The sequence below is a fragment of the Azospirillum sp. HJ39 genome (assembly GCF_041507355.1).
Lineage (GTDB): Bacteria > Pseudomonadota > Alphaproteobacteria > Azospirillales > Azospirillaceae > Azospirillum > Azospirillum thiophilum.
Map to the genome: position 1 here is coordinate 1,309,949 of NZ_CP167911.1, position 57,276 is coordinate 1,367,224.

A 57,276-nucleotide genomic window follows, 5' to 3' on the forward strand; every position below is an offset into this window, starting at 1 on the left:
TGCCGGCGCCGTGTATTTCGAACTCGAGCGCGGTAGCCCGATTTGGAAACAGCTTGCAACTTCGGGCGGAATCGCTGTTCATCTGGCAGGTGATTTCCCTCAGGTGGCGATGGAGCTTTGGGCGATCCGTGGCTGATTCAGCACCATATCCAGACCTGACGGCAGACCTGACTGCAGACATGGCGGGGACGCGATGAAGCTCGGCGGGGTGCTGGCGCTTCGCACGGGGGCCGTCATCGCGGCGACGGTGGCGACCGCCGTCCTGTTGTCGGTCGCGCTGGCCGGACTGAAGTTCGAGCAGAAGCTGCGCGAGGTCACCGGCTCCCGGCTGACCGTGGTGGCGGACGAGATGCGGCGCCGGGTCGAATACGGCCTGACGCTGGGGCTCGACCTGTCCGAACTGGTCGATCTCCAGGCCCAGGCCGAGCGGGCCGGTTCCGGCGAGGAAATCCTCGGGGTCGAGGTGGTCGACGACCGCGGCATCGTGCTGTTCGCCGCCGACCGCGCCGCCGTCGGCCAGCCCTCGCCGGTGCGCTGGAACGTGGAGTCCGCCACCGGGGCGACGCTGCGCCAGCAGATTTCCGGCGATGCCCTGATCATCGGCAGCAGCGTGCGCAACAGCTTCGGCCAGACGGTGGGCGAGGTGATCCTGCGCTCGTCGCTGGCCGGGCTGCGGGCGCGCGTGGCCGCCGTCCAGGCGGAGTTGCGGGCCGGCACGCTGGTCCTGGTCGGGATCGCCGGGCTGGCGACCTTGGCCGCCGTCTTCATGGTGGTGCGCCAGGGCGGCGGGCGCCGCGGCCTCGCCGCCGGTGCCGCCCCGCTGGGCGCGGTGCGCGACCGCCTGAACCATGGCATCGCCGACGCCGACCGCGCCATGGAGGAGCTGGAACGCGAACTCGACGCCATGGTGCCGCAGGGAATGCCGCAGGGCGTTGGCAGGAGTTCCGGCACCGCCAGCTTCGGAGCCGCCACATGAGCGACGCCACCCGCAACGCCGCTTCCTCCACTCCCGGTTCCGCTACCCCGGCAGCCAAGCCGAAGGGCGGCCGCGACCCGATCAGCGCCCTGGTGCTGCGGCTGACCATCGTGACCGTGGCGGTGCTGCTGGTGGCGGCCGGGGCCGCGTCCTGGCTGTCGCTGCGCAGCTTCGACCCGCTGTTCCAGCCGGAATTGGCGCGCAAGGCGCAGACGGTCGGCGGGCTGATGGCGGCGCAGGTCGACCGCGGCCTTGGCGTGCGCATCCCGCTGAACCGGATGACCGGCCTCGACGCCCTGCTGGCGGAGGAGGTATCGCGTCACGACGACATCGCCTACATCGCCGTGACCGACCCGGCCGGCCGCATCGTCGCTTCGGCGGGCGCGCCGCTGGCCGGCATGACCGCGCTGGCGGCCGACCGTCTGGCCGGCCCCGCCGACGGACGGCTGGCGAGCGGCTTCATCGACATCGACCGTCCGCTCGGCGAGGCCGCCAATCCGGCCGGCGCGCTGCATGTCGGCGTCGACAGCGCCTTCCTGGCCAAGGCCTCGACCGACCTGGCGCTCGACGTGCTGTCGGTGGTCATCGTCTCGATCCTGCTGATCTTCGAGGTGCTGCAGCTGGTGGTGAACCTCGCCATGCGGCGGGTGCTGACGCTGCGGCTGCTGGCCGACCGGGCGGAGGAGGGCGATTTCCGCGCCACCCTGCCGGAGATCGCCGCTCCCGCAGGGTCCGCCTCCGGTCCTGCGTCCGAGGACCGGGCGCTGGAAGGCGGGGTGCGCGCCGCGCTCGACACGGTCAACGCCCGCTATGCCGGCCTTGCCGCGCGGGTGGCGGAGCTGCGCGGCCGGCTGGGCTCCGACGACCCGCGGGTCGGGCGGGCGGAGTCCGGGCTTGCCGCCCTGTCCGGCCGCTTCCGCTTCCGCGATCCGGAGTCCACCGCCGCCGCGCCGACACCGCTGAACCTCGTCTTCCTGCGCCTGCCGGTCTTCCTGTTCTGCCTGTCGGAGGAGCTGTCGCGCCCCTTCCTGCCGGCCTATGCCAAATCCTTCGCCGGCGAGGTGCCGTGGCTGACGCCCGACATGGTGGTCAGCCTGCCGATCACCATGTTCATGCTGATCTGGGCGCTGTCGCAGCCGGGCGGCGCCCGCTTCTCGGAACGCTGGGGCCGGGCGCGCTCCTTCACCATCGGCGCGGTGCTGGGATCCGTCAGCCTCGCGCTGACCGCCTATGCCGGTTCGCTGTACGAGCTGATGCTGTGGCGCTGCCTGACCGCGCTCGGCTACGGGCTGGTGCTGATCACCGCGCAGGGGATCGTCATCGACCACAGTACGCCGCGCAACCGTGCCGCCGGCATGGCGATGTTCATCGGCGCGCTGCTGGCCGCCGGCGTCTGCGGCCCGGTCGGCGGCGGTATCATCGCCGATCAGGTCGGGTTCCGCGCCACCTTCCTGCTGGGCGCCGCGCTGGCGCTGGGCTCCGGCCTGTCGGTCAGCCTGCTGCTGCTGCGCGGCCGGAGCACCGCCCGTCCCGCCGGGGCCGCCGCCCGGCCGGCGATGGGCAGCGCGCTGCCGCTGTTCCGCGACCTCCGCTTCTCCGCCCTGATGCTGCTCAGCGCCATCCCGACCAAGATCGCGTCGACCGCCTTCCTGTTCTGCCTGGTGCCGCTGCTGCTGACCGCCGACGGCGCCACCAAGTCCGAGGTCGGGCGGGTGCAGATGATGTATTTCGTCGCCTTCATCCTGGTGTCGCCGCTGGCGGCCAGCCTGTCCGACCGCTGGCAGGCGCGGCGCGGCTTCATCGCGCTTGGCGGCATCGGCACGCTGGCCAGCTGCCTGCCCATCGTCGCCACCCATGCGCTGTGGGGGCCGCCGCTGGCCATCGCCCTGTTCGGCCTGTCGCAGGCCCTGGTCGGCGCCCCGCAGCTGACGCTGGTCTCGCAGATCGCCCGCGAGGGCGGCCTGCCGGAGACCGCGGCCATCGGCTGGTACAGGCTGATCGAGCGGCTCGGCGGCGCGCTCGGGCCCGTCGCCGCGATGGCGGTCGCCGTCGCCACCTCCTACCGCGAGGCGATGGTGGGCATCGGCCTGCTGTGCGGGGTGAGCGCGATATTGTTCTGGATCCTGTTCCGCACCGGCCGGCCGGCCACCCCCGCCGCCCGGCCGCAGGAGGCTTGACCGAGATGAGTTTCGATCCCCGCGACCTTCAGATCCGGCGCCGGGCGCTGCTGCGCCTCGCCGCCGCCGGCGGCCTCGCCCTGCCGGGGGCCTCGCTCGCCGGATCGGCGCTGGCCGCCGCCGTCCCCGACAAGACCTTCCGCATCACCATGGTGCTGGGCCGCGGCGAGAGCGACAACGAGTTCGGCTTCAAGGACTATCTCGCCCGCCGTGGGCTGAAGGCGGAATTCACCATCCGCAACACCGGCGGCGACACGGCCAGGCTGCCGGGCATCATCGAGGAGATCAAGGACACCCGGCCCGACCTGGTCTACAGCTGGGGCACGCCGCAGACCCGGGCGCTGGTCGGTCCCTTCGACGATGCCAATCCGCGCAAATACATCACCGACATCCCGGTGGTCTTCACCTTCGTCGCCGCCCCGGTCGATGCGAAGATCGTTCCCGACCTCACCCGTTCCGGGCGCAACGTCACCGGCACCATCCACATCGCGCCGATCGCGGTGCAGCTCAACACCATCCAGGCCTACCGGCCGGTCAAGCGGCTGGGCGTGGTCTACAATCCGCAGGAACGCAACTCCGTCCTCACCATCGAGGGGCTGCGGGCGGAGGCTGCGCTGCGCGGGCTGGAGCTGATCGAGGAGCCGGTTCCGCTCAACGACCGCGGCGAGCCGATCTCGGCCGCGGTGCCCGACGCGCTGGCCCGGGTGGCGAAGCGCGGGGCTGAGGTGCTCTATATCGGCCCCGACACCTTCATCGCCTTCCACAACCGCTCCGTCGTCGCGTCGGAGGCGTTGCGCCTGCAACTGCCGACTTTCTCGGTGACGGAGCTGATCGTGCGGACCGACAAGGCGATGCTGGCACTGGCCAGCAGCGCCTACGGCATCGGCCGCTTCACCGCCTTCAAGGCCGCCCAGATCCTGGCCGACGGGGTCAGTCCGGGCGAAATCCCGGTGGAAACGCTGAAGCGCTTTTCCGTCATCATCAACATGGCCACCGTGCGGGCGCTGGAATACTACCCGCCCATCGGCCTGCTGAACTTCGCGGAGATCATCGAATCGTGAGTGGCGACCCAACCCGGCATCTCACGGGCGGCGCGGCATGAGCGCGACCGCCCCTGCCACCCTGTCGCGCCCCGCGGGACCGCTGTGCGGGGATGCAACGTCGCCGCTGTGCGGCGATGCCGCCCGCGCGGTGGCCGGCTCCCGCCTGTCGGCGCTGGCCGCCGGCCTACCGGACGGGCTGTCCGTCCGCATGATGGATTTGGGCGATTCCCGCCTGCTTGCCGATTTCCGCGTCCGCGTGGTGGCGACGCTGGAGGATCCCGACCATTACCGGATGGCCGGGGAGGTCGGGAACTTCGTCGCCGACCATCTGGGCGACCGCGGGCTGACCGCCGGAATCTTCCGCGTCGACGGTGCCGGCGAGGGGCGGCTGGTCGCCTACGGCGCGCTCGGCCTGCCGGGCGCCGGCGATGCCAACCGCGGCCGCGACCTCGACCTGCCGGAGGCGGAGCTGCCCTGGGTCGCGCACATGTCGTCGGCCATGGTCGATCCGTCGGAACGCGGGCGCGGCCTGCATCACCGGCTGATCGACTGGCGGATCGGGGTGGCGGAGGCGCTGGGCCGCCGGCACCTGATCACCACGGTCAGCACCCGGAATCACCGCAGCTGGGGCCATCTGGCCGGGCATGGCATCTATCCGCGGCGGATGATCCGCGTCGGCAGCGATCTGGTGCGGCTGCTGGTCCACCGGGACTTCGGCGTCGATCCGGTCTTCGACACCGCCAGCGCCGAGCTGGTGGCGGTGGAGGATCTGGCCGGCCGCTGGGATGTGTTCGAGCGCGGCCATGTCTGGGGGCGCGTCGCGGCCGGCGAAGGGGCTGCGGCGCGCTGGTATGCGCTGTGCGGGCGTGAACGGGCCGGGCGGGCGCGCTGAGCGCGGACGGCTGGCCGGAGGGGATGGGCGGGATGGGATCGGGGAGTTTCGGAGCGCGGCTGGCGGCGTTCGTGGCGGTGGCGGTGTTCGTCGCCGTGCTGTCCGCCGTCGTGCTGTGGACGCGAGAGCAGACGCGCCGCCTGGATGAGGCCGTGGCCTCCCAGGTCGGATTCGTGCTGAGCGAGGCCAAGGCGTCGCTCGAGACCCAGCTCAACCTCGGGCTGGCGCTGGGCGACCTGCCGCAGGTCGACGCGCTGCTGGCCCGTGCCCGCCTCGCCCTTCCGGGCATCCAGTCGGTCACCGTGCTGGACGAGGGCGGCACCGTCCTCTTCTCCACCAACGCGGTGGAGGTGGGGGAGGCGCTGCCGGTCCGCCAGCCGGCCGGGCCTGACGGCAGCGCGGGCAGCCCGCCGGGCGGCGATGTCAGCGGTTTCTGGTCCGAGGAGCGCGGGGCCGAGCGGATCTACGGCGTCGGCCTCGCCACCAGCTTCGACACGGTGGCGGGTGCCGTGCTGGTGCGCATGCCGGCCGGCGCGATGGCGGAGCCGGTGCGCCATTACGCCCTGATGCTCGCCATCGGCGGGGTGTTGATCGCGCTGCCGGCGGCGTTGCTGGGCTGGCTGGCCGGGCTGTGGCTGGCCGGTGCGCCGCGCCGCTCGCTGGCCGACCTCGCCGCGACGCTGGAAGGGCTGGGCGAGGGCGCGGCATCCCGTGGCACGGCCCTGCCTCCCCCAGCTGCCGCCGATGCCTTGGCCGGTCCCGCCGGAGCGCTGGGCCTTCCCGCCGACGCCTTCACCAAGGCTGTGCGCCGGCGCCTGACCATTCTCGACGAGGCGGAGCGCGAAGTCGCCCGCCTGGACGAACTCGCATGACGCAGCGCACCCTTCCGCACTCTTCAACCCGGCCGCTGGCGGCCCGGCTGTTCATGCTCGGCGTTCCGGCGGTCATCCTGCTGGCCGCGCTGCTGGCGATGGCCGGCGTCGGGCTGCTCGGCACCTGGCTGGCGCAGGACCAGCTCGGCGAGGCACGGGCGGCCAAGGCCGCCGCGGTGGCGGAGGCTGTCCAGCACGACCTGGAACGCGCCATCGCCTACGGCATCCCGCTGCAACGCATCGAGGGCGTCGACTCCTATCTCCAGGGCATCGCCGGCCGCAACCCGGATCTGGGATTCCTGGCGCTGACCGGTGGCGACGGCGCGCTGCTCCAGGGGACGGCGACCGCCGCCACCGCTGCGGCCGGTGCCGGCCACCTCGACGCCCGGGGGCTGGAGGCTCTGGCCGCAACGCTGCGCGGCCTGCCGACGCCCGAAACCCGGGCCGCGTCGCTCGAGCCGATCGAACGCGACGGCCTGCTGATCCTGCGCCTGCCCGTGCGCGTCGGGCGACTGTCGGCGGAAGGCGGCGGCGGCGCGGCCAGCCCGCCGGCCGGCCATGTGCTGGTCGGCGTGCAGCCCGGGCAGGTGCGCGGCCAGATCGCCGGGGAGCTGGTGACGGTGGCGCTGGGCGGGCTGGCGGTTCTGCTGCTGCTGGCCGAACTGGCCGGCATTCTGGCCCGCGCCAGCTTCCGCGCGCCGCTGCGCCACCTGTCCCGCGCCATGCAGGAGGCGGCCGACGGCCGTTTCGCGACGCTGCTGGGCCGCCGGCCGCGCGATCAGGTCGGCCGGCTGCTCTTCGCCTTCAACGCCGTGGTCTTCGGGCTGCACGACCGCCGCCAGCGCTTTGCCGCCCATGCCGACGAGGTACGGGCCGCCGTCTTCGACCCGGAGGTCGCCGCGGCGGTGGAGCGCACCCGCCAGTCGGCGCTCGACGCCCTCGGCCCCGGCCTGGAGGCGGCGCCGCGCCGCGAGGTCGATGTCCGCGCCGACGATGTCCATGGCTTCGCGGTGCTGGCCGCCGCGGCGTCGGCGATGCTGGTGCTTGGCGGTGGAACCTCTTCCGCAACCGGCCTGCTGCCGGCCGCCGCCGCGGCGCTGGCCGGTGCCGCCGCCGGGTATGCCGTCCCGGCGCGATGGCGCCGTCTTGCCGCGCTGCTGGTCGTGCTGGCGGTTGCGGCGGCTGCGCTGCTGGCCGCCGGGCTGTCGGCCGGAGCGGCAACGGACGGCTGGACGCTGCCGGGCATCCTGTGCGGCGGTCTTACCGCCGGTCTGGCCGCCGGACTGGCACTGTCCTATGTCCGCCGCCAGACGGTCGATGGCGGCTCGGGCGCCGGCTCGGGCGCCGGTATGGGCGCCGGCACGCTCCCGGTCGTCCGCGCGCTCGTCTCCGGCATCCTCGCCGCGCTGCTGTGGGCGGTCGCCATCGGTTGGGACGGCGGGACGCTCGCCGCCTCGTCGCTGCTGCTTGCCGGGCTGGCGCTGCCGATGGCCCGCCCCATCGTCGTTCCGCGGAGCTGACACCCCATGCTGCTTCAGACCCGCATCATCCTGTTCGTGCTCGCCACCGTCACCGTGGTCGCGGGCCTCCTGCTCGGTTTCGCCGCCCTTCGCGAGGATGCCGCCGCCCAGCGCGCCCGCGAGCTTGAGCTGGCGCGGCTGGAAACCTCCTGGCAGCTCGCGGTGTCGGGCGCCGCCGGCCGGATCGACCAGGGGCTGGGACGGCTGGCCGGCGATTCCGAGATCGCCCGCGCGGTCGAGGCAGAGGACCGCGGCGCGCTCGACCGCCGCGCCGCCGCGCTCGGCATCGTCGCCGCCCCGTCGGCCGGCGGCATCACCGACATCAACCTGCTGTCGAAGTCGGGCGACCTGCTCTACAGCACCGACCCGTCGCTCGACCCGGCGCCGCTGCTGAACCGCGGCGCGCTCGACGCCATCCTGTCCGGGCAGAAGCTGGCCCGCGGCGTCCGTCTGGTCGATGGAGAGCGTCTCATCGTCGTGGCCGGCGCGCCGATCTATGCCGGAACCGGGGCCGGCGGCGGCGCCGGCAGCGGTGCCGGCGTTACCGGGGCCGCGGTCGCCGGGCTCGATTTCGCCGCTGCGCTCGACGTGCTGCGCCGGACCACCGGCGGGCGCGTCTTCGCCGTCACCCGCAACGGCGCTGTGCTGGACGGCGTGTCCGACCCGCTGTGGCCGGCGGTCAAGCCGCTGGTCCGCCCGGCCGAACGCAGCATCTCCACGCTGGCCAGCGGCGGGCGGCGCTACGCGCTGGCCAGCCTGCCGGTCGCCGATCTGGCCGGCGGCCGGGTCGCCACCGTGCTGATCGCCAGCGACGTCACCCAGGCGGTGGAGGAGCAGACACTGTGGTCGGTCGCCTATGTCGCGGCGGTCGGCCTCGTGCTGCTCGGTGCGCTGGGGCTGCTCTACGGCTTCCTCCGGCGCAACTTCTCGACGCTCGACGGGGCGGTGAAGGCGTTGCAGGATCTCTCACGCGGCCGGTCGATGGGCTATGTCGAGCTGCCGGCCGGCAACGACGAGATCGGCCGCATCGCCGGGGCGGTCGAGGTCTTCCGCGGCGTGATGCGCGAGATCGAGCGCAGCGCCGGCCAGCGCGAGCGCCGCCTGCGCCGCCAGCAGCGCTTCATCCGCCGTCAGATGGAGGCGCTTGCCGTCACGCTGGAGGAGGATGCCCGGCTGAACCTGCTGGAGGAGCTGCGCCAGATCGAGGCGGAAACCCACGACGCCCAGTCGGCCCAGTCCAAGGGCGTCGGCGACGAATTGGGTCTGCTGGCCCTGGGCTTCTCCCGCCTCGCGACCCGCGTCAGCACCCAGCAGGTCCAGCTGACCCAGATGGTGCGCGACCTGCGCGAGGCGCTGGCCGACAAGCGCCGGCTGATCAGCCTCCAGCAGGAGCTGGAGATCGCCCGCACCATGCAGCTGACCATCCTGCCGCAGGTCTTCCCCGACCTGGCCGAGCTGGACATCGCCGCGCGGATGATCCCGGCCAAGGAGGTCGGCGGCGATTTCTACGATTTCTTCCCGATTTCCGAGCACAAGGTGGCTGTGGTCATCGCCGACGTGTCGGGCAAGGGCATCCCGGCCGCCTTTTTCATGCTGATCACCCGGACGATGCTGCGCGCCATCGCCGAGTCCGGCGTCGGTCCGGCCGAGACCATGCGCCGGGTCAACAACCTGCTGGCGGCGGAGAACGAGCAGATGATGTTCGTCACCGCCTTCTACGGCGAGCTGGACCTGCGCACCGGCGTGCTGGCCTTCTCCAACGGCGGCCACAACCCGCCGCTGCGCATGACCGCGGCCGGCACGGTGAAGGAGCTGGCGCGCACCCCCGGCATCGCGCTGGCGGCCATGCCCGACATGCCCTTCGGCGAGAAGAGCGTGACGCTCGACACCGGCGACATGGTGGTGCTGTTCACCGACGGCGTGACCGAGGCCTTCAACGGCGAGGACGTGATGTATGGCGACCCGCGGCTGGTCGATGCCGTCGGGCGGCAGGCCAGCGCCACGGCGCGCGACGGGCTGGACGGGGTGCTGGCCGACGTCGCCCGCTTCACCGCCGGGGCGCCGCAGTCCGACGACATCACCTGTCTCGTCCTGCGCTGGCGCGGCGCGGTGGATGCTCCGGCCGGAACCATGGCGCAGGTCCCGGATGCGGTCGCCTGATCTGGGTCACACGGTCCGGTTCGCGGAAACCGGCTTGTGCAAGGGGCGCGCGTAAGGCGTCGTGCTGCGGGCCGTGGCGTGATATAAGCACGAACCAAGCGAGACGAGGTAGGCAGGGTATGAATATCACCGAAGAATCGGTCAACGGCGTCACCGTTCTGCGCGCCGTCGGCCGCATCGACAGCGGCAATGCCGGCGAATTCGAAGCGGTGCTGGTCGCCGCGATGTCGGCGGAGGGCACGCGCCTCGTTGTCGACATGGCGCAGCTTTCCTATATCAGCTCCGCCGGCTTGCGTTGCCTGCTGGTCGCCGCGAAGGCGGCACGCACCAAGCGCGGGGCCATCGCCCTGTCGGCGATGGCGGCGCATATCCGCGAGGTCTTCGACGTCAGCGGCTTCTCGTCGCTGTTCGAGATCCATCCCGATGCGGCGTCCGCCGTCACGGCGCTCGGCGGGTGAGGACAGGGACCGATTTCCGCCGGCTGCGGCCGGCCTTTCGATAAGGCGGTTTCCGAAAGGGGGCCGGGCAGGGAATGGCAAGCGGCGATCGGCCAAAAATCCTGGTGGTTGAAGATTCTCCGGCCGTGCGGCTGTCGGTCGCCGGCTATCTCGAAGGCCGCGGCTGCAAGGTGACCGAGGCGGAGAACGGGCGCGTGGGCATCCGCGCGCTCGACCGCTGCAACTTCGACCTGATCGTCACCGACGTCCTGATGCCGGAGGTCGATGGGATCGAGCTGATCAAGGCCGCCCGCACCGCCCAGCCCGAGGTGAAGATCCTGGCGATGTCCGGCGGCGCTCCCAACATGCCCGCCGGCTATCTGCTGAAGATGACGCGCATGTTCAATGCGGATGAGATCATCTACAAACCCTTCCTCAACGAAGAGTTGGGGGCTGCGGTCGACCGCCTGCTCGACCGGCCGCTCTGAATTTGAGCAGTTTGAAGTCCCTGCCCGAATAAGGGGCAGAATAAGCGGCAAAAAAAACGGCTTCGGGGCACGAAGCGCCGAAGCCGCAAGTCTTGCGTGGAACCAACCGAGTATCGCCACGCAAGGCTTGTGCCAGAAAATCCCCGTCAGAAATTCCCAGCCGGAAATTCCCAGCCGGAAATCCCTGCCGGCTTTCCCGGAGCGCCGACCTCCCCCGTCACACCCTCCCTGCCCGGAAAAATCCTGGAACGCCGCTTGTCCGCTCCTGTTGTCCGGGGCATGTGGGCGCATCGGGGCCGGTCATCGGACGGCCATCGCTGGATCGCGGCCCGCAAGACCAAGAATCCTGCAAGAGGGAGCCGACCAGGATGGCACAATATGAGAATCGGTGGCGTGGCGAAGGCCGGGACTGGAGCGAGGACGACCGTGACCGGGAAGGCCGCTGGCGCCGCGAGGGCCAGCGCTACGGCGTCTACGATCCCGGCGACGGCCAGCCCTTCGCCGACCGCGACAGCATGTATCGCGGGCAGGCCCACCGCCATCAGGACGAGCAGGGGCGCAGCTACCGCGACGCCGGCTATGGCGGGCGCGTCGGCAACGAATCGGGCGACTATGGCCGCGAGCCCCGTTACGAAGGCCGGCGCGACATGGAGCGCGTCTACGACCGCAGCTTCGGTGCCGGCCGCGATGTGAACCGCGGCGGCTATGCCGGGGCCGGCAATGCCGGGACGGAAGGCAACTATACCAGCCGCGATATCGGGAGCGGCGACTACCGCAGCCGCGATTACGGTGCAGGCTCCCATGGCGAGCGCGATTACGGTGCCCAGGGCCGGGGCTATGGCCGCGAGCCCGAGCGTGAGCGCGGCGGCTGGTATCGCGGCGATGCCGGCCCCGGCTACGGCCCCGGTTATGGCCGCGACGATGCCCGGTTCCGGGGCGAGGACCGCAATGCGCCGTTCCGCGACCGGGGGTACGGCGGTTATGGCGGCGAGCGGAACGATCGCGGGACCGCGTCGCGCGACCGCGGCTTCTGGGAGCAGGCCGGCGACGAGGTCGCCTCCTGGTTCGGCGACGACGATGCCGAGCGCCGCCGTCACGAGGACGAGCGCCGCGCCGCCCAGAACCGGGGCCGCGGCCCGCGCGGCTACAGCCGGTCCGACGAGCGGATGCGCGAGGACATCAACGACCGGCTGACCGACGACGCCTATATCGACGCCTCCGACATCGAGGTTGCGGTCAGCGGCGGCGAAGCGACGCTGACCGGCATGGTCCCCGACCGCCAGACCAGGCGCCGGGCCGAAGACGTCGCCGAATCCGTCTCCGGCATCAGCCATGTGCAGAACAACCTGCGCGTCCGCAGCCGCACGGATATGCAGGGCGGCTCTGACCGGGGCAATTCCTGGGGCAGCTCGACCGGTGCCGGCGCTTCGGCCATGGCCGGTGCGGGCAGCGGGACCGCCACCGGCGCCGTGTCCTCCCCGTCTGGCTCCCCGGCTGGAGCGGCTGCCGGGCTCCAAGGCTCCGGGATGGGTGCCGGGATGGGTGCCGGAACCAGCGGCGGTCCGGCCGGCGCTTCGGCCGGCACCGGTTCGAATGCCGGCACGAGCGCCAGTACCGCCGGCACGGCCGAAGCCAGCCGCTCCTCCTCCAGCCGCAGTTGAGCCGCTGCCGGCCACCGCTGCCGGATCCCAGGAGGGTTTCCGACCGAACCCGTCCGGCCCCAGGGCCGGGCGGGTTTTTCTGCATGACGGCGAATTCATTTTCCCTGGAAACAGGTTTCTTGACACTCTAATCAACTCGACTATCGTCTTTTTTTGAAACCCGTGAGTTCCATTCATGCCTCTCGATGCGGAAGAGATACCTGACTGGCGCGCTCGGCGGCGCGAGGTCATCCTCACCGCCGCGGCCGAGCTGTTCGCCGGCCGCGACTATGCCTCCGTCCAGGTCGAGGAGGTGGCGAAACGGGCCGGCGTCGGCAAGGCGACCCTGTACCGCTACTTCCCCTCCAAGGAGGAGCTGTATCTGGAATCGCTGGAGCGCGCCCTTGGCGGGCTCGAGCAGAAGCTGAATGCGGAGCTGGCGCCGCGGCATCAGCCGGCGACCGTCCGCCTGTCCTCGATGGTTTCCGCCCTGGTCGATACGCTGAGCGAACAGCTGCAGACGCTGAAGCTGCTGGGCGGCGACCAGTCGGATCTGGCCGACCGCACCCGGCGCATCCTGCGCCGCCGCAGCCAGCGCACCGCGACCGCCCTGCAGCAGGTGCTGGCCGACGGCATGGCGTCGGGCGAATTCCGCAAGGTCGATCTGGAGATCGTCCCGCTGCTGATCATCGGCATGGTGCGCGGCGGGATCATGCAGTTGGGCGACCGCCCGCGCGACGCGCTGGAACGCTCCGTCATCGACCTGCTGATGTCAGGCATCACAACGCTGCCCCCCTTCATATAAGCGAAACGCCGCGGTCCGGCGTCTGGAGTCCCAACGGATGAGACGGCTTTTCCTGGTTCTGCTGGTCGCCGTTCCGGTCGGCGGCGGCGGCTATTATTGGTATGCAAAGCATTCTGCCGGGGGAACGGCCCAGACGACCAAGGCGGCCGAACCGGCCGCTGCGCGGGCGGTGCCGGTGGTGACGCAGATCGTGACGGCCCAGGCGCTGCCCGAACAGATCGTCACCATCGGCAGCGTCCAGCCGGTCGCCGCCATCGCGATCAAGGCGCGCATCGACAGCGTGGTCGAGAGCGTCGCCTTCACCGAGGGGCAGGAGGTCAGGACCGGCGACACGCTGTTCACCCTCGACGCCCGGGCGCTCGAAGCCCAGCTCCGCCAGGCCCAGGCCAACCTGGAGCGCGACCGCGCCAATCTGGAAAAGGCCAAGGGCGACGTGAAGCGCTATTCCGAGCTGGTGCGCACAAGCGCCATCTCGCGCACCCAGTACGATGCGGCGGTCGCCACCGCCGACGCGCTGGAGGGAACGGTGAAGGCCGATCTGGCGGCGATCGAGGCGGCCAGGGTGTCGCTCAGCTTCACCCGCATCGCCGCGCCGATGGATGGACGCACCGGCACCGTCGCCGCCAAGGTCGGCACCATGGTCCGCGCCGCCGACGCCAACCCGCTGGTGACGCTGACCCAGCTGCGCCCGATCAATGTCAGCTTCAACGTCCCGGAAAAGCACCTGCCGACGATCCGCGCCGCGATGGCCCGCGGATCGCTGCCGGTGACCGCCAGCATCGCCGGCAGCCGCGGCGAGACGGCGGAGGGCAAACTGTCCTTCGTCGACAGCCAGGTCGACCAGCAGACCGGCACCATCCTGGTGAAGGGCGAGTTTCCCAATGCCGACACCCGGCTGTGGCCCGGCCAGTTCGTCGACACGGTGCTGACCCTGCGGGTCGAGCCCGACGCCCTGACCGTCGCCGACCCGGCGGTGCAGACCGGCCAGAAGGGCCGCTTCGTGTATGTCGTGAAGGCTGACGAGACGGTGGAGATGCGCCCGGTCACGGTGGAGCGCACCCATGGCGGCCAGAGCGTCATCGCCACCGGCCTCAAGGCCGGCGAGCGGGTGGTGGTCGACGGCCAGTCGCGGCTGTTCCCCGGTGCCAAGGTGTCGGAACGGGGCGGCGGCAAGCCGGCGGCCCCGCCCGGCGGGGAGAGCGCGGCGAGCGTCCGGCAGCAGGGCTCGGCGGCCCATGAATCGGCTCAGGCCCAGACCGGCGGGGGCGCGACGTGAACCTCTCCGAACTCTGCATCCGCCGTCCGGTGATGACCATCCTGCTGACGGCGGCGATGGTCCTCGGCGGTCTGGCGGCCTACCGCCAGCTGCCCACCGCGGCGCTGCCGCGGGTGGATTTCCCGGTGGTCAGCGTCACCGCGACCCTGCCCGGCGCCTCGCCGGAAACCATGGCGGCCTCGGTCGCCAGCCCGCTGGAGCGCGAATTCTCCACCATCGCCGGCATCGACACGCTGACCTCGAACAGCACGCTCGGCAACACCAGCATCACCATCCAGTTCGTGCTGGAGCGCGACATCGACGCGGCGGCGGCCGACGTGCAGGCGGCCATCGCCCGCACCCAGCGCCGGCTGCCGGCGGAGATGACGACCCCGCCCAGCTACCGCAAGGTCAATCCGGCCGACCAGCCGATCCTGTTCGTGTCGCTCAACTCGCCGACGCTGCCGCTGTCCAAGCTGAACGACATCGCCGAGACGCTGATCCAGCCCAAGGTCGCGACCCTGCCCGGCGTCGCCCAGGTCCAGATCTACGGCTCGCAGAAATACGCGGTCCGGGTCCAGGTCAATCCCAACGCGCTGGCGCTGCGCGGCATCGGCATCGACGAGCTGCAGAAGTCGCTGGCCGCGGCCAACGCCAACACGCCGGTCGGCACCCTGACCGGCCAGCAGCAGCAGTTGGTGATCGCCGCCAACCCGCAGCTTCCCGACGCCGCCGCCTTCCGCGAGCTGATCGTCGCCTACCGCAACAGCGCCCCCGTCCGGCTGGGCGACGTGGCGCTGGTGCAGGACAGCGTCGAGAACGACCGCACCGCCAGCTGGCTGAACGGCACCCGCAGCATCATGCTGGCGGTCCAGCGCCAGCCGGACGCCAACACGGTGGAGGTGGTGGACCGCGTGCGTGCCCTGCTGCCGTCCTTCAAGGCGCAGCTTCCGGCATCCGCCGCCATCGACATCGTCAACGACCGCTCCGAATCGATCCGGCAGGCGGTGGAGGACGTGCAGTTCACCCTGGCGCTGACCATCGTGCTGGTGGTGCTGGTGATCTTCCTGTTCCTGCGCCGGCTGTCGGCGACGCTGATTCCGGCGCTGGCGGTGCCGATCTCGCTGATCGCGACGGCGGGCGGCATGCATCTGCTGGGATTTTCCGTCGACAACATCTCGTTGATGGCGCTGACGCTGGCGGTTGGCCTCGTGGTCGACGACGCCATCGTGATGATGGAGAACATCGTCCGCTACGTCGAGGAGGGGATGAAGCCGTTCGAGGCCGCGATCAAGGGCTCGCGCGAGATCGGCTTCACCATCCTGTCCATCACCCTGTCGCTGGTCGCGGTCTTCATCCCGATCCTGCTGATGGGCGGCGTCGTCGGCCGGCTGTTCCACGAGTTCGCCCTGGTCGTCACCATGGCGATCGCCGCGTCGGCCTTCGTGTCGCTGACGCTGACGCCGATGATGTGCTCGCGCTTCCTCACCCACCACGCCCCCGGCGAAGAGAAGGAGGGCTGGTTCGGCCGGATGCTGGAGGGCGGCTTCTCGGCTGTATTGAACGGCTATGCGCGGACCCTGCGCTGGACCCTGCGCCATCGGCCGCTGATGGGGCTGGTGATGATCGCCACCGTGGCCGGCACCGCCCTGATGTACCAGGCGATCCCCAAGGGCTTCTTCCCGACCGAGGACATCGGCCAGATCCAGGTGACGACCGAGGCGCGGCCCGACATCGCCTTCACCTCGATGGCCGAGCGCCAGCAGCAGGTCGCGGCGATCATGAAGGCCCACCCGGCGGTGGTGGACGTCATCTCCTCCGTCGGCGTCGGCGGCAGCACCGGCAACCAGGGCCGCATGTTCGTCACGCTGAAGCCGCGCGACGAGCGCCCGTCGGCGACCGAGGTGATCCAGCAGCTGCGCCGGCAGGTCAACGGCATCCCCGGCATGGCGGTCTACATGCAGCCGGTGCAGAACCTGCGCATCGGCGGCCGCTCGTCCAAGAGCCTCTACCAATACACCATCCAGGGCCTCGACCTCGACGAGCTGTACCAGTGGTCGGCCCGGCTGGAACAGACGCTGCACGGCATCCCCGTCCTCCAGGACGTCACCAGCGACCTTCAGCTCAACAACCCGCAGGCCTATGTGCACATCGACCGCGAGAAGGCGGCGACGCTGGGGATCGGCGTCGATCAGGTGCGCTCGACCCTCTACAGCGCCTTCGGCCAGCGGCAGGTTTCGACCATCTACACCCCCAGCAACGATTACCAGGTGCTGATCGAGCTGGAGCCGAAATACCAGAGCGACGACAGCTCGCTGTCGCGCATCTATGTCCGCTCGGCCACGACGGCCAAGCTGGTGCCGCTCGACGCCTTCGCGCGGGTGGAGCGCACCGCCGGCCCGCTGGCGGTGGCGCACCAGGGGCAGCTGCCGGCGGTCACCCTGTCCTTCAACGTCGCGCCCGGCGCCTCGCTGGGGCAGGCGGTCGACCTGATCCGTGCGGCGGAGCGCGAGATCGACCTGCCGCCCACCATCACCACCGGCTTCGCCGGCACCGCCCAGGTGTTCCAGGATGCCCAGGCCGGGCAGGCGCTGTTGCTGTCGGCCGCGGTTCTGGTGATCTACATCGTGCTCGGCGTGCTGTACGAGAGCTTCGTCCATCCGCTGACCATCCTGTCCGGCCTGCCGTCGGCGGTGATCGGCGCGCTCGGCACGCTGATGCTGTTCGACACCGAACTCAGCATGATCGCGATCATCGGCATCCTGATGCTGATCGGCATCGTGAAGAAGAACGCGATCATGATGATCGATTTCGCGGTGGAGGCGCGGCGCAACGGCATGTCGGCGCACGATGCCATCGAGCAGGCCTGCCTGCTGCGCTTCCGCCCGATCATGATGACGACGATGGCGGCGATCATGGGCACCCTGCCCATCGCCATCGCCCATGGCGCGGCGGCCGAACTGCGCCAGCCGCTGGGCCTCGCCGTGGTCGGCGGCCTGTGCGTGTCGCAGGTGCTGACGCTCTACATCACGCCGTCGCTCTATCTCTACATGGAGGATTTCGGCCGCTTCGTCGGCGGCCTGTTCCACCGCGGCGAAAAGGGCGGCCGCAAGGCCGACCTGCCGCACGGCCCGATGCCGGCCGGCGGAGACGACTGAGCCGCTGCTGCAGGGATCGGGCGCAGCGACCGGAAATTCCGGAGTCGCCTGCGCACGGATCGGATCGCGTTTCAAATCCTGCCTGATTTGACGCGATCCGATCCGATTTCATGGAATTGCCATAGCCCCGGTGCTTGTGCGGCTGTCCATTCCGCATCCGCACCGGTCGAGCCATGACCTTCCGAAGCCCGCCGCTCCCGCCGCTCGAAGGTGGGCAGATGGCCGGAGATGCCGGGCTTTATGCCCGATGGTATGGGAAGAGCGGCTGGCCGACCGGAGACGGCTGTCTTCGCCGGCTCGTTCACCGCCAGTTCGCCAGTTTCCGAATTCCTCGATCTGGATTCGTTCCGCCGGCAACGCTCGCCAGTCTCATGAACGAGGCCGGGTGAACGAGGCCGGGTGAACGAGGCCGGGGTAACGAGTCTGGGCCGGGTGCCGGGTTTGGCGATCTTCGAGTCATTCCACAGCCGATACGATTCTTATATCTCACTGTATATCCATTAAGGCGTATTACCGTCCTTGACTCAATCTTTGAAAGAAAATATTTTTAAAACAATCTGAATTGGACAGATTGGGGGATCTGATGACACATATTCGGATGCTTGGCGCTATACAATCATTGATTGTAAAATCCCTGTCCGTTGCAATGCCCATGGCTGTCCTTGCCGGTGGATCGCCGTCGGAAGCAAAGGATTTGTTTCGGCTTGATGCGTATCTGTATCTGCAATCCAACTCTGGAGTGCAAACCGGAGGTGGCCCTAGAAATACACCAGGAGTTGGAACAAGTACGGGTACAGTAGTAAACACGCCGATGTTGCTTGCAAATAGAATAGTCAATCAGATATCTGGAAACACTCAATACGCAAGCGTATCGTTTGGGAAGATATCGGATCTTGTCGATAGTCTTTCTAGCGAAAACCTGAGAACATATATTAATTTATATACGGATACCTCTGCTGTTGCCACCACGCTCTATATCAGAGGCCTTTCGACAACCGCATCCTATGGCGCCAATTCGACTGCATTGCGTTTTAACGTTCCGTCCATTGGCATCGATCTGACCTTCAACGGTGCGACACGCGACGACAGCCAGGCGCAGTTCAAGGATTTCCTGCTGAAGAATGGCGGGGACATCCTGTCCCGGCTGCTGCGCGAGCTTGTGGCGACGTCGCCGATCGACCCGGTGGCCGGCAATCCGAACAGCCTTCAGGCGCAGATGAATGCCACCTCATTCAGCACCGCCACCGGTTTCGGCACCCTCGGCGATCTCCCGCCACCGCGTCCCTCCGAGTCCTCTTCGGGGCGCCCGACCAGTCCGAACCTCTTTTCGGCAGGCGGCGACGTCGGCGCCTCCAGGTCCGGAGGATATGCGAGCACCGCAGTCCATTTGCCGTTGAAATACACGATTCCGTTTGCGGATCCCGGCTATGCGCTGACCTTCGACCTGCCATTGACCTATGTCCGCACGGAAGGAGCCCAATCGGCGCTCGGCTCCTTCGGTGCCTCCATGCGGGTTCCGCTGCTGGCGGACCATTGGTATCTTTCGCCCTCCATTCGCGCCGGCGCCGCGGGGTCGATCGATCTCGGCGCAGCCGCTTTGATGTATTCGGTCGACCTGACGAGCTTCTACACCTTCCATGCCACGCCGGACCTCAAGATCGGCATCGGCAACGGCATCGGTTTCTACAAATCCGGTGGCTTCTCCGTCAGCGGCTATTCCTACGACTACAAGCTGCGCAACACGATCACGAAGAACGGGATCAGCGTCGAGGGTTCGCTGGATGGCGCCTGGTTCGAACGGCCGATCAGTTGGCAGGCCTACGCGACCGACACCTATGCCATGGGAGATCGGCTTTACGTGCCGCATTACAACGAGTTCGGACTGGTCGTCGGCACGCGCCACACCGATGGCGACCAAATATGGGACTCGTTCCGGCTCGGGCTGACCTACACGGTCGGGCGGAGCTACAACGCAGTGAAGCTGAATGCCGGCTACCGTTTCTGAACCTCCTTCGCCCATCACCCATGGAGTTTCCCGGATGCGGAAGACGGCTTTGCGCGCGATGGCCGGATCGTTGCTGATCGTGCTGACCGGATGCGGCCCGGCCCTCTTTCTTCCGGACTACAAGCTGGCCAGGACCGGAACGGAGCGCGAGGGGATAACTTCCGAGGATTTCGATGACATCGCGGCGGGACGCCTGGGCACCTTGCGGCAGCGCCTTCGGGGCATCCCGATCGAACGGCATAGCGTGCTGAGCATCGGCCTGCTGTGCGAACTGGAGTTGAGGGCGGATGCGCTGGGCGCTGCGGATGCCTGCAACAGGGAGTATCTGAAGAAGGGTGGGGCGGACCCGGCGGTGCAGGCGGCCGCCAGACGCCGCGAGGCGCTGCTGTACATGGCGCGTGGGGAGTATGAGGACGCCTGGAACATGGTCGATTCGGACGAGAGCGACAACGGAGTGTTCCTGAGCCGTCTTTTGCGCGCACGATCCCGCCCGGAAAGCTCGGGGGACGCCCTGCCCCCGCAGATCGAGATGATGGCCCGCCGCAAACAGCCCCTGCCATCGTTCTTCGCGGCGACAGTGTTCGCGGAAACCGGACGATGCGACCGGACGATCGCTTTGCTCGAAGACCCGGACCGCAGACTGCTGGCGGATTACGGACTGGGTGCGCAACCGTCCTCGCCGGATGCCGTCCGCCCCACATTCCGGCTTGACTTGGTGAAGGCGTTCGATGGCGGCATCCTCGGCAATCATTCGATCGCGCCGGCCGGGAACGTCTATATCGAATTCCTGGCGGCGAAATGCCTGTTCACGCTCAATCGTCCGACCGATGCCCGCCGCTATCTCGACAGGGTGCTGTCCTATCCCGGCATCGACTCCTATGGAAGCGTGCATTGGCAGTCCCTGCATCTGATGGGGCGTTTGGAGCGCCAAGGCAATCCCGACAGCGCGGTCGACCGGTTCAAGCGGGCCATCGATCTTGTCGAAGCAAGCCGCGCATCCATTGCCTCGGATATCGGGCGCCTTGCTTTTTCCGCCAGCACTTACGCGGTCTACCAGGATCTGATCGCGTTGCTTCTCGAACGGGGAGCCCTGAGCGACGCGCTGGAATACATGGAACGGGCACGATGCCGGCTTCTGGTGGAGCGGTTGATCGGACTTCCCGGGATGAGAACCCACGATTCGAGCGGGCCGAGGGTGGCGGCCAATCAGGTGAAGCTGCGTCAATCCGACGAGTTCCTGCATCTGCAATCCTCGGGCCCCGAAGCCGCGACCGCCATTCAGGCCGTTCGGGAAGCGTCCGAAGCCATCGCGCGCGACGCGCCGGCCCTGGCCCTGGCAAGCGGCGTCAAACCTCCGGGCCTCCGGGAGTTCCTGCCGAGAACCGGCGGCGATGAGGCGGCGATCGTCTTTTTCCCGACAGCCGTCGGCACCGATGCACCGCAATGGCATGCCCTGTTGATCGAAGACGGCAGAATCAGCAGCTATCACAAACTCGGCGCTTCACCCATATCCCTTGAAGGCTTCGTCGGAACGCTGAAGAACCCGGAGGACGGAAGCTATAAAAATTCAGCCAGGATATTGTACAGGCACTTTCTTCAGCCTGTCCTGTCCTCGACGCAGGCAAGCAATCTGCTTATCGTGCCGCATGGCGAATTGTTCGCCGTTCCATTCGGCGTATTGGATGACGGGACGGGGCCGGTTCTGCAATCGAAGCGGATTCGCATCGTTCCCAGCTTGACCGCCCTTGCCGCCCTGCGGCCGGACGACCGGCCGCTACCGGCCAATGGCTTGGCCCTTGGCAATCCGACATTGAGGAATATGACCCGCGAGCAATCGCTGCGCCATGCCGAAGCGGAAGTCGACATGCTGGAACGGCTATTTCCCAAGATGTCGGGCTACAGGATATCCGTATACAAGAACTCGAACGCCACCATCGAGAAAGTCCTTACGGAAGGCCCGAACACCCGCATCCTTCACATCGCGGCTCACGGCAAGTTCGACAGCTTCGCTCCATTGAATTCCCGGTTGCTGCTGTCGGATCTGGCGGGTGACGGCGACCTGACCGTCGCAAAGCTGCACACCGCACAAATTCCGACCAAGCTTGCGGTGCTGAGCGCTTGTGTCTCCGCGATCCGTGGCGACAGGACGGATCAGGACCTCACCAGCATCGCCGATGGCTTCCTGGCCGCTGGCGCCCAGTCGGTGGTGGGCACCCTGTGGCAAGTGAACGACTCCGCCACCTCGGTTCTCCTGGAAGCCTTCTATCTGGCATTGCGGCAGGGGAATACGGCGGCGGCGGCGCTGGGCATTGCCCAGAAGGCCATGAGTCAAAGGACAGGATACAGCCATCCCTATTATTGGGCGGGATTCACGGTGATCGGTGCCGATGTTCGCTTGTAGCTGATGATCGATGAAATGAAGTAAACCTATCGTTCTCCGTTAACGAAACAAGTTAATCACGAAAACTTTTATCGAGAAACAGATACAATACAGAATGAGAGGCAATAAATGTGGGAATCTAATCGTATTACAGCATCTGATTGGATTTCAAAATATTTTCCAGAGAGTCGATCTGCGAAAATAAAAAGATACCTAAAAAATATAGGATGGGTTTTAGCTCTTACATTTCTTGGGGTTTCTACTGCTATCCTGCTCGATATGGGCAAGAATACGACGATAAAACGACAGATTGATGATTATACTTTTGGGGTGTTCAGCATATTTTGGCGAAATGTGCTGCCGGTTGATCCCGTTGTTACCTTCACCCTGTTTGGAATCGACCGCGACACAATCGAAGGATGGGAACAGAACTCCCGCCACATTCCACGTGAACGGTTGAGAGACCTCGTCAGGATCGCCGTCGAGGGCGGCGCGAGGGCGGTTGTCCTCGACGTCGCGCTCGATGGCGATGACCGTGGAAACGGGCAGCTGTACGATTATCTGAAGAGCCTCCAGGATCCGGCCGGGACACCGGTGTTCCTCATTCATAATCCTTATTTAGACGAACCCGTGCAGAAGGGAAGCGCCGGTGGTTGTCGCATGGTTCGGAATACCATGTTCGGGAATCTCGATGCCGAAAGCCCGCAAATCCATTGGGCAACCACCAACGTCAGCGGCAATTCGCGTTTCCTGACCGCAAGATACCTGACCCAATACGAGCGAATCTGCACCGCCATGGAACCCCGCATCACGCCGTCGCTCTTTCTGGCGATGAATGCGCTGATCGGTCCGGACGGAAAACCTCCCGAACCCTCGCCGGCCGCCGCATTGGCCGAACTGAACAGCAAACTGGCCGAAGCGGTCGGACGGAACCCTCCCGCCGATTCCTACTGCTCCGACGACCCGTCGAAGACGATCACGCTCGGCAACGGGCGGCAGATCGTTCTGGACCAGAGTCCGTGCCGGACCGAAAACTGGATCCGCTTCACATTGCCTTGGATACTGGAGCCGGGCGAACAGGCGGCGTCGTACCGTTCGGGGAACGCCCCGGTGATAGATCGCCAGATTGTTCACGGCGGGATGCTGCGCGCGAAGCCGCTCCCGAAGCTCTACCAGAACCGCATCGTGGTGATCGGGGCGGTCCATCAGGATTCCGGAGATGTCAGGATAACGCCTTTCGGCTGGATGCCGGGGACGATGATCATCATCAATGCCATACACTCACAAATAAACCTTCCGGACTTGAAACCGATTGGCAAGACGGGTGTCTTTATAATCGAGCTGGGCATCAGCTTGATGGCATCGATCGGCGCCGTGTTTCTGCACAGTCTCCAAAGAAGAGCCGGGATCATCGATGTCACGATCATAATGATCTGTTGCGTACTTGTTCCCGGGGTGGCCGTTTACATCTGGGGTGCCGGACTTTGGATCGATGTTTCGGCTCCTGCGATCGCTGCATTCCTCCACCACAAGCTCCTCCATGCCGTTCTGCATCGCTTCCGGGGCCACGGTGGGGGCGATGGGGGGGGCCATATCAAGGATCCGCCCCCTCCGGACATGGAACCGATCGCGGTTCCGCGTCCGGACAAGGCGAAAATTTCCACGACGCAATCGTGAGGGACAAACGACATGTTGGAAAAGACCGGAACCAGTCTGTCGTCACGGGGACCGCTTGCGGCGATTCTCGGCGGCCTGATGATCGGATGGGCGGCGGTGGCGATGGCGACCACCGTCGAAGACGGATTCGTGGCGACCTCCAGCGACCAGCAGGTCAAGGTGCAACGCGTAAGCGGCGGTACCGTGGAGGAAATCCCGGCCAACAGCATGTTCCGCGTCCGCCAGGGCGACATCATCCGGGCCTCCACCAGAACGACCGTCAGAATCGCTGTCTTGAGCGACAGGGAGGACGATGTGACGATTGAGCCGCATCGGCCTTTTCCCGTTCAGGGGAAGGGCGTTCCCTCGACGGTGCCCGACAACATGCTCCGTTTTGTGGTCGACTGGTTCAGAACGGCATCGATGCCGCAACCGGCACCGACCGTCACCCGATTCTCGGCCGACGACATAGTGGCGCCGGTGAAATGGAGAGCCAGCAACCATCTGGCCGCCGGCGGTACGGCACTTGCCTTCGCCTGGGCCAATCTCGCCGAGCCGGTCGACCTGATCCTGCTGTCGGACCAGAACCGGACGCTTGCAAAGTCGATCGGCGTGACAGGAGGAAAGGCCGAGCTCAGGAACGGCGAGGGCGCTTTCGAAGCGGGCAGGCTCTACCGCCTGAAGCTCAAATGGAAGGGTGGCGAGCGGAACATCGAAATCAAGGCCGTTTCTCCGGGCGCCGTGCCGGTCCACAACAAGGAGGCACCGGTCAACCCAATCGATAAAACCCTGCGTGGGATCGTCGATGCCGTGCAGCTGGCCGCCGTCGATAACGGCGTCTGGACTCTCGAGGCATACCAACGCCTGTCCGCTCTGAACTCGCCGACCGCAAGCATGGCGGCGAAGCTGCTCGTCGAGGGGAAGGCGCCGCCGGCCAGTCCGCAGCAATGACAGCATGGAGCGGCGGCGACACCGTCTGCAATGCCGCTCCTACACCGCGATCTGGGTCAGCAGCGGCGTGTTCGCCCCGGCATCGGCGCGGCGGTAGGCGTCGATTGCCTCGGACCACGGCTCGATGGTCAGGCCGCTGCCCATGGCTTCCTGGTGGATGCTCTGGGCGACGTAGCCGGCGTTGGGCAATGCCGTCAGCGGGACGGTTCCGCCGCTGACCGGGCCTGACCCGTCCGCGGCCCCGCCGATGGCGAACCCGCCGGCCGATCCGCCGGCTGTGCGGCTGCGCGCCGCCGTCTGCTCGCCGTCGGCCCGGCCGCTTCCCTTCAGCGCGTCGCCGGTCTCGCCGGTCTGGTCCTTGCCGCGCTTGCGCTCGTCCTCGCCGGGGATGCGGCGGATCGGCTGGACCGCCGCGGCGTCGCTCGCCAGCATCTGACGCAGCTTCGCCAGCCCTGCGGGGGGCTGCGTGCCGGTCGGTGCGGGGAGGGCGGCCAGTCCGGACAAGGGGCGGTTACCTCAAGCTGGCGGGAAGGGCGGTCGTGCAACCCTGTCGATCATGCACAAACGCCGCGCGATTCGAAACAGGGTATTACGGCAAAGGTTCCGTAAAGCTTAAAATGTCCGTTAAATGTCGCGGGATTGTGACGCCTCGGCACAGACGAAGGCTCGGCAGGACCGCTGCCGGCTGGTACAGTGCCCCGTTCGATTGTGGAACCGCGTAATGACGGATGGCTCGCCGACCTTGCCAGCCCAGAACCCCGACCTCCCGACGAACCCGCCGGATCGGCCAACCCAATCCGATGGCGGCCAATCCGACGGCGGCCAATCCGACGGCGCCCATTCCGATGGCGCCCATTCCGATGGCGGCCTTGCGGCGCTCGCGCTGGAGCAGATCGACCAGGGCGTGATCCTGGTCGACGCCGACCTGACGGTGCGGATCGTCAGCGGCCGGCTGTTCGAGTTGCTCGACCGGCCGCGCGGCTTCATGCCGGGCGCGACCTACCCGCAGCTGGTGCGCCATCTCGCCTGGGCCGGCGAATACGGCCCCGGCAACCCGGAGGAACTCGCCGACCGGCAGATCGCAAGCGCCCGCCGTGCCGAGCCGCCGCTGTACGAGCACCGCCGCCCCGACGGCCGCGTGCTGGAGGTGCGGACCCGGCTCCTCCCCGACGGCGGCTTCGTCCGTACCTACACCGACGTCACCGAGCGCAAGCGGGCGGAGGAGGGGCTTGCCGCCCAGCGCCACCTGCTGCGGCTGACGCTGGAGAATGCCGGGCAGGGGATCGTCCTGCTCGACCGTGACCTGCGCTACATCGCCTGGAATGCCGGTGCGCTGGACATCCTCGGCCTGTCGGAGGAGGCGATGCGCGCCGGCCCGACCCTGCCGGAGGTGGTGCGGCACCAGCTGTCCAGCGGGCTGGTGGCGATGCCGGCCGGCGCCCCCGATTTCGGCGACGACCTCGACGCCAAGACCGCCTACCTGATGGGCCGGCTCGGCCGGCCGGCGGGCGAGTTCGTCTATGCCCGTCCCCAGGGCGACGGCCGTTTCATCGAGGTGCGGGTGGTGCCGCTGCCGGACGGCGGGCAGGTCCGCAGCTTCACCGACATCACCGACCGCGTCGTCGCCGACGAGGCGGTGCGCCAGAGCCGCGAGATCCTGACCGGCGTCATCGACGCCATTCCGGCGCTGATCGACGTGAAGGACCGCGACGGCTCCGTCCGGCTGACCAACCGCTATTACCGCGAGACCTACGGCCCGGCCGGCCCGCCCGCCGGCCCGGCGGCCCAGCGCGCCTCGGCGTTCGACCGGCTGGTGGCCGACTGCGGCCAGGGCCTGCCCTTCCACGAGGACCGGGCGCCGGACGGCACCGGCACCCTGCGCGACTGGCTGACCACCAAGATGCCGCTGACCGACGATGACGGCGAGGTCACCCACATCGTCACCGTGTCGCTGGACATCACCGCGCGCAAGCGGGCGGAAGCGGAGCTGCGCGACGCCCAGGCCAGCCTGATCCAGGCGGAGAAGCTGTCGTCGCTGGCCCAGCTGGTGGCCGGCGTCGCCCATGAGGTGAACACGCCGATCGGCGTGACCCTGACGGCGATTTCCCATCTGGGCGAGCAGGTCGCCCGCATCCGCGCCCTCTATGAGGAGAACCGCATCCGCCGCAGCGACTTCAACGAGTTCCTGGACCTGTCCTGGGAGACGACGCGGATGATCCTGACCAACGTCGAGCGCGCCACCGGCCTGATCCAGAGCTTCAAGCAGGTCGCCGCCGACCAGGCCAGCGGCGAGCGCCGCCCCTTCGACCTCGCCGCCTATGTCGACGAGGTGCTGCTGAGCCTGCGTCCCCGCCTGCGCGGCACCGCGGTTTCGGTGGAGCTCGACATCCCGCCCGGCCTGATCGTCGACGGCTATCCCGGCGCCTTCGCCCAGGTGCTGTCCAATCTGGTCATCAACGCCCTGGTCCACGCCTTCGACGAGGGCGGGACCGGCCGCATCAGCCTGTCCGCCCGCGAGGAGCCGCCGGGCTGGATCGAGATGCGCTACGCCGACGATGGCAGGGGCATCCCGCCCGACATCCGGCCCCGCGTGTTCGAGCCCTTCTTCACCACCAGGCGGGGCCTCGGCGCCAGCGGCCTCGGCCTCAGCATCTGCGCCAACATCATGGCCGGAACCATGCGCGGCAGCATCGTCCTGGAAAACGGCGGGGAGGATGGCGGCGAGAAGGGTGCGCGGTTCCTGCTGCGCTTTCCGGTGGGGTAGTGGGAGCCGCCCGGTGGGATCGTCCGGTGCGGCTCCCGTCTTTCACGCTTCAAATCGATTCAGATTTCACCCGACGCGATCTCGTCCCCGTCCCCGTCCCCGTCCCCGTCCCCGTCCCCGTCCCCGTCCCCGTCGCCTTCGCCAGCAGCCTGCCGGTGGCCGTGGCGAGCTGATTTTGGGTGTATGGCTTGGCAAGGCGCGGCATGTCGGCGACGACGCCCTCCGGCAGGTCGACATATCCCGTCGCCAGCAGCACCGGCAGGTTCGGAACCATCTCCCGGGCCGTCCGGGCGAGTTCGACCCCGGTCATGCCGGGCATCGCATAGTCGGTCAGCAGCAGGTCGACCGCCTGTCCGCTGCGAAGAAGCTCCAGCGCCTCGATGCCGGAATTCGCCTCGACCACCGTGTGCCCGAGGTCGGTCAGCATGTCGACCGTGCTCATGGCGATCAGCGCGTCGTCATCGACCACGAGGACCACGGCGGGAGCGACGTCGGCCGCCGGGGCCGGGGGCGGCTCGGCCGCCCGCACGGGTGCCGTCGCCCGGGGCAGCCACAATTCCACCAGCGTCCCCCGGCCCGGCACGCTGGACAGCCGGAACGCGCCGCCGGACTGGACCGCCAGGCCATGGACCATCGACAGGCCGAGCCCGGTGCCCTTGCCGATTCCCTTGGTCGAGAAGAACGGCTCGACCGCGCGGGCAAGCGTCGGCGCATCCATTCCGGCGCCGGTGTCCTGCACACTCAGCCGCGGGTAGCGGCCGGGAGCGAGGCCGGAGGATGCTGCGGCCGGCGTCTCGTCCAGCGACACCGTGAGCGTGCCGCCGTCCGGCATGGCGTCGCGGGCGTTGATGGCGAGGTTCAGGATCGCCAGCTCCAGCTGGTTGGGATCGATCAGGGCCGGCGGCAGGCCGGCGGACGCGTCGATCCGCACCAGGATGCGCGGACCGACCGAGCGTTCCAGCAAGGTCCGCATGCCCTCCAGCAGGCCGGCGAGGTCGACCGCCTGCGGTTGCAGATCCTGCCGGCGGGCGAAGGCCAGAAGCCGCTGGGTCAGCGTCGCCCCGCGCCGCGCCCCCTGCATGGCGCCGTCGAACAGGCGCTCGGTCGTCGGATCGTCGGGAATCCGCTTGCGCAGCAGCTCCAGATTGCCGAGCACCGCCATCAGCAGGTTGTTGAAGTCGTGCGCGACACCTCCGGTGAGCTGGCCCAGCGTCTCCAGCTTCTGCGTCTGGCGCAGCTGCTCCTCGGCACGCTCGCGGTCGCGCATTTCGGCGCGCAGGCGGTCCAGCGTTTCCTCCAGCTCGCGGGTGCGCTCCCGCACCGTGGCCTCCAGCGTCGTGGTGAGGCGCTGCAGGGCTTCCTGCGCCGCCTTCTGGACGCCGATGTCGACGATGGCCGCGAGCGCTCCGACAAGCTGACCCATGCCGTCACGCACCGGCACGCCGCTGACCCGGGTCCAGGTCGACGAGCCGTCGGGCCGACGGCAGGTGAACTCGACCCCATGGACCAGCTCGCCGCGCAGGGCACGCGCTGCGGGAAACTGGTCCCGGGGCAGGGGGCGTCCCTGGTCGTCGTGCGCGATCCACTTGCGGTCGCCGTCGGGCTGCCGGGACGGGATCACCGCATCCGGCAGGAACCCTTCGAAGGCCGGGTTGCACAGCATGACCCTGCCGTCCCGGTCCATCAGCGAGACGCCGACCGGCAGATGCTCGATCAGCGTCGCGAAATGGGCCCGCTCGCCGGCCAGATCGGCCAGCAGGCGGTCGCGTTCGACCAGATGGGCCCGCGCCTCGTACTGGCGGCGGCGCCCGCGCAGGCAGGTGCGCGCCACGCTGACCAGCGTGGTCGGGTGGAAGGGACGCTCGATGAAGGTGACGTTGCCGAGCAGCTCGGTCAGGCGGGCGGCTTCCGGCGTGCGCTCCGCACCGTCGCCGCGCATCGTCAGCAGCACGACCGGAAGGTCGGACCAGGGCGGCTGCGCGCCGAGCCAGGCGACGAGCCCCTGGAGGTCGGCGGTGCGCACGGCCTCCTCGACCAGGATCAGCAGCCCGACCCCGTCGTCCAGAGCCTGGCACAGGGCCGTCAGGTCGGGACAGGCCTGCGCTGTGATCCCGACCTCGCCCAGCAGGGCGGCCGCGACGGCGGCATCCCGTCCGCGCGGCGCCAGGATCAGCGCGCGGTCCATGGTCTCGGATTCGGTCACGCCGGCTCGTCCCGCAGCAGCGGGCCGCCTTGACCGCTGTAGACCGGCACGCCGCGCAGCACGCCCTGGAACTCGTCCAGCGGCGGTCCGAGGCTGATGCCGCGATCGGTGACCCGATACTCGCGGATGGTGTCCTCATGCGGGCCGGCGCGCTTCTTGATCACCGAGATTGCCCGTCGGACCCGGCCCAGCGCCTCGAAATAGCGCAGCAGCACGACGGTATCGGCAAGGTAGGTGACGTCGACCGGCGATTGCATGTCGCCGATCAGGCCATGCTGCGCGATGGTGAGGAAGGTCGTCACGCCCTGCCGGTTCAGATACAGCAGCAGCTCGTGCAGGTGCAGGACCAGCAGCTTCTCTTCCGGCATCGCCGCCTGGTAGCCGTTGAGGCTGTCGATCACCACGGTTCGGATATGGTGGTGGTCGATGAAGCCGCGCACGCGGTGCGTGAATTCGCCGGGCGCCAGTTCGGCGGCGTCGACCTGCTCGATCAGCAGGCTGCCGCGGTCGCGGAGCGCCTCGAGGTCCAGGCCCAACGCCCTCGTCCGGGCGAACAGCAGGCCGAGTTCCTCGTCGAAGACGAACAGCGCGGCACGCTCGCCCCGCGCGATGGCGGCGACGGCGAACTGGATGGCGAACAGCGACTTTCCGGTGCCTGCCGGGCCGATGATGAGGGAGCTCGACCCGCGCTCCATTCCGCCGCCGAGCAGCGTGTCGAGTTCGGCGATGCCGCTGGCCAGACGCTCGCCGGCGAATCCGGTGCGATGCTCCGCGGCGATGAGCCGGGGGAACGCACGGATGCCGCCGGTGCCGATGGAGAAGTCGTGATAGCCACCGCGGTATGCCTGGCCGCGGTATTTGAGCACGCGCAGCCGCCGCCGCTCCGCCCCATAGGCCGGCGTGATCATCTCCAGCCGGATCACGCCGTGGGCGATGCTGTGGACGGTCTTGTCCATCGTGTCGGTGGTGAGGTCGTCGAGCAGCAGCACGGTTGCGCCATGCCTGGCGAAATAATGCTTGAGGGCGAGGATCTGGCGACGGTATCGCAGCGAATCCTGGGCCAGCAGGCGGATCTCCGACAGGCTGTCGAGCACGATCCGCACCGGCTTGATGCGCTCGATCGCCTCGAACAGGTGCCTGGTCGTCTCGCCGAGCTCCAGGTCCGAGGAGTAGAGCAGGCTCTGCTGGTGTGCCGGATCGAGCAGGCTTTCCGGCGGGACCAGCTCGAACACTGTGATCCCCTCGCCGATCGTCCAGCCATGGGCGACCGCGGCCTCGTGCAGTTCCTCCTCGGTTTCCGACAGGGTGACGTAGAGCCCGGTTTCACCGGCGGCGGCGCCCTCCAGCAAAAACTGCAGCGCCGCCGTGGTCTTCCCCGTGCCGGGGCTGCCTTCGAGCAGGAAGACGCGGTCGCGGGCGAGACCGCCCGCGAGGATGTCATCGAGCCCGGCGACGCCGGTTCGTGCCTTGCGCGTCAGGTCGGTGCGCGGCAGGTCAGTAGGGGCGGCGGCCATGGCGGGTCGGGAGGTCCGTTCTGGGGGTATCGGGCAGCGCGTCCGCCGGGATGCGGCCCAGGGTGCCGGCCCGGGTCTCCGTCAGCCGGCGGTCGCGCAGGATACGCTCGCGCGGGACGGCACCGGGATGAGGCAGGGGATCGTTGGGCAAAGGCAATTCCGCGGACATCGGACACGACAGGTGGAAACGATCGTCCAGATGTAGCGTGTCGCATGGCGGACGGCAGCCTGAGCGATCAGCATCGGTCCTTTGGCCTAGGGACGCCGAAAGGCGCGGCGGCCGTCCGTTGCCGCCGCGCGGTCGACCCGCCCTGTCCCCGCTGTCCGGAATGCAGCCGTCCGGAATGCAGCCGCCGGACCTCCGGCGGCCCGTGGCCTCATGCCGCGCGGATGCCGGCCAGGAAGCGCTCGACCTCGATCTTCATCTGCTCCGACTGGCGCGACAGTTCGCCGGCGGCGCCCAGCACCTGGGACGCGGCGCTGCCGGTCTGGGTGGCGCCGCGGCTGACTTCGGTGATGTTCACCGTCACCACCTCGGTTCCCCGCGCCGCCTCCTGGACGTTGCGGGCGATCTCGCCGGTCGCCGCGCCCTGTTCCTCAATGGCCGAGGCGATGGAGGTGGCGATCTCGTTGATCGTGCCGATGGTGCCGCCGATGCCGGTGATGGCGTTGGCGGCCTCGCCGGTCGCCTGCTGCATCGACGCGATCTGGCCGGCGATCTCCTCCGTCGCCTTGGCGGTCTGGGTGGCGAGGTTCTTGACCTCGCTGGCGACGACGGCGAAGCCCTTGCCGGCTTCGCCCGCCCTGGCGGCCTCGATGGTGGCGTTCAGCGCCAGCAGGTTGGTCTGGCTGGCGATGTCGGTGATCAGCTTGACCACGTCGCCGATGCGCTGGGCGGCGTCGACCAGCCCCTGGACCCGCTGGTTCGTGGCCTGCGCCTCGCCCACCGCCTGGGCGGCGATGGTGGTGGAGCGCGCGACCTGCGCGCTGATCTCCGAGATCGAGGCGGACAGCTCGTCGGTCGCCGACGCCACCGTCTGCACGTTGACCGAGGCCTGTTCGGCCGCTGCTGCCGTGCTGGCAGCCTGTTCGTTGGTCTGTTCGGCCGTGTGCGACATGCTCTGCGCCGTGGCGTCCAGTTCGGTGGCGGCGGCGCTGACCGTGCGCAGGATGCCGGACATGTTGCTGTCGAAACCGGCGACCAGCCGCTCCACCGCGGCGGTGCGCTGTTCCTTGGCCTTGCGCTCGGCCTCCTCGGCCGCCGCCATGCGGGCGCGGTCCAGTGCATTCTGGCGGAAGATCTCGACCGCGCGGGCCATGCCGCCGATCTCGTCGCCGCGCTCCGTCCCCGCCACCTCGACCGACAGGGTGCCCTCGGCGAGATGGGACATGGTGTCGGTGATGCGGGCGATGGGACGCACGATGCCGGCGCGGGCGACCACGACGCTGACGGCGACCGCCGCACCGACGCCGCCGATGCCGACCGTCAGCATCAGCGCGAGCATGCGGGACCTGAAGGCGTCGAGCTCGTCGTTCGCCTGCTTGATGCTGTCGATGTTCCGCTGTGCCGCCGCTTCCAGCTGCTTGCCGAGCGCCACCCGGTTGGCGCGGCCTTCCGGCGTGTTGCCGTGCTTTTCCGCTGCCTCCGGAGAGACCTCGACGCCGAGGCGGGCGAGCTCGTTGCGGATGGCGATGAAATCGTTGGCGTTGTCGTTCAACTTCCGGAAATCGGCCCTCTGGCCGGGCGGCAGCAGGCTCTCCCATTCCGCCATGCGCTTTCCGATCGACGCGGTCGACTCCCGGATCCCCTTGCCGAACAGCTGCACCTCGTCCTTGGTCTTGGCCATATAGACCCCGCGGCTGTCCATCACCGTCTTGTAGATCAGCCCGCTGACCTGCTCGGCCAGCAGCGCCCGCTGCGAGCGGTTCTGGATGTCGTCGACCCGGGCGTCGTAGGTGTCGATCGCGACGAACCCGATGACGCCGACCACCGACGCGACCAGTGCCATCAGGACGAGGACGGCGGAGATTTTACGGCTGATGCTGACGCGGCTCAACAGAGTGCGCATGGGTGGTCTCGTTTCTGTCGGGAAGGGAACTCCCGGCATCATACCCTGGTATGACCATTCAGATCTGCGACAAATTGCACTGATATCGGTCGCATTCACTGTGTGAGAACCGAATTCTATCCGAATCCTATAAGGTCCGTTAATGATGTTGCTGCAATTCGTCACCATCCTTCGGGCGATATGGCGATATTGTAACCGGAACTGTGTTTGTTGGTTCGTGACGAGTATTGCTTCTTCTTTTGGGTATTAAAATTTTCATTGAGCGAAATGATATGATGGCGGATGGGTGCGGCTGGTTCGAGCAGTCCCAACGTCGGCGGCCGGACCGCGCGGGCGGGCGTTGGGCTGTCCGCTTGCGAAACGGATCGACATTTTTGAAAGCCATCCGCAATCCCTTGCGAATTCGCAATGCCCGCCGACGCCCCAATGATTAGCCTGTGCTCATATTCCTCATCCACCGCCGCACCCGCGGCACCGGAACGGAGCACATGCCATGGCGACCCTGACCGACGGCGGCCCGAACGCCCCCGTCTATGAACATTTCAACCTCGGCATCTTCCTGCTCGCCCTGCTGGGGGCGGCGCTGATGCTGCTGATCCTGCCGATCGGCTTCCTCTTCCATCCGCCGGTCGTGCTGTACGCCGCGCTGCTCGGCACCGCCATATTCTTCGTGGCGATCTGGATGATGACGGCAGGGGCCAAGCGGCACTGAGGAAAGCGGAACCAGGACACCGCTCGGCGCAAGGAAAAGCCGCCCTCCCACCGCAAGGCGGGAAGGGCGGCTTTCGGTTTCACCTCACTCTGCGGCCAGCGGCTGCGGCGCGGCGGCGGGGGCGCGGAAGCCGGTCAGCAGCCTGGCCTCCTTGGCCTTGGCGGCGGCGACGTTGCGCGCCTTCACCGGGCCGTAGCCGCGCATCTCCATCGGCAGCGCGGCGATCTCGACCGCCAGGGCAAGCCTGTCGCGGGTCAGCCCGTGCAGCAGCTCTCCCACCACCGCCTCGTAATCGGCGATCAGCTGGCGTTCCTGGCGCCGCTCGGCGGTGCGGCCGAACGGGTCCATCCAGCTGCCGCGCAGCCGCTTGCCCTTGGCCAGCAGGCGCAGGACCGGCAGCATCCACGGGCCGAAGCTCTTCTTCTTCGGCTCGGCCCCATCCTCGCCGTCCGCGCCCATCGCCGGCGGCGCCATGTGGAAGGTCAGCTTCCAGTCGCCTTCGAACATGCGCGCCACATTCTCGACGAAGCCGCTGTCGGTGTAGAGGCGGGCGACCTCATACTCGTCCTTGTAGGCCATCAGCTTGAAGTGGGCGCGGGCGACCGCCTCGGTCAGCGCGGTGGAGCCGGGGATCTTCTGCTGTTCCGTCCGCCGGGTCCAGTCGACCAGCGCATGGAAGCGGGCGGCATAGGCGGCATCCTGGTAATCGGTCAGGAAGCGCTGGCGGCGCTGGATGACCTCCTCCAGGCTGGTGGACTGGCGGCGCTGGTCGAGCAGCAGGGACGGCCCGATCTCGGCCCCATCCCGTTGCGGCTTGGCGGCGGCCTCCACCGAGGCGAGGTCGACGGCGGCGCGCCGGCCCCACTGGAAGGCGTCGAGGTTCAGCTTGACCGCGACCCCGTTCAGCTCGATGGCCTTCAGGATCGAGGCTTCGGACAGCGGGATCAGCCCCTTCTGCCACGCATAGCCCATCAGGAACGGGTTGGCGTAGAGGCTGTCGCCCAGCAGCGCGGTGGCGAGCCTCGTCGCGTCGAAGGCGTCGACATTGGCCGCGCCGCCGCAGGCACGGGTGATGTCGGCGACCAGGTCGCGCACCGGGATCACCATGTCCGGCTTCTTGATGAAGTCGGCGGTGATGCTGTCATGGGTGTTGATGACGGCGCGGGTGCGGCCGGCGGTCATCTTCGACAGGCCGTCGCCCGCCGCCGCGACGATCAGGTCGCAGCCCAGCACCGCGTCTGCGCCGCCGGCGGCGATGCGGACGGAATGGATGTCCTCCGGAGTATTGGCGATGCGGATGTGGCTGGTCACCGCGCCGCCCTTCTGGGCGAGGCCGGTCATGTCGAGCACGCCGACGCCCTTGCCCTCGATATGGGCGGCCATGCCCAGCAGGGCGCCGACGGTGACGACGCCTGTGCCGCCGACGCCGGTCACATAGAGGCTCCAGGTCCGGTCGAAGCTGGGGACGGCGGGGTCGGGCAGGGCATGGCCCTCCGCCGACTTCGGCGCGGCCGGCTTCGGCTTGCGGAGCTGGCCGCCCTCGACCGTCACGAAGCTGGGGCAGAAGCCCTTGGTGCAGGAGTAGTCCTTGTTGCAGCTCGACTGGTCGATCTGGCGCTTGCGGCCGAACTCGGTTTCCTGCGGGATGACCGAGACGCAGGAGGATTTGGCCGAGCAGTCGCCGCAGCCCTCGCACACCAGCTCGTTGATGACCACCCGCTTGGCCGGGTCGACCATCTTGCCGCGCTTGCGGCGGCGGCGCTTCTCGGTGGCGCAGGTCTGGTCGTAGATCAGGATGCTGGTGCCGGCGACCTCGCGCATCTCCTTCTGCACGCGGTCGAGATCGTCGCGATGCTCGACCGTGGTGAATTGCGGCAGGCCGTTGCCGATGCCGTATTTCTCCGGCTCGTCGGTGACGACCGTGATCCGGGTGACACCCTCGGCGCGCAAGGTCTGGGCGATGGACTGGACGGTCTGGGTGCCGTCGAAGGGCTGGCCGCCCGTCATCGCCACCGCGTCGTTGAACAGGATCTTGTAGGTGATGTTCACCTTGGCGGCGATGGCCTGCCGGATCGCCAGGATGCCGGAATGGAAATAGGTGCCGTCGCCCAGGTTGGCGAAGATGTGCTGCTCGTCGGTGAAGGGGGCCTGGCCGACCCAGGGCACGCCCTCGCCACCCATCTGGGTGAAGGTGTCGGTCGAGCGGTCGAGCCACGTCGCCATGTAGTGGCAGCCGATGCCGCCCAGCGCCCGGCTGCCCTCCGGCACGACGGTCGATGTGTTGTGCGGGCAGCCGGAACAGAAGGTCGGCTTGCGCACGACGCGGGCGACATGGGCCTTCTGCTTCTCCTGCGCATCGAGGAAGGCGATGCGGCGGACGAGATTCTCGTTGTCGACGAAGCGCTGGATGCGGCGGCCGATGACCACGGCGATCTGCGCCGGGGTCAGTTCGCCGGCACTGGGCAGGATCCACTCGCCCTGCTCGTCGAACTTGCCGACCACCTTCGGGCGGACGTCGGGATTCCAGTTGTAGAGCTGTTCCTTCAGCTGGTTCTCGATGACGGCGCGCTTCTCCTCGACGACGACGATCTCCTCCAGGCCTTCGGCGAAGTGGCGGACGCCGTCGCGCTCCAGCGGCCAGGGCATGCCGACCTTGTAGACGGTGATGCCCCAGTCGGCGGCCATCTCCTCGGTGATGCCCAGCTCGTCCAGCGCCTGCCGGACGTCGAGATAGCTCTTGCCGGTGGTGACGATGCCGAAGCGCGGGCGCGGGCTGTCCAGGACCACCCGGTCCAGCTTGTTGGCACGCGCGAACGCCAGGGCGGCGTACAGCTTGTGCTTCATCAGCCGGTGTTCCTGCTCCAGCGGCGGGTCGGGCCAGCGGATGTTCAGGCCGCCCGGCGGCATGTCGAAATCGGCGGGGATGACCGGGTTGACGCGGAGCGGGTCGATATGGACCGACGCCGAGGTGTCGACCGTCTCGGCGATGGTCTTCATCGCGATCCAGCAGCCGGACCAGCGGCTCATCTGCCAGCCGATCAGGCCGTAATCCAGGATCTCCTGCACCCCCGACGGGTTCAGCACCGGGATCATCGCATGCATGTAGGCGTGTTCGGACTGGTGCGGGAAGGTGGAGGATTTGCAGTTGTGGTCGTCGCCGGTCAGCACCAGCACGCCGCCGTGCTTGGAGGTGCCGGCGGCGTTGGCATGCTTGAACACGTCGCCGGAGCGGTCGACGCCCGGCCCCTTGCCGTACCACATGGCGAAGACGCCGTCATATTTGGCGCCCTTGAACATGCCGACCTGCTGGCTGCCCCAGACGGCGGTGGCGCCCAGCTCCTCGTTGACGCCGGGCTGGAACTGGATGTGGTTCTTCTCCAGGAACTTGCGGGCGTTCCACAGATTCTGGTCGAACCCGCCCAGCGGCGAGCCGCGATATCCCGAAATGAAGCAGCCGGTGTTCAGCCCGGCGGCGAGGTCGCGCTGGCGCTGCATCATCGGCAACCGCACCAGCGCCTGGGTGCCGGTGAGGTACACGCGCCCGTGTTCGAGTGCGTACTTGTCTTCGAGAGACACGTTCGCCAGGGACACCGTTGCAAGCGCCATCCTTCATTCCTCCCATCGGTCGGCAGCCTGGCTAGTTCCGGTACGGAGTGCTGGGGCGCCGATTTGTTCGCTGGGCAAAAAGGTAATGAAGGCTGTCTTATTCCGCAACGCCTGCGGCCGCCGGTTCCGCAAAAAGCAAGGAACGGCGCCGCAACCCGCGGTCTTCCGTAACGGAGCGTATGGAAGGCCCCGCCTTGCTGCAATTTCCTGCGAACGCCAGCGCTCCGTCCCTTCGCCTTGCCCAGGCCATGCACTGGGATATGGGGGCGGACTCAGCGATCGGTCAGGGGGGATTTTCCGGGAGGCGGCCTATCGCCGTTCCGTCCGTCCTGGCTGCCGCCCTCGGGCCAGCTGCCGAAATCGGCGTGGCCGCGGGTGGCCAGCGCGCGCACGCTGGCGCGCAATGCGCGGATCAGGCACAGCGCCACCGCCATCGACTGGGTGCCGCCGTCCGATCCGGCCAGCCAGCGCAAGGCCGCGGCATGGGCCTGCAGGGCGTCGACATAGCCCTCGACGTCCGGCTCGACCCAGGTGATGCAGGTGGACAGCGACGCGACGATGGAGGTCGCTGCGGAATCGCCGCCGGCCGCCAGCTGCAGGTCGGACAGGGCGTGGCGCAGCCGGCTGCCGATCACGTCGGGCCGGTCGAGCGCGGCCTCCAGCTTGTCGAGCGCCAGCTGCAGCCGCACCCGCCTGGGATCGTCGCTGCGGAGCGTCGCGGCGCCGGAGTCCGGCGGCGGCAGCTGTGCCGTTCCGCCCGCCGCGGGGCGGGAAGGGGCCGGCAAGGGGATGGAGGTGCGCAGGATGTCGGGCTGGTCGCCGGCCTCCTTGCCGGCCCCCTTGCCGGCCCCCTTGCCGTTGGAGGCGTCGGGGCGGGCCGCGGTTCCGCCGCCGCTGCGGGAGGCCGCAGTGCGCGGGGAGTCGTCACGGCGGGTCAGCACCGCGTCGATGCGCCGCGCCAGGGTGGCGGCCGGCACCGGTTTGGCCAGCACGGAATCGGCCCCGGCATCCCAGGCGCACCGCACCGTGCTCAGGTCGGCATTGGCGGTCAGCACGATGACCGGCATGTCGGGGCGCAGGCAGCCCTGGGACTGGCGCACCCATTGGATCAGCTGGGCACCGCCCACCGGCTCCATCACCCAGTCCGTCACCATCAGGTCGAAGACCTCGCGCCGCAGCACGTCCTTGGCATCCTGTCCGTTGGACAGCGCGGTGATCTGGCCGACGCCCCACAGCCCCAGCATGTCTTTCAACGCCCGCTGGAGCAGCGGGTTGTCGTCGACGATCAGGATCTTGACCGGGGACGCAGGACGCTTCGTCATGGAGCGGTTCCGGTGATGGTGCGATGTCCGTCCCGATATCCGCCTCGTCCCGCCACTTTTCATGGTGGGGGATGGGGGAGCGACCAATGGGACGTCCGCTGCACCCTTCGGCTGCCGGGGGCACCCCCGTCACCGTTCGAAAGGGTTGCTCCACCGATCCGTCACCCCTTTCGATAGGATCGCGGCGCGTCCGGACGCGCATATCAGATAATTCTGATAGAGATGGACGGACCGGGGCTCCGCTCCTATGATCGGTGTCCTATCTGTTCGGTGAGGGGGCGGTGCGATGGACGGCGGATGCGGTGGAGGAGCCTGCGGCGGCGGATCCTGTGGCGGCGGCAGCTCGAAGCGTCAATCCGGCGGATCGGGCGGTGGCTCCGGCGGCCTGAAACACACCATGCGGATGGCGATGGCGGTCAACGGGCTGCTCGGCGCGCTGCTGCTCGCCGCCGCCGACGCGACCCAGGCGGTCGCCCTGTGGGCGGCGGCGCTGCTGGTGCTGAACCATGCCGCGACCCATGGGGTGATGCTGGCGGGGCTGGGCGAAAGGCCGGACCGGCGGGCGCGCCTTTCCCTCCTTCAGGGGCTGGCGCTGGCTGCCGCGGCGGTCGCGCTGGTGGTGGCGGCCGGGCGCGGCATCGCCGGCATGGCGATGCCCGACGCCCCCCTGGCCAGCCTCGCGCTGCTGCTGGCCATCGGGGTGACGACGGTGACGGCGACCCTGCTGTTCGCCGGCCGGCGCGGCGGCCTGACCCTGCGGGCGATCTGGCTGTGCTGCCGCCGGGACGTGCTGCCGCTGGCCGCGGGCCTCGCCGGTCTGGCCGGAAGCTGGCTGCTGGAGGATGGCGCCCCCGACGCGCTGGTCGGCGCCGCCATCGCCGCGCTGCTGCTGGCGGAGTCCTGGACGCTGCTGCGCGGCGGGCTGCCGGGCGGAAGCGCAGGGGTCAAGCCCCTGTAACCCCGTCCTCCGGCATCTCCTTCAAGACCGCTGCCGCAGCCGCTCCAGCAGGGCCTTGGTCGCGAAACCGTCGGGGATCTCGCCGATGGAGGCCTGGAAGCGGCGCACCGCGTTGCGGGTGTTGGCGCCGACGATGCCGTCCGCCGCACCCGGCTCCATCCCCAGCGCGGCCAGCCGCTGTTGCAGGTCGATGCGGTCGTCCCGGCTCAGCGCCTGTTCCTCGCGCGGCCAGCCGCCGCGCACGCCCGGCTTTCCGACCATGCGGTCGGCCAGCAGGGCGACGGCCAGCGCATAGCTGGTCGAGGGGTTGTAGCGCATGATCGCCCGGAAATTGTCGCGCACCAGGAAGGCCGGGCCGCGATGGCCGGCCAGCACCAGGATCGCGGCCGGGGCGTCGCCGGCCAGCTCCGTCCCGTCCATCGGGACCACCCCCAGCCGGCGCCACTCCGACAGCGGCTTGACGATGCTCAGCTCCGCCTGGTCGTAGGGGAAGCCGTCGGGCAGGCGCACCTCCTGCCCCCAGGGCTCGGCCGACTTCCAGCCGTTGGCGAGCACGAACTTGGCGGTGGAGGCCAGCACGTCGGGCATGCTGCCCCAGATGTCGCGGTGGCCGTCGCCGTCCTCGTCCACCGCGTTGCGCAGGAAGACGCTCGGCATGAACTGGGTCTGGCCCATGGCACCGGCCCAGGAGCCGCTCATGCGTTCCGGCGCGATGTCGCCGGACTCGAGGATGCGCAGCGCGGCCAGCAGCTCCGAGCGGAAATAGGCGGCCCGCCGCCCCTCGAATGCCAGCGTCGTCAGCGCGTCGATCACCGCGAAATTGCCGGTCGACTTGCCGAAATCGGATTCGACACCCCAGAAGGCGACGAGGATTTCGCCCGGCACCCCCGTCCGGCGGGTGATGCGGGAAAGCAACGCCGCCTGGTCCTGCAACTTCTGCCGGCCGTCCTGGACGCGCTTTTCATTCACGGCGCTGTCCAAATACTGCCACACTTGCCGGGTGAATTCGGGCTGGGAGGAATCCAGCTCGACGACACGGTCGGACAGCTTCACCTTCTGGAAGGCCCGGTCGAAGGTCTGGGCGCGGATGCCCTGGGCCAGCGCCTCGGCACGCAAGGCCGCCAGCCATTCCGGGAAGGAGGCGGGCTGCGCCGCGGCCGGCTGGGCCAGCGGCGCGGCTGCTGCCGGCGAGGCGCCGCCGGAGTTGGCCGGGGCGGTGGCGCCGGTGCTCTGGCAACCGGCCATCAGCAGGGTGGCGAGAAGGAGGCGGGCGGGATGACGGAACTGAAGTCGCATGCGCTCGGCCGTGATCGGAAGGGAAACCGGAGCGTGACCCTAGGACGCCCGGCCGCGCCGCTCAACCGCCAAATTGCCAACGCCGGCGACTGCACCGGCGATTGGGTCGGGGTCGCGGCGCGACCGCGCTTGCACAGCCCGCGACCCGGTCCATATCAGAGTCATACCGTCAGTTTCGCGGCTTTCGCCCGGCTGGTCCTGGTCCTTGGGGGCCGGTCCTTGCGCGGGCGGTCGGCACCCGGAACCGAAGCCGGAACCCGCCTTCGCCAGCTGCCCTGACTTGCTGCCCTGACTTGCTGCCTTGACTTGCGGCCGCTTCCCGGAAGGGGCCGCTTCCTGCCACGGAACGCCAAGGGTACCGACGCCATGAAAATCGTGATCTTCGGCTTGACCAACGGGTATCGCCGCGACGGCGGGCACAGGGTGCGCTGGCGGGCGCTGATCCAGGCGCTGGCGATCCGCGGCCACCGCATGGTCGCGGTGGAGCGCGCCGGTCCCGACGATCCCACCCCCTGGGCGATCCCCGGCGGCGAGGTGCTGTCCTACCGCGACTGGGATGCCGTGGCGGTCCAGGCGGCGGCGCAGGCCGACGATGCCGGCGTCGCGCTGGTGGTCGCCCATGGGCCGGACGCCCGCGCCGCGGCCGAGCTCGTCCGCAATTCCCGGGCGGTGCGCCGCGCCCTCTACGACCCGGAGGCGCCGGTCAGCCTCGCCGCGCTGGAGGCGGGGGAGGCGGTGGCGCATCTGCCGACGGACGGGCAGGGGCGTTTCGACCTGGGCGGCTTCGACATGGTGCTGGCCTCCTGCGGCGGGCCGGCGCTGGAGCGCTACCGCGCCAAGGCCGGGGCGGAGGCGGTGATGCCGCTCTATCCCTGGATCGTGCCGGAGGCGCACAAGGCCGGCGATTTCCGGCGGGAGTATCTGGGCGACCTCTGCTGCATCGTCGCCGGGCCGGACGGCATCCGCGAGGGGCTGGACCGCTTCTTCATCGACCCCGCCCAGCGGCTGACCCGCCGGCGCTTCGTGCTGGCCGGGGCCGACCTGCCCGACGGGGTGCCGAAGGCGTCCAACATCCTGACCTTCCCCGACCTCGACCCGGCGCAGCATCTCGACGTGCTGGCCTCGGCCAACCTGGCGCTGACGCTGGCGCGCGACGACGAACGCAGGATCGGCTGGTGCCCGTCGGAGCGGCTGTTCATCGCCGCCGCCTGCGGCTCGGCCATCGTCGCCGACCAGTGGGAGGGGCTGGAAACCTTCTTCGAGCCGGGGCGCGAAATCCTGGTGGCGGCGCAGACCGACGACGTCACCACCGCGATGATGCTGCCGCGCAACCATCTGACCGACCTCGGCCGGCGGGCGCGCAAGCGGGTGCTGGCCGAGCACAGCGCCGAACGCCGGGTGCAGGAGCTGCGGGGCATCCTCGACCTGAAGGGCGGCGGCGACGATTGACCGGGCGGGCACGCGCAGGGCAGGCGGCGTCTGCCGGAAGGGGATGCGGATCGGCGGGGAGCGGGCTATGGTCTGCTCCCTTTTGCTTTGCCGCCATCCGGGAGTCCCTCAGCGATGCCGACCGTCACCATCCGTCCCGCCGTCGAGACCGATTGCGCCACGATCCTGCAATTCGTCCGCGATCTGGCTGAGTTCGAGCGCGAGTCCGATGCGGTCAAGGCGACCGAGGAGGATTTCCGCCGCGACGGCTGGGGCGAGCGGCCGGTGTTCGAGGCGCTGATCGCCGAGCTGGACGGCACGCCGGTCGGCTTCGCGCTGACCTTCCGCAACTTCTCCACCTGGGAGGGGCGGCCGGGCCTGTATGTCGAGGATCTCTATGTCACGCCGGACGCGCGCCGTTACGGCGTCGGCCGCAAGCTGCTGGCCGCGGTGGCGCAGAGCGCGGTCGAACGGGGATACCGCCGCGTGGATCTGAATGTTCTGGACTGGAACCCGGCGCGTGGATTCTACGATCGGGTGGGGTTCCGCCGGATGGAGGAATGGCTGCCCTACCGTCTGACCGGCGACGCGCTGGCCGCGCTCGCCGCGGAGGACTGAGCCGCAAAGCGGCTCGGGTTTGACGACTGAGCCGCTTTGCGGCTCGGGCTGCGCGCTCAGACGGCCCGGTTGAAGGCTGACGCGCCGATGATCTCGGCATAATCGGCGCGCTCGGCCCGCAGGTTGGACAGAAGATCGACGAGGCTGTCACGGACGAAGCTGTCGTCCTGCTCGACGATGCTGTCCTGGGTCAGCAGGATGAACTGGTCGAGAAGCGCCATGTGGGCCGCAGAGGAAGCAGTGATCTTCTTCGAGTTGACGGCACCGATCATGTAAATCTCCCTTGCCTGAGCGTTGTCCAGAGCGTTCCCGATGTCCTCATAAGGCCACCGCTCCGGTTAAGGACTCCCTAACAGGGCTATGAGGCAGGTCGTATCTTGAGGGGTACTTCCTATCTTTGGGTGTAGTTCCTATTACCATTCCAAAGAGGTACCCCTACTGCCCGCAGACCCATCGATACGCATCGTCTGCAAACAATGACTTCGACCGGCGCCGTTCGGCTCCCGCTGGATGTGGCGACGATGGCGTGCCCTATCACAACACGCATTGCCGTCCCGGGTTGCTCAGGCTGCCCGAGGGATTTGGGGGGGAGGGACCACCGAAGGGTGCAGCCCCTTCAACCCATCGGATGACGGCAACTCTCTGAAAATGCTGAGTCTCAAGAGCTGCCGGCACCTCAGGCGGCGCGCCGGGCGGCGATCCGGTCGGCAGCGTCGGCGCGTTCGAGCGCGCGGGCGACCAGATCGGCGAACAGGTCGCCGATTGCGGCATCCGGCGCCGTGCCGCGGCGGGCTGCCAGTGAAACAGCCAAGGATGGACCGGCCAAGGATGGACCGGCCAAGGATGGACCGGCCACCAGCGGACCTTCCATCAGCAGCGAGCCTTCCTCCCCCGGGCCGAGAACACGCCAGCCGCGGCTCTTCATCTCTCCAACACGCGCCCGGGAAATGAACGCGCGGACATGGTCCGGTGCGAGATCGTCCATCCTGTCCCCCAATCGCTGGCGGCGGCCACCGTCGCGACGGCCGCCTTTTTTCGGATCAATACGGAAAAGCGTACGGAAGAAAAGCGAACGCAACAAGAACAAATTCGGGGGGCAGCGAGGATTCTCCAGGATTCCCAACCTTTCGCCCCACCTTCTGCCCAAGCTTCCGCTCCGCCGGCCCTTGCCGTCCGGGCACCCACCGCAAAGATCAGGCGGGGCGGCGGCAATTGCAACGCCGCCCGGTGACATCTTGGCCGGCATCGGCGATCAGGAAAGGTCCAGCAATGAGTGGCGTGCGCATCGAAACCGACAGTTTCGGCCCCATCGAAGTTCCGGCAGACCGTTACTGGGGGGCGCAGACCCAGCGCTCCCTCCAGAATTTCCGCATCGGCGGGGAACGCATGCCGGTTCCCCTGCTGCGCGCGCTGGGCATCCAGAAGCGGGCTTCCGCCGCGGCGAACATCCGGCTCGGCGCGCTCGACCCGACGCTCGGCGCCGCAATCATGGCCGCGGCCGACGAGGTGATCGACGGCCGGCTGGCCGATCATTTCCCGCTGGTGGTGTGGCAGACCGGCTCCGGCACCCAGACCAACATGAACGCCAACGAGGTGATCGCCAACCGCGCCATCGAGGCGCTGGGCGGCACCATGGGCTCGAAGACGCCGATCCATCCCAACGACCATGTCAACATGGGGCAGTCGTCCAACGACAGCTTTCCCACCGCGATGCACATCGCGGCGGCCGACGAGATCGTCCGCCAGCTGATCCCGGCGCTGGAGCATCTGCGCACCGCGCTGGACGCCAAGTCCGACGCCTTCCAGGAGATCGTCAAGATCGGCCGCACCCATCTCCAGGACGCCACGCCGCTGACGCTGGGGCAGGAATTCTCCGGCTACGCCGCGCAGGTGTCCTACGGCATCGGCCGGCTGCGCGGGTCGCTGCCGCAGCTCTACCGGCTGGCCCAGGGCGGCACGGCGGTCGGCACCGGGCTGAATGCGCTGCCGGGCTTCGCCGAGGCCTTCGCCGAGGAGGTCGCCGCCTTCACCGGCCTGCCCTTCGTCACGGCGGAGAACAAGTTCGAGGCGCTGGCGACCCATGACGGGCTGGTCGACGTCCATGGCACCCTGAACACGCTGGCGGTGTCGCTGATGAAGATCGCCAACGATGTCCGTCTGCTGGGCTCCGGCCCGCGGTCGGGCATCGGCGAGCTGTCGCTGCCGGAGAACGAGCCCGGCTCCTCCATCATGCCCGGCAAGGTCAACCCGACCCAGTCGGAGGCGATGACCATGGTCTGCGCCCAGGTGATGGGCAACCACACCACCGTCACCGTGGCCGGCGCCACCGGCCATTTCGAGCTGAACGTGTTCAAGCCGGTGATCGCCTTCAACGTCCTGCAGTCGATCCGGCTGCTCGCCGACGCTGCGGTCAGCTTCACCGACAATTGCGTCGTCGGGATCGAGGCCAACCGCGAGCGCATCGCCCGGCTGGTCGCCGACAGCCTGATGCTGGTCACCGCGCTGAACCCCCATATCGGCTACGACAATGCGGCGAAGATCGCCAAGAAGGCGCACAAGGAAGGGACCAGCCTAAAGGAGGCCGGGCGGGCGTTGGGACTCCTGACGGATGAGCAATTCGATCAATGGGTTCGTCCCGAACGGATGGTTGGTCCAGGCTAAGCTTGGGGTTAGGGTGGGGGTGTCGTCTCCGGCCGGTCCGGCCTTCCTCTGACCACCCCCCATCCTGCCAACTGCCAGCCGATGCGTGCGTGACCATGAAGAAGCGTTCGGTCCTGATTGCCGGCCACCCCACCAGCGTCTCGCTGGAAGAGGAGTTCTGGGATGCCCTGAAGACGGTGGCGCAGCTGCGCGGCCTGTCGGTGAACGCCCTGATCGAGGAGATCGACCAGACCCGCACCGGCAACCTGTCCAGCGCCATCCGCGTCCATGTGCTGAAGGCGGTGCAGCACCGCCAGCCGGGCGAGGGGTGAGGCGGGCCGGGCGGGTGCGCGGGGAACGTGGGCCGGCAGTGGACACCCGCTGCATGGCGGCGTACACGGGTGCGGACCCGCTCCCTGACGTGATGCAGCCGCCATGCCGCCCGACGCCTCCACCCTCGACATCGTCGCCTTCTGCTGGTTCGTCGGTTCCTGGGTCGGTTTCACCATCATCCAGGACCATCTGCTGACCGGCCGCAACGCGGTGAACCAGCATCTGAAGACCGTGCGCCGCCACTGGATCGACCGGATGCTGGAGCGCGAGAACCGCATCATGGATTCGCAGCTGGTCGGCCACACCATGCACAGCTGCACCTTCTTCGCCTCCACCAACATGCTGGTGCTGGCCGGTCTGGTCGGATCCTTCGGTGCCATGGAGCATGCGCACGAGGTGGTGTCGAACCTGTCCTTCACCGTCCACACCTCGCGCCAGCTCTTCGAGATCAAGCTGCTGCTGATGGTGGTGGTCTTCACCTTCGGCTTCTTCAAGTTCACCTGGGCGCTGCGCCAGTACAATTACTGCTGCGCGCTGATCGGCTCCGCTCCGATGCCGCCGGTGTCCGTCGAAGACCGCAGGATCATCTCCCACAGCATCGGCGAGGCGTTGACCTTGGCGATCACCGCCTTGAACGGCGGCATGCGCGCCTATTACTTCGCGCTGGCGGCGCTGGCCTGGACCATCGGTCCGATCCCCTTCATCCTCGCCACCACCGGCGTCATCCTGATCCTCACCCGCCGGCAGGCATTCTCCGCCACCGAGAAGGTGATCCGCGTCCAGGTCGAGTGGCTGGAAGAAAACGCCTCAATCAAAGGAAAAGAATAAGTAAAAAGCCAGCAATCTTTTGGAGAGTGCGACCAAATATCCTCTATCTGACGGCGTACCACGATGGTTGAGTGTCATCGTTGTGCCATGCAGCGCGGCGCGATCGGAAAGCCACCGGACCGGCGCCGCGCAGAGACGATGAGAGGACGGCCATGGACGCGGATACCGCGCTGAGCATCATGGAATCGCTGGATGAGGCCGAGGCGCTGTTGCGCCGCATGTGCCTGGGCGACGGCTGGGCCAGCCAGGGCACGCTGGCCCGCAACCGGGAACTGCTGGACGCCGCGCGCCATCGGCTGGAACTGGTCCACAGCATCGAGGAAATGGAGCCGCTGGAATTGGCCGCAGTGGCGTGACCGCTGGCGTGACCGCTGGCCTGACCGCAGTGGCCTGACCTGCGCCGCTCCTCAGCCCTTCAGCAGGACCTTGCCGCCGCCGCGCACCTTCGACCAGTCCTTGGCGAAATAGGCGAAGTCGCGCGACGGCCGGCTGAACAGGAAGCCCTGGGCCAGCGACACGCCCAGGTCGGTCAGCAAGGCAGAATGGACGGGCTCCTCCACCTGTTCGCCGATCAGCGTCAGGTCGAGCTGGCGGCAGACATCGACCATCGAGCGCAGCATCGCCATGTCGCGCGGGCTCTTGACCGCGCCGCGGACGAATTTGCCGTCGATCTTGGCATAGTCGGCCTGGATGCCGTAAAGCGACTGGAAGCTGGTCGACCCGGCGCCGACATCGTCCAGGCAGATGCGGAACCCGGCCTGCCGGAGCTTCTGCAGCACCTCGTTCAGCTTGGCGATGTCGTTGACCACCACGGTTTCCGTCACCTCGATCAGCAGCTTGTTCGCCAGGTCGCCATAGGGGGCGACCACGGACTGGAACTGCTTGAGGAAGATCGGGCTCATCAGCGTCTTGGCCGACAGGTTGATCGCCACGTCGGGCAGCTTCGGCTCCTTGCGGAACTCCTTCAGCGTGTCGAGCACCGTCCGGGTCAGCAGGAGGTCGAAATCGTAGATCAGCCCGACATCCTCGGCGAAGGTGATGAAGTCGGCGGGCGAGCTCATCCCGTCGACCCGGGTCAGCGCCTCCAGATGATGGACGGCGCCGGTGCCGATGTCGACGATCGGCTGGTAGACGACCACGAAGTCCCGGTTGTCGATGGTGGCGCGCAGATGGCCGATCCGCTCCACCGCGCCGGCCATCAGCCGGTTGGCGCCGTCCTCCAGGCTGGAGATGGTGAACTCGCCGCCCTGGGCCGAGGCGAAGGCCTGCACCGTGTAGACCAGGGCGCGGGCGGCGTCGGCGGCGTCCAGCGTGTCGTCGGCCATGTCCAGCGTCCAGGACCGGATGCCGCCGGGCAGGGCGCCGCCGGCCGCCTCGATGATCTGGGCGACATGCCCCTGCACCTCCCGCCCGTCGATGTCGGCGGCATGGACGATGCCGTAACGGTCGCCGGTCAGCTGCCCGGCGCTGTCGCCGTCGGCGGAGATGCCGCGCAGATAGGCGTCGATGCCCTCGCGCACCTCGGCCGCGGCGCCTTCCGGCATCGCGTCGACCATCGATTGCAGGCCCTCGACCAGCAGCAGGGTCAGCCCCCGGTCCAGCCCCCTCTCGCGCGCCGCGTGGAGCCGTTCCTCCAGGATGCTGGCGAAGCCGGCCTGGTCCGGCAGCTCGCCCTGGCCGCCCGCCTCATGGGCACCGGCGGCACCGGCGGCACCGGTCCGCTGCGGGGCGGTCAGCAGCACGGTGAGGAACAGCGAGCCCGGGCAGGAATCGAGCCGGCAGCCGCCGAGCAGGGCCGGGAACGGCTGGCCGTCGATGGCCTGGAACAGCACGCGCGACGGCTTGATCCGCGCCTTTTCCCGGATGCGCTCGAACAGGACATGGACGTATTTGCGGTCGCCCGGCGCCACGACATCCATCAGGTTGCTGCCGACCAGCCCGCCGATCTCGCCCTTGGTCAGGCGGCAGCGTGCCCCGGCCGAAAACAGGATGGTGCCCGCGGCATCCGTCTCGATCAGCAGATCGGCGGCGGCGAAGGCGAAGCCGACGAACCGGTCGCGATCGCGGCTGGACTGCGGGCGCCGCTGTCCTGCGGCCGCAGTCACCGGGCCGGCAGGGGCAGCTTTATCCTGCGCGAGGGGGATCGTCATGTCTCTGCAAATTGCATCAAAGTTTAGAGAGTTTGAAGATGAATGCTCTGTAGAATAACGAAAATTATAATAGGTTAAAAGCGTGCTGGTGGCTGCGGATCATAAATCCCGGATGAAGGCGACAGTTTATACCGCCTTTCCGGTAATCCGGCTTCGCCCCGATCATATGCAGGGATGCAGGCGCGCGCCTGCCACCCTCCGGCAATTATCCTCCGGGCAAATTCGTCCAGTCATTGCGTGTGCGAAACGAAAAAGGCCCCGTCGACTCGATGGTCGCGGGGCCTTGGGGATTGTGGGGTCCTGGAGGTCCTGGAGGGGCTTGTGGGAGGTCCGTTACCGGCGGGGGAACAGCCGGTTGACATGGCCCATCTTGCGGCCGGGCCGCGCCTCCGCCTTGCCGTACAGGTGCAGCCGGGCGCCGCGTTCGGCGAGCAGGTCGGGCCAGCGCAGCACGTCGTCGCCGATCAGGTTGGTCATCTCGGCATCGGCCACCCGCTCGACCGAGCCGAGCGGCAGGCCGCACACCGCGCGCACCAGCTGCTCGAACTGGCAGGAGGCGCAGGCATCCATGGTCCAATGGCCGGAGTTGTGCGGGCGCGGCGCCATTTCGTTGACCAGCACGGCACCCTCGGCGGTGACGAACATCTCCACCGCCAGCACGCCGACCAGATCGAGCGCCTCGGCGATGGTCCGGGCGATGCGGTCGGCCTCCGCCGCGGTCTCCGCCGGCACCCCGGCCGGGGCGATGGTGACGTCGAGGATGCCGTCCTTGTGGCGGTTCTCCACCGCCGGATAGGCGACGGTCTGGCCGTCGGCGCCGCGGGCGACGATCACCGACACCTCGCAGGCGAAGGTGACGAACCCCTCGACGATGCCGGCCACGCCGGGCTTGCCGCCGCCGATGGCCGCCCAGGCGGCCGCCGCCGCTGCCGCCGCGTCGCCGTCCCTGCCGGCGTCGAGCCGAGCCTGCCCCTTGCCGTCATAGCCGAGCCGGGTCGATTTCAGGACGCAGCGCGGCCCAACCTCCGTCACCGCGCGGGCGACGTCGTCTGCGCTGTCCGCCGCCCGCCACGGTGCGGTGGCGATGCCGAGCCGGTTGACGAAGCTCTTCTCGGCGATGCGGTCCTGGGCGACCGACAGGATGTGCGGGCCGGGATTGACGGTGGTGAAGCGGCGCAGATGCTCCACCGTCGCGACCGGCACATTCTCCCACTCCAGCGTCACCGTGTCGACCGAGCGGGCGAAGCGCTCCAGCGCGTCGAGATCGTCCCATCCGGCGACGGTCGTGGCGGCGCTGACTTGGGCAGCCGGGCTGCCGGCCGCGTCGGGGGCGTAGACATGGGTCCGGTAGCCCAGCCGGGCGGCGGCCAGCGCCGTCATGCGGCCGAGCTGGCCGGCCCCCAGCATGCCGACGGTCGAGCCGGGGGCGAGGCGGGGCAGGGCGGGGACGGCCGGAGTACCGGTTGCGGTGCCGGTTGCGGTGCCGGTCATGGGGGACGGACTTTCTTTCTGGTCAGGTCGGATCGTCGACGGGCGCCTCGGCCACGGCGGCGGTCTGGCGCGCGCGCCAGCCGTCCAGCGCGTCGGCCACCTCCGGCTCCATCAGCGCGATGACCGAGCCGGCGAGCAGCGCGGCGTTGATGGCGCCGGCCTTGCCGATGGCCAGCGTGCCGACGGGGACGCCGCCCGGCATCTGCACGATCGACAGCAGGCTGTCCATGCCCTTCAGCGCGTGGCTTTCGACGGGAACGCCGAACACCGGCAGCGGGGTCATCGACGCCGCCATGCCGGGCAGGTGGGCGGCGCCGCCGGCCCCGGCGATCACCACCTTCAGCCCGCGCGCCCTGGCGGTGGTCGCATACTCGACCAGCCGGTGCGGCGTGCGGTGGGCGGAGACGATGCGGACCTCGTGGGCGATGCCGAGCGCCGCCAGGGTATCGGCGGCATGCTTCATGGTCGTCCAGTCGGACTGGCTGCCCATGATGATGCCGACCAGCGGGCGGTCGCCGGCGGCCGATGCGTCATTGGCCGGGGCGTCGTTGGCCGGAATGGCGGTGGTCGTGGAGTGATCGGCGGACACGGCAGCGGGCTTCCCTCATGGTCCGGAAAGCGGCGCATTATAGGAAGAGTCGGCCGGCTGTCCAGTGGCGGCGCGGAATTCCCACGCCGCGCCGCTAATCCCACCCCCGGACTGCGACATTGCGGCCCTTCCGATGGAACATGGGTCCGCCTATGGTGCCGGCTTATATGTGAACGATAGACCTTCCCATCCCCAGCCGTATCTCCAGCCCCCAGCCCCGGACCCCATCGCATGACCGAGAGCGTCCCCACCGAAGAGCAGCGCGGCGAGCACCGCGACATCCGTACCGCCATGGCGGAGGAGCGGATGGCCGGCGTCGGCATCGACGAGGCGTCGATCGAGACGCTGGTCCGGACCTTCTACGGCAAGATCATGAAGGACGAGGTGCTGGGGCCGATCTTCGGCCGCGCCATCGCCGATTGGGAACCGCATCTGCGCAAGATGATGGATTTCTGGTCGTCCATCGCCCTGCTGACCCGGCGCTACGACGGGCGGCCGATGCCGGTCCACATCTCGCTCGGGCTGGAGCCGCAGCATTTCGAGCGCTGGCTCGGCCTGTTCCGCGAAACCGCCCACGAGCTGTTCCCGGCCGACGGAGCGGCCTTCCTGATCGGCAAGGCGGAGAACATCGCCCGCAGCTTCCAGATGGGCATCCAGTTCTTCACCGTGCCCAAGAAGGGGTGAAGGCGTCCCTCCCTCCCTCCCCCCGGCCCGGGAAGGGGGCGGGGGGAAGGGGGTGGGGGAGGGCGTGGTTACGCGATGATGTCCGGCAGCAGCCGGCTTTCCAGGACCATGATCTGGTCCTTCAGCATCAGCTTGCGCTTCTTCAACCGCTGCATCTGCAGCTGGTCGTAGGGCGCACGCTCGGCCAGCCGGGCGATGACGTCGTCCAGGTCGCGGTGCTCGCTGCGCAGGCTCGCCAGCTTTTCCTTCAAAGTCTCTTGCTCGTTCATCGCGCCCGTTGGGAATGGCCGTTGCCCCGGAAGTCCGGGGGTGCTCTTGCGGGTGGCCCGTTGGCCGGGCGGGCCGGACTATACCAGATTTCCCCCGGCACGGCATCGGCAAACGCGGCATCGGCAAACGCGGCCGCCGGCCCTCATGCTCCTCCGATGGGTGGCCCGATGGGGGGCGGCGCGGGCAACGATTGCGGGAACCGTCCGTTCCGGTAACATGGTGGTCCATTTCAACGAACAGGCGAACGGGACGGGAACCCCTCAATGACTGCCCCAACGAAAGCCGGAAAGCGCATCGGCATCCTGACCAGCGGCGGCGATTGCGCCGGATTGAACGCGGTCATCCGCGCGGTGGTCCACCGCGCCACCGGCTACGGCTGGCAGGTGCTGGGCATCAAGGAAGGCACCCAGGGCCTGCTACAGCGGCCGGTGCAATACCAGACGCTCGATCTCGGCTCCGTCGACGGCCACATGATGCGCCAGGGCGGCACCATCCTCGGCACCACCAACCGCGGCGACCCCTTCGCCTATCCGATGCCGGACGGCACGGTGAAGGATCGGTCCGACGAGATCATCGGCGGCTACCGCGAGCTCGGGCTCGACGCGCTGATCGGCATCGGCGGCGACGGCAGCTTCGCCATCCTGCACAAGCTGGCGCAGAAGGGCGGCTTCCCGATGGTGGGGGTGCCCAAGACCATCGACAACGACCTGGGCAAGACCGAGGTGTCGGTCGGCTACGACACCGCCGTCGCCGTGGCGGTCGAGGCGCTCGACCGCCTCCAGCCCACCGCGGCCAGCCACCACCGGGTCATGGTGCTGGAGGTGATGGGCCGCGACGCCGGCCATATCGCGCTGGCGGCCGGCATTGCCGGCGGGGCCGACGTCATCCTGATCCCCGAGATCCCCTATTCGATCGAGAGCGTCGCCGCCAAGATCCAGGACGTGCGCAACACCGGGCGCAACTTCGCCCTGGTCGTCGTGTCGGAGGCGGTGAAGACGCTGGAGGGCACCGGGGTCAAGAAGGTGCTGCAGGGCGGCGAGAAGCGCTATGGCGGCATCGGCGACTATATCGGCGAGAAGATCGCCGACGCCACCGGGGCGGAGACCCGCGTCACGGTGCTCGGCCATGTCCAGCGCGGCAGCATGCCGAGCCCGCGCGACCGGCTGATCGCGTCCGCCTTCGGCGTCCATGCCGTCGACCTGATCGCGGACGGCAAGTACGACCGCATGGTCGCCTGGTCCAACCGCGGGGTCATCGACGTGCCGATCACCGAGGCGATCGAGCATTATTCCTGCGTCGAGCTGGACGGGGCGCTGGTCAAGACCGCGCGCGGCCTGAACATCAGCTTCGGCGACTGAGGGGAGGACGGGGCCGGTGGGCGCCAATCCCTTCTGGGACTTCTCCCTGGCCGTCTATGGGCGGCCGGGGGTGCCCGCCGCCTGCCTGGCGCTCCAGGACCGGCGCGGGGTCGACGTCAACCTGCTGCTGTTCGCCGCCTGGGCCGGGCTGGAGTGCGCCGCCGGCCTGTCCGGCGACGCGCTTTCCCGCATCGATTCGGCGGTCTCCGGCTGGCGCGACGAGGTGGTGCTGCCGCTGCGCGCCCTGCGCCGACGCGCCAAGGCGGAGGACGATGCGTTCTATCGTCGCATGAAGGCGGCCGAGCTGGAGGCCGAGCGCGTCCAGCAGGACCGGCTGTTCGCCGCCGCCACCGTTGCCGGGCTGGCGCCGCGGCCGGGCGGCGGCATGGCGCTCGCCGCCGCCAACATGGCGCTTCTGGTGCCGGGCGGCGACCCGGCGCTGGAGGAGCTGGCCGGACAGTTGGCGGCAAGGCCGGCCGGGGAATGAGCGCCGGCCGCGCCCTGTCCCCGCCATCCCCGTTCCCGTCAGCGGTTCAGGATCAGCTCGTTCGGGTCGCGTGCGACGCTGGAGGTCAGCTCCGGCTTGCCGACATAGAAGGCGCTGCAGCGCTTGCCGCTGACCAGCCGGGTCAGGGCCGCTTCCCATTCGCGGCCCTTGGGGCCGACGATCCGCAGTTTCAGCTGGTCGACGAGCGGATAGACCTTGAACTGGTCGATCTCGACCGGCTCGGGGGTGGTGACGGTGAAGACGTCCTGCTTCAGGGTCAGGGTCTTGCCGTTGATCTCCAGCGTGACGTCCTGCGCCCACGGGCAGCCGTTCGGCTTGGCGCCTTCGTTGGCCTGCGCTGGAAAGGCGGCGCCGAGCAGGATGAGCGCGGCAACCGGAAGGTGGATCGACCGGCTGGCGACGGTTCGGCAGAATGCCCTGGCTGGGCGGGACGTCATAATCCGCTCCTCAATGATCGGCGCGGACAATAGCGATGCGTCAGTCTCATGACAATACAGGGAAAATCCTAATCCTGTGACCGTTTGCAACGGTTCCTGACATCGCCTTGCCGGACCGGCGGGGCCGTGCCGGGGTATGATCCGGAAACACTGTCAAAACCTTGCCAATCCTGCATGGATTCAGATGGTTACTTTATCCCAGGCCCTGATGATCGCCCTCGACCGCCATCAGGCGGGGCGCGTGGCGGAGGCGGAGGACATCTATCGCCGGATCCTCGGCGCCGACCCGGAATATGCCGACGCGATGCAACTGTTGGGCGTCCTGGCGGCACAGACCGGGCGGCTGGAGGAGGCCGGGCGGCTGCTGCGTCTTGCGGTGGCGTTGCGGCCCGATGGCGTCGCCGGCCTGTCGAACCTCGCCGGGGTGGCGCAGTCGGCGGGCGATGCCGGACCGGCGGCCCGGCTCTATGGCCGGGCGCTGCGCCTGATGCCCGAACTGGCCGACGCCCATGCCGGGCGCTGCGCCGCCCTGCGCCGGCTGGAGCGGAACGGGGAGGCGCTCGCGGCGTCCGGCCGGGCGTTGGCGCTGGCGCCGGACCATGCCGCCGCGCTGGCGAACCGCGCCGCCGTCCTGCTGTCCTGCGGCGACCCGCCCGCGGCCGAGCGCTGCGCCCGCCGCGCCCTGCGGCTGACCGGCGGGGCAACGACGCCCGCCTGGGCCACTATCCGCACGACCGCCCATGCGACGCTGGCGGCGGCACTCGCCGCCCGTCGCTGCTGGGCGGCGGCCGAGGCGGCGGCCCGCGACGCGCTCGCCGCCGGCCATGACACTGGCGAGGCCTGGGAGGTGCTGGGGGCGGCGCTGGCCAAGCTCGGCCGCTTCGCCGAGGCGCTCGACGCCTTCGCCGCGGCGGAGCGGCTGCGCCCCGGTTCCTCGCTGTGGGCGGCGCGCGGCACCGCGCTGGTCGCCATGGCCCGGCCGGCCGAGGCGTCGGAGGATTTCGCCCGCGCCTTGGCCGAACGGCCGCAGGATGCCGGGCTGCACTGGAATCTCGGCTTCGCGAGGCTGATGGCTGGCGACTATGCCGCCGGCTGGCCCGAATTCGATTGGCGCCGGCAGGACGACCGCGCCGAACCGCCCTGGCGCCGCTTCTCCCAGCCGACCTGGCGCGGCGAGCCGCTCGCGGGCCGGACCATCCTGCTCCATGCCGAACAGGGGCTGGGCGACACGCTGCAATTCCTGCGCTATGTCCCGCTGGTGGCGGCGCTGGGCGGCCGGGTGGTGCTGGAGGTGCAGCGCCCGCTGCTGGCGCTGGCGGCGGGGCTGGCGGCGGGGTTGGAGGGGGTGGCGCAGGTCATCGCCCGCGGCGACCCGCTGCCGCCCTTCGATCTGGAATGCCCGCTGATGAGCCTGCCGCGCGCCTTCGGCACGGTGCTGGCGGACGTCCCGGCCACGACCCCCTATCTGCGGCCCGACCCGCAACGGCTGGAGCGCTGGCGCCTGCGGCTGGCTCCGGAGGCCGGGCGGGAGCTTCGCGTCGGTCTGGTCTGGGCCGGCAACCCGCGCTTTCCCGGCGACGACCAGAGGTCGCCGCGGCTGGCCGGCCTGCGCGCCCTGCTGGAGGTGCCCGGCTGCCGCTTCTACGGCTTGCAGATGGGGGAGGGCCGGGCCGACCTCGACGGGGCGGCGCTGCCCGCCGGCTTCACCGATCTCGGGCCGGAGATCGCCGACTTCGCCGACACCGCGGCGATCATGGCCGGTCTCGACCTCGTGGTGTCGTCCTGCACCGGTCCGGCGCATCTGGCGGGGGCGCTCGGCCGGCCGCTGTGGCTGGCGCTGCCCTTCTCGGCGGACTGGCGCTGGCTCACCGGCCGTGCCGACAGCCCCTGGTATCCGACCGCCCGCCTGTTCCGCCAGCCGGCGCCCGGCGACTGGGGAGCGGTCGCCGGGCGGATGGCCGCCGAACTGGCGGAAGCGGCTCAGCGCTTCAGGCCGTCGCCGAAGCGCGAGCAGTCGTAATCGTCGGTCCCGGCCTCGGCCCGGCCGCCGTTGGAGGTGTTGTAGCGCGGATCGTCGCAACGGCCGTTGCGGGCGTAGGCCGAATCGGAACTTCCCGATCCGAACAGCCCGCCGCCGCCGCTGCCGAACATGCCGCCGCCGTTGCCGCCGGTCTGGTTGCAGGCGGCCAGCGCCAGCGGCGCGGCGGCCAGGATCACAAGGCGAAGTGCGGTCTTCATTGGGTGGGTTCCCTTCCGTGTCGAGAGCGAAGACGTGTCTGTCCTTCGCTCTCAACAGGGCAGGGTGGCCGGAAATTCCCGTGACCGCGTACTGTGTCCCTTTTTATTCGACGGGCTGGAACATGCGGGTTTCGGGATGGATCGCCCACATTTCGCCGTTCTCCAGGTCGAACCACCAGCCATGGATGTGCAGCGTCCCGGCCTCCACCCGCTCGCGGACGAAGGGGAAGGTCATCAGGTTCTCGACCGAGGCGCGGACGGCGGCCCGTTCGATGATCGCCGGGGTGTGCTGCAGCCGTTCGGCGTCGAACTTCTCCTGCTCCGACCCTTCCGGCCCGACATAGGGATCGAGCGCCGATGCGGCGATCGACACCCAGGGGGAGACGAAATCGTCCTCGGCCTTCTGTCCGCTGCGCAGCCGGATCAGGCCCTGGATGCCGCCGCACTGGGCATGGCCCAGCACGATGATCTCCGACACCTTCAGCGACTTCACCGCATATTCGATGGCGGCCGAGGTGCCGTGATAGCTGCCGTCCGGCTGGTAGGGCGGGACGAGGTTGGCGACGTTGCGCACGACGAACAGTTCGCCGGGCTCGGCCATCGTCAGCAGGGCGGGGTCGACGCGGCTGTCGGAACAGCCGATCAGCAGCACCTCGGGATGCTGCCCCTCCGTCACCAGTTGTCGCATGTTCTCGGGACGGCGATCGTAATAGCGGGCGCGGAACGCCCGGATGCCGGCCAGGAGCTGTCGGATGGGTTCGGTGGGTTTGCTGCTGAAGGGCATCTCGGCCTGTCCCTTGTTCCTGCCGGCCGGCGGCAAGGCCGGCCCCGCATCATGGTATCAC

At 68.7% G+C, this 57,276-nt stretch carries 48 protein-coding genes (1 of these 48 running past the window's edge); 31 read left to right on the forward strand and 17 right to left on the reverse strand.

Annotated elements, in window-relative coordinates:
* From tssK to ABMY26_RS19535, 18 genes are all read left to right on the forward strand, one after another.
* A protein-coding gene (tssK, locus tag ABMY26_RS19450) for a type VI secretion system baseplate subunit TssK (protein WP_045580317.1) crosses the window boundary here: on the forward strand, positions 1 to 136 show its 3' portion. 1,199 nt of this gene lie to the left of the window's left edge; only the last 136 of its 1,335 coding nucleotides appear in the window; its start codon lies off the left edge, out of view; its stop codon occupies positions 134 to 136.
* Positions 137 to 193: 57 nt separating this feature from the next.
* Positions 194 to 976: a hypothetical protein gene (locus tag ABMY26_RS19455; RefSeq protein WP_372398815.1), complete on the forward strand. Its 783-nt coding sequence runs from the start codon at positions 194 to 196 to the stop codon at positions 974 to 976.
* Positions 973 to 3,153, forward strand: coding sequence for an MFS transporter (locus ABMY26_RS19460; protein ID WP_372398816.1), 2,181 nt, complete (start codon positions 973 to 975; stop codon positions 3,151 to 3,153). Before ABMY26_RS19455 ends, ABMY26_RS19460 begins: the two co-directional genes overlap by 4 nt.
* Before the next feature lie 5 nt (positions 3,154 to 3,158).
* Entirely contained in the window at positions 3,159 to 4,214 is a 1,056-nt protein-coding gene (locus ABMY26_RS19465; RefSeq protein WP_372398817.1) for an ABC transporter substrate-binding protein, read from the forward strand.
* Positions 4,215 to 4,251: 37 nt separating this feature from the next.
* Entirely contained in the window at positions 4,252 to 5,088 is an 837-nt protein-coding gene (locus ABMY26_RS19470) for a GNAT family N-acetyltransferase (protein ID WP_372398818.1), read from the forward strand.
* 32 nt (positions 5,089 to 5,120) lie between these two features.
* Positions 5,121 to 5,960: a hypothetical protein gene (locus ABMY26_RS19475; RefSeq protein WP_372398819.1), complete on the forward strand. Its 840-nt coding sequence runs from the start codon at positions 5,121 to 5,123 to the stop codon at positions 5,958 to 5,960.
* A complete protein-coding gene (locus ABMY26_RS19480) occupies positions 5,957 to 7,480 on the forward strand; it encodes a hypothetical protein (protein ID WP_372398820.1) in 1,524 nt (507 codons plus the stop codon). Before ABMY26_RS19475 ends, ABMY26_RS19480 begins: the two co-directional genes overlap by 4 nt.
* A gap of 6 nt (positions 7,481 to 7,486) precedes the next feature.
* Positions 7,487 to 9,640 carry a PP2C family protein-serine/threonine phosphatase gene (locus tag ABMY26_RS19485; protein ID WP_372398821.1) on the forward strand — a complete coding sequence of 718 codons (2,154 nt, stop codon included), beginning with the start codon at positions 7,487 to 7,489 and terminating at the stop codon, positions 9,638 to 9,640.
* Between the two features lie 119 nt (positions 9,641 to 9,759).
* Positions 9,760 to 10,098, forward strand: a complete 339-nt coding sequence (locus ABMY26_RS19490; protein ID WP_372398822.1) for an STAS domain-containing protein — start codon at positions 9,760 to 9,762, stop codon at positions 10,096 to 10,098.
* A 104-nt stretch (positions 10,099 to 10,202) separates the two neighbouring features.
* On the forward strand, positions 10,203 to 10,565 hold the full coding sequence (locus tag ABMY26_RS19495; protein ID WP_372398823.1) for a response regulator: 363 nt from the start codon (positions 10,203 to 10,205) through the stop codon (positions 10,563 to 10,565).
* 368 nt (positions 10,566 to 10,933) lie between these two features.
* Positions 10,934 to 12,226: a BON domain-containing protein gene (locus ABMY26_RS19500; RefSeq protein WP_372398824.1), complete on the forward strand. Its 1,293-nt coding sequence runs from the start codon at positions 10,934 to 10,936 to the stop codon at positions 12,224 to 12,226.
* A gap of 175 nt (positions 12,227 to 12,401) precedes the next feature.
* Positions 12,402 to 13,010: a TetR/AcrR family transcriptional regulator gene (locus tag ABMY26_RS19505; protein ID WP_372398825.1), complete on the forward strand. Its 609-nt coding sequence runs from the start codon at positions 12,402 to 12,404 to the stop codon at positions 13,008 to 13,010.
* 37 nt (positions 13,011 to 13,047) lie between these two features.
* Positions 13,048 to 14,286, forward strand: coding sequence for an efflux RND transporter periplasmic adaptor subunit (locus tag ABMY26_RS19510; protein WP_372398826.1), 1,239 nt, complete (start codon positions 13,048 to 13,050; stop codon positions 14,284 to 14,286).
* The gene (locus tag ABMY26_RS19515; protein ID WP_372398827.1) at positions 14,283 to 17,423 is read left to right on the forward strand and encodes an efflux RND transporter permease subunit; all 3,141 of its coding nucleotides are present in this window, start codon (positions 14,283 to 14,285) and stop codon (positions 17,421 to 17,423) included. The genes ABMY26_RS19510 and ABMY26_RS19515 overlap by 4 nt, the downstream gene beginning before the upstream one ends.
* 811 nt (positions 17,424 to 18,234) lie before the next feature.
* Positions 18,235 to 19,428 (forward strand): hypothetical protein, encoded by a 1,194-nt coding sequence (locus ABMY26_RS19520; RefSeq protein ID WP_372398828.1) that lies wholly within the window; start codon positions 18,235 to 18,237, stop codon positions 19,426 to 19,428.
* A 34-nt stretch (positions 19,429 to 19,462) separates the two neighbouring features.
* On the forward strand, positions 19,463 to 21,829 hold the full coding sequence (locus ABMY26_RS19525) for a CHAT domain-containing protein (RefSeq protein WP_372398829.1): 2,367 nt from the start codon (positions 19,463 to 19,465) through the stop codon (positions 21,827 to 21,829).
* A gap of 108 nt (positions 21,830 to 21,937) precedes the next feature.
* Positions 21,938 to 23,485, forward strand: coding sequence for a CHASE2 domain-containing protein (locus ABMY26_RS19530; RefSeq protein ID WP_372398830.1), 1,548 nt, complete (start codon positions 21,938 to 21,940; stop codon positions 23,483 to 23,485).
* A gap of 12 nt (positions 23,486 to 23,497) precedes the next feature.
* Entirely contained in the window at positions 23,498 to 24,415 is a 918-nt protein-coding gene (locus ABMY26_RS19535) for a hypothetical protein (protein WP_372398831.1), read from the forward strand.
* A 39-nt stretch (positions 24,416 to 24,454) separates the two neighbouring features.
* On the opposite strand, the gene ABMY26_RS19540 is transcribed toward ABMY26_RS19535, so the two are convergent.
* Positions 24,455 to 24,919 (reverse strand): hypothetical protein, encoded by a 465-nt coding sequence (locus tag ABMY26_RS19540; RefSeq protein WP_372398832.1) that lies wholly within the window; start codon positions 24,917 to 24,919, stop codon positions 24,455 to 24,457.
* Between the two features lie 217 nt (positions 24,920 to 25,136).
* On the opposite strand from ABMY26_RS19540, the gene ABMY26_RS19545 reads away from it, so the two are divergent.
* Positions 25,137 to 27,179 (forward strand): PAS-domain containing protein, encoded by a 2,043-nt coding sequence (locus ABMY26_RS19545; RefSeq protein WP_372398834.1) that lies wholly within the window; start codon positions 25,137 to 25,139, stop codon positions 27,177 to 27,179.
* Between the two features lie 49 nt (positions 27,180 to 27,228).
* Here ABMY26_RS19545 and ABMY26_RS19550 read toward each other — a convergent pair whose 3' ends face one another.
* The 4 genes from ABMY26_RS19550 to ABMY26_RS19565 all read right to left on the reverse strand — a co-directional run bounded on the left by ABMY26_RS19550 (position 27,229) and on the right by ABMY26_RS19565 (position 32,965).
* On the reverse strand, positions 27,229 to 29,382 hold the full coding sequence (locus ABMY26_RS19550) for an ATP-binding protein (protein WP_372398836.1): 2,154 nt from the start codon (positions 29,380 to 29,382) through the stop codon (positions 27,229 to 27,231).
* Positions 29,379 to 30,896, reverse strand: a complete 1,518-nt coding sequence (locus ABMY26_RS19555) for an ATPase domain-containing protein (RefSeq protein WP_372398838.1) — start codon at positions 30,894 to 30,896, stop codon at positions 29,379 to 29,381. Before ABMY26_RS19555 ends, ABMY26_RS19550 begins: the two co-directional genes overlap by 4 nt.
* Positions 30,877 to 31,047, reverse strand: coding sequence for a hypothetical protein (locus ABMY26_RS19560; protein ID WP_372398839.1), 171 nt, complete (start codon positions 31,045 to 31,047; stop codon positions 30,877 to 30,879). Before ABMY26_RS19560 ends, ABMY26_RS19555 begins: the two co-directional genes overlap by 20 nt.
* 226 nt (positions 31,048 to 31,273) lie before the next feature.
* Positions 31,274 to 32,965, reverse strand: coding sequence for a methyl-accepting chemotaxis protein (locus tag ABMY26_RS19565; RefSeq protein ID WP_372398841.1), 1,692 nt, complete (start codon positions 32,963 to 32,965; stop codon positions 31,274 to 31,276).
* A 493-nt stretch (positions 32,966 to 33,458) separates the two neighbouring features.
* On the opposite strand from ABMY26_RS19565, the gene ABMY26_RS19570 reads away from it, so the two are divergent.
* The gene (locus ABMY26_RS19570; RefSeq protein ID WP_372398843.1) at positions 33,459 to 33,677 is read left to right on the forward strand and encodes a hypothetical protein; all 219 of its coding nucleotides are present in this window, start codon (positions 33,459 to 33,461) and stop codon (positions 33,675 to 33,677) included.
* Between the two features lie 84 nt (positions 33,678 to 33,761).
* Here ABMY26_RS19570 and ABMY26_RS19575 read toward each other — a convergent pair whose 3' ends face one another.
* Together ABMY26_RS19575 and ABMY26_RS19580 are read right to left on the reverse strand one after the other, a co-directional pair.
* Entirely contained in the window at positions 33,762 to 37,283 is a 3,522-nt protein-coding gene (locus tag ABMY26_RS19575) for an indolepyruvate ferredoxin oxidoreductase family protein (RefSeq protein ID WP_372398844.1), read from the reverse strand.
* A gap of 272 nt (positions 37,284 to 37,555) precedes the next feature.
* A complete protein-coding gene (locus ABMY26_RS19580; protein WP_372398845.1) occupies positions 37,556 to 38,605 on the reverse strand; it encodes a response regulator in 1,050 nt (349 codons plus the stop codon).
* 397 nt (positions 38,606 to 39,002) lie between these two features.
* Between ABMY26_RS19580 and ABMY26_RS19585 the strand changes: the two genes are divergently transcribed.
* Positions 39,003 to 39,563, forward strand: coding sequence for a hypothetical protein (locus tag ABMY26_RS19585; protein WP_372398846.1), 561 nt, complete (start codon positions 39,003 to 39,005; stop codon positions 39,561 to 39,563).
* 21 nt (positions 39,564 to 39,584) lie between these two features.
* On the opposite strand, the gene ABMY26_RS19590 is transcribed toward ABMY26_RS19585, so the two are convergent.
* A complete protein-coding gene (locus tag ABMY26_RS19590) occupies positions 39,585 to 40,859 on the reverse strand; it encodes a lytic murein transglycosylase (RefSeq protein ID WP_372398847.1) in 1,275 nt (424 codons plus the stop codon).
* Positions 40,860 to 41,225: 366 nt separating this feature from the next.
* On the opposite strand from ABMY26_RS19590, the gene ABMY26_RS19595 reads away from it, so the two are divergent.
* Together ABMY26_RS19595 and ABMY26_RS19600 are read left to right on the forward strand one after the other, a co-directional pair.
* Positions 41,226 to 42,308 carry a glycosyltransferase gene (locus ABMY26_RS19595; RefSeq protein ID WP_372398849.1) on the forward strand — a complete coding sequence of 361 codons (1,083 nt, stop codon included), beginning with the start codon at positions 41,226 to 41,228 and terminating at the stop codon, positions 42,306 to 42,308.
* 114 nt (positions 42,309 to 42,422) lie between these two features.
* Positions 42,423 to 42,905 (forward strand): GNAT family N-acetyltransferase, encoded by a 483-nt coding sequence (locus ABMY26_RS19600; RefSeq protein WP_045580295.1) that lies wholly within the window; start codon positions 42,423 to 42,425, stop codon positions 42,903 to 42,905.
* Positions 42,906 to 42,961: 56 nt separating this feature from the next.
* On the opposite strand, the gene ABMY26_RS19605 is transcribed toward ABMY26_RS19600, so the two are convergent.
* The gene (locus tag ABMY26_RS19605; RefSeq protein WP_372398850.1) at positions 42,962 to 43,177 is read right to left on the reverse strand and encodes a hypothetical protein; all 216 of its coding nucleotides are present in this window, start codon (positions 43,175 to 43,177) and stop codon (positions 42,962 to 42,964) included.
* Positions 43,178 to 43,581: 404 nt separating this feature from the next.
* Positions 43,582 to 43,986: a hypothetical protein gene (locus ABMY26_RS19610; protein ID WP_372398851.1), complete on the reverse strand. Its 405-nt coding sequence runs from the start codon at positions 43,984 to 43,986 to the stop codon at positions 43,582 to 43,584.
* A gap of 188 nt (positions 43,987 to 44,174) precedes the next feature.
* Between ABMY26_RS19610 and fumC the strand changes: the two genes are divergently transcribed.
* The 4 genes from fumC to ABMY26_RS19630 all read left to right on the forward strand — a co-directional run bounded on the left by fumC (position 44,175) and on the right by ABMY26_RS19630 (position 47,062).
* Positions 44,175 to 45,566, forward strand: coding sequence for a class II fumarate hydratase (gene fumC / locus ABMY26_RS19615; protein ID WP_372398852.1), 1,392 nt, complete (start codon positions 44,175 to 44,177; stop codon positions 45,564 to 45,566).
* A gap of 95 nt (positions 45,567 to 45,661) precedes the next feature.
* Positions 45,662 to 45,877: a ribbon-helix-helix domain-containing protein gene (locus tag ABMY26_RS19620; protein WP_045580291.1), complete on the forward strand. Its 216-nt coding sequence runs from the start codon at positions 45,662 to 45,664 to the stop codon at positions 45,875 to 45,877.
* Positions 45,878 to 45,980: 103 nt separating this feature from the next.
* Positions 45,981 to 46,706 (forward strand): DUF599 domain-containing protein, encoded by a 726-nt coding sequence (locus ABMY26_RS19625; RefSeq protein WP_372398853.1) that lies wholly within the window; start codon positions 45,981 to 45,983, stop codon positions 46,704 to 46,706.
* A gap of 152 nt (positions 46,707 to 46,858) precedes the next feature.
* Positions 46,859 to 47,062: a hypothetical protein gene (locus ABMY26_RS19630; protein WP_372398854.1), complete on the forward strand. Its 204-nt coding sequence runs from the start codon at positions 46,859 to 46,861 to the stop codon at positions 47,060 to 47,062.
* A gap of 51 nt (positions 47,063 to 47,113) precedes the next feature.
* Here the strand turns inward: ABMY26_RS19630 and ABMY26_RS19635 are convergent, their stop codons facing one another.
* The 3 genes from ABMY26_RS19635 to purE form a co-directional block, all read right to left on the reverse strand.
* Complete coding sequence (locus ABMY26_RS19635) at positions 47,114 to 48,856, reverse strand: EAL domain-containing protein (RefSeq protein WP_372398855.1); 1,743 nt, start codon at positions 48,854 to 48,856, stop codon at positions 47,114 to 47,116.
* Positions 48,857 to 49,189: 333 nt separating this feature from the next.
* Positions 49,190 to 50,347 carry a 5-(carboxyamino)imidazole ribonucleotide synthase gene (locus tag ABMY26_RS19640; RefSeq protein ID WP_372398856.1) on the reverse strand — a complete coding sequence of 386 codons (1,158 nt, stop codon included), beginning with the start codon at positions 50,345 to 50,347 and terminating at the stop codon, positions 49,190 to 49,192.
* Positions 50,348 to 50,369: 22 nt separating this feature from the next.
* Positions 50,370 to 50,837, reverse strand: a complete 468-nt coding sequence (purE, locus tag ABMY26_RS19645) for a 5-(carboxyamino)imidazole ribonucleotide mutase (protein ID WP_372399038.1) — start codon at positions 50,835 to 50,837, stop codon at positions 50,370 to 50,372.
* Positions 50,838 to 51,167: 330 nt separating this feature from the next.
* Between purE and ABMY26_RS19650 the strand changes: the two genes are divergently transcribed.
* Positions 51,168 to 51,620 (forward strand): group III truncated hemoglobin, encoded by a 453-nt coding sequence (locus ABMY26_RS19650; protein ID WP_372398857.1) that lies wholly within the window; start codon positions 51,168 to 51,170, stop codon positions 51,618 to 51,620.
* 68 nt (positions 51,621 to 51,688) lie between these two features.
* Here the strand turns inward: ABMY26_RS19650 and ABMY26_RS19655 are convergent, their stop codons facing one another.
* Positions 51,689 to 51,889, reverse strand: coding sequence for a YdcH family protein (locus tag ABMY26_RS19655; protein ID WP_372398858.1), 201 nt, complete (start codon positions 51,887 to 51,889; stop codon positions 51,689 to 51,691).
* 264 nt (positions 51,890 to 52,153) lie between these two features.
* Here ABMY26_RS19655 and ABMY26_RS19660 point away from each other — a divergent pair, with 264 nt between their 5' ends.
* Together ABMY26_RS19660 and ABMY26_RS19665 are read left to right on the forward strand one after the other, a co-directional pair.
* Complete coding sequence (locus ABMY26_RS19660) at positions 52,154 to 53,248, forward strand: ATP-dependent 6-phosphofructokinase (protein ID WP_045580285.1); 1,095 nt, start codon at positions 52,154 to 52,156, stop codon at positions 53,246 to 53,248.
* A gap of 16 nt (positions 53,249 to 53,264) precedes the next feature.
* Complete coding sequence (locus ABMY26_RS19665) at positions 53,265 to 53,735, forward strand: TIGR02444 family protein (protein WP_372398859.1); 471 nt, start codon at positions 53,265 to 53,267, stop codon at positions 53,733 to 53,735.
* A gap of 38 nt (positions 53,736 to 53,773) precedes the next feature.
* Here the strand turns inward: ABMY26_RS19665 and ABMY26_RS19670 are convergent, their stop codons facing one another.
* On the reverse strand, positions 53,774 to 54,193 hold the full coding sequence (locus ABMY26_RS19670) for a hypothetical protein (RefSeq protein WP_372398860.1): 420 nt from the start codon (positions 54,191 to 54,193) through the stop codon (positions 53,774 to 53,776).
* A 184-nt stretch (positions 54,194 to 54,377) separates the two neighbouring features.
* On the opposite strand from ABMY26_RS19670, the gene ABMY26_RS19675 reads away from it, so the two are divergent.
* A complete protein-coding gene (locus ABMY26_RS19675; protein ID WP_372398861.1) occupies positions 54,378 to 56,213 on the forward strand; it encodes a tetratricopeptide repeat protein in 1,836 nt (611 codons plus the stop codon).
* Here the strand turns inward: ABMY26_RS19675 and ABMY26_RS19680 are convergent.
* Positions 56,174 to 56,431 carry a hypothetical protein gene (locus tag ABMY26_RS19680; protein ID WP_372398862.1) on the reverse strand — a complete coding sequence of 86 codons (258 nt, stop codon included), beginning with the start codon at positions 56,429 to 56,431 and terminating at the stop codon, positions 56,174 to 56,176. The two genes, ABMY26_RS19675 and ABMY26_RS19680, sit on opposite strands and share 40 nt — an antisense overlap.
* 103 nt (positions 56,432 to 56,534) lie before the next feature.
* Positions 56,535 to 57,215, reverse strand: a complete 681-nt coding sequence (locus tag ABMY26_RS19685; RefSeq protein ID WP_372398863.1) for a carbonic anhydrase — start codon at positions 57,213 to 57,215, stop codon at positions 56,535 to 56,537.
* Positions 57,216 to 57,276: the final 61 nt, after the last annotated feature.

Bases quoted from the DNA above. Each gene is read 5' to 3' on its own strand.
- ABMY26_RS19580 (WP_372398845.1), bottom strand. From the start codon at position 38,605: ATGACGAAGCGTCCTGCGTCCCCGGTCAAGATCCTGATCGTCGACGAC.
- ABMY26_RS19500 (WP_372398824.1), top strand. From the start codon at position 10,934: ATGGCACAATATGAGAATCGGTGGCGTGGCGAAGGCCGGGACTGGAGC.
- ABMY26_RS19460 (WP_372398816.1), top strand. From the start codon at position 973: ATGAGCGACGCCACCCGCAACGCCGCTTCCTCCACTCCCGGTTCCGCT.
- ABMY26_RS19510 (WP_372398826.1), top strand. From the start codon at position 13,048: ATGAGACGGCTTTTCCTGGTTCTGCTGGTCGCCGTTCCGGTCGGCGGC.
- ABMY26_RS19660 (WP_045580285.1), top strand. From the start codon at position 52,154: ATGACTGCCCCAACGAAAGCCGGAAAGCGCATCGGCATCCTGACCAGC.
- ABMY26_RS19480 (WP_372398820.1), top strand. From the start codon at position 5,957: ATGACGCAGCGCACCCTTCCGCACTCTTCAACCCGGCCGCTGGCGGCC.
- ABMY26_RS19595 (WP_372398849.1), top strand. From the start codon at position 41,226: ATGAAAATCGTGATCTTCGGCTTGACCAACGGGTATCGCCGCGACGGC.
- ABMY26_RS19520 (WP_372398828.1), top strand. From the start codon at position 18,235: ATGTTGCTTGCAAATAGAATAGTCAATCAGATATCTGGAAACACTCAA.
- ABMY26_RS19655 (WP_372398858.1), bottom strand. From the start codon at position 51,889: ATGAACGAGCAAGAGACTTTGAAGGAAAAGCTGGCGAGCCTGCGCAGC.
- ABMY26_RS19625 (WP_372398853.1), top strand. From the start codon at position 45,981: ATGCCGCCCGACGCCTCCACCCTCGACATCGTCGCCTTCTGCTGGTTC.
- ABMY26_RS19525 (WP_372398829.1), top strand. From the start codon at position 19,463: ATGCGGAAGACGGCTTTGCGCGCGATGGCCGGATCGTTGCTGATCGTG.
- ABMY26_RS19570 (WP_372398843.1), top strand. From the start codon at position 33,459: ATGGCGACCCTGACCGACGGCGGCCCGAACGCCCCCGTCTATGAACAT.
- ABMY26_RS19475 (WP_372398819.1), top strand. From the start codon at position 5,121: ATGGGATCGGGGAGTTTCGGAGCGCGGCTGGCGGCGTTCGTGGCGGTG.
- ABMY26_RS19675 (WP_372398861.1), top strand. From the start codon at position 54,378: ATGGTTACTTTATCCCAGGCCCTGATGATCGCCCTCGACCGCCATCAG.
- ABMY26_RS19685 (WP_372398863.1), bottom strand. From the start codon at position 57,215: ATGCCCTTCAGCAGCAAACCCACCGAACCCATCCGACAGCTCCTGGCC.
- ABMY26_RS19565 (WP_372398841.1), bottom strand. From the start codon at position 32,965: ATGCGCACTCTGTTGAGCCGCGTCAGCATCAGCCGTAAAATCTCCGCC.
- ABMY26_RS19530 (WP_372398830.1), top strand. From the start codon at position 21,938: ATGTGGGAATCTAATCGTATTACAGCATCTGATTGGATTTCAAAATAT.
- ABMY26_RS19485 (WP_372398821.1), top strand. From the start codon at position 7,487: ATGCTGCTTCAGACCCGCATCATCCTGTTCGTGCTCGCCACCGTCACC.
- ABMY26_RS19590 (WP_372398847.1), bottom strand. From the start codon at position 40,859: ATGCGACTTCAGTTCCGTCATCCCGCCCGCCTCCTTCTCGCCACCCTG.
- ABMY26_RS19630 (WP_372398854.1), top strand. From the start codon at position 46,859: ATGGACGCGGATACCGCGCTGAGCATCATGGAATCGCTGGATGAGGCC.
- fumC (WP_372398852.1), top strand. From the start codon at position 44,175: ATGAGTGGCGTGCGCATCGAAACCGACAGTTTCGGCCCCATCGAAGTT.
- ABMY26_RS19455 (WP_372398815.1), top strand. From the start codon at position 194: ATGAAGCTCGGCGGGGTGCTGGCGCTTCGCACGGGGGCCGTCATCGCG.
- ABMY26_RS19575 (WP_372398844.1), bottom strand. From the start codon at position 37,283: ATGGCGCTTGCAACGGTGTCCCTGGCGAACGTGTCTCTCGAAGACAAG.
- ABMY26_RS19635 (WP_372398855.1), bottom strand. From the start codon at position 48,856: ATGACGATCCCCCTCGCGCAGGATAAAGCTGCCCCTGCCGGCCCGGTG.
- ABMY26_RS19600 (WP_045580295.1), top strand. From the start codon at position 42,423: ATGCCGACCGTCACCATCCGTCCCGCCGTCGAGACCGATTGCGCCACG.
- ABMY26_RS19505 (WP_372398825.1), top strand. From the start codon at position 12,402: ATGCCTCTCGATGCGGAAGAGATACCTGACTGGCGCGCTCGGCGGCGC.
- ABMY26_RS19670 (WP_372398860.1), bottom strand. From the start codon at position 54,193: ATGACGTCCCGCCCAGCCAGGGCATTCTGCCGAACCGTCGCCAGCCGG.
- ABMY26_RS19545 (WP_372398834.1), top strand. From the start codon at position 25,137: ATGACGGATGGCTCGCCGACCTTGCCAGCCCAGAACCCCGACCTCCCG.
- ABMY26_RS19585 (WP_372398846.1), top strand. From the start codon at position 39,003: ATGCGGATGGCGATGGCGGTCAACGGGCTGCTCGGCGCGCTGCTGCTC.
- ABMY26_RS19650 (WP_372398857.1), top strand. From the start codon at position 51,168: ATGACCGAGAGCGTCCCCACCGAAGAGCAGCGCGGCGAGCACCGCGAC.
- ABMY26_RS19605 (WP_372398850.1), bottom strand. From the start codon at position 43,177: ATGATCGGTGCCGTCAACTCGAAGAAGATCACTGCTTCCTCTGCGGCC.
- ABMY26_RS19490 (WP_372398822.1), top strand. From the start codon at position 9,760: ATGAATATCACCGAAGAATCGGTCAACGGCGTCACCGTTCTGCGCGCC.
- ABMY26_RS19640 (WP_372398856.1), bottom strand. From the start codon at position 50,347: ATGACCGGCACCGCAACCGGCACCGCAACCGGTACTCCGGCCGTCCCC.
- ABMY26_RS19620 (WP_045580291.1), top strand. From the start codon at position 45,662: ATGAAGAAGCGTTCGGTCCTGATTGCCGGCCACCCCACCAGCGTCTCG.
- ABMY26_RS19680 (WP_372398862.1), bottom strand. From the start codon at position 56,431: ATGAAGACCGCACTTCGCCTTGTGATCCTGGCCGCCGCGCCGCTGGCG.
- purE (WP_372399038.1), bottom strand. From the start codon at position 50,837: ATGGGCAGCCAGTCCGACTGGACGACCATGAAGCATGCCGCCGATACC.
- ABMY26_RS19535 (WP_372398831.1), top strand. From the start codon at position 23,498: ATGTTGGAAAAGACCGGAACCAGTCTGTCGTCACGGGGACCGCTTGCG.
- ABMY26_RS19555 (WP_372398838.1), bottom strand. From the start codon at position 30,896: ATGGCCGCCGCCCCTACTGACCTGCCGCGCACCGACCTGACGCGCAAG.
- ABMY26_RS19470 (WP_372398818.1), top strand. From the start codon at position 4,252: ATGAGCGCGACCGCCCCTGCCACCCTGTCGCGCCCCGCGGGACCGCTG.
- ABMY26_RS19465 (WP_372398817.1), top strand. From the start codon at position 3,159: ATGAGTTTCGATCCCCGCGACCTTCAGATCCGGCGCCGGGCGCTGCTG.